45 protein-coding genes and 3 pseudogenes (1 of these 48 running past the window's edge) are annotated in these 57,158 nt (G+C 41.1%); 44 read left to right on the plus strand and 4 right to left on the minus strand.

The features are described from left to right. Nucleotides 1-127: 127 nt before the first annotated feature. The 9 genes from RE628_RS04350 (at nucleotide 128) to RE628_RS04390 (ending at nucleotide 6,908) form a co-directional block, all read left to right on the plus strand. Nucleotides 128-583 carry a DUF3048 N-terminal domain-containing protein gene (locus tag RE628_RS04350; protein ID WP_309157583.1) on the plus strand — a complete coding sequence of 152 codons (456 nt, stop codon included), beginning with the start codon at nucleotides 128-130 and terminating at the stop codon, nucleotides 581-583. Continuing rightward, nucleotides 564-818: a DUF3048 domain-containing protein gene (locus RE628_RS04355; RefSeq protein ID WP_309157584.1), complete on the plus strand. Its 255-nt coding sequence runs from the start codon at nucleotides 564-566 to the stop codon at nucleotides 816-818. The genes RE628_RS04350 and RE628_RS04355 overlap by 20 nt, the downstream gene beginning before the upstream one ends. Nucleotides 819-820: 2 nt before the next feature. Then, complete coding sequence (locus tag RE628_RS04360) at nucleotides 821-1,198, plus strand: DUF3048 C-terminal domain-containing protein (RefSeq protein ID WP_309159363.1); 378 nt, start codon at nucleotides 821-823, stop codon at nucleotides 1,196-1,198. Nucleotides 1,199-1,420: 222 nt separating this feature from the next. After that, nucleotides 1,421-2,035 (plus strand): DUF47 domain-containing protein, encoded by a 615-nt coding sequence (locus tag RE628_RS04365; protein WP_309157585.1) that lies wholly within the window; start codon nucleotides 1,421-1,423, stop codon nucleotides 2,033-2,035. A gap of 87 nt (nucleotides 2,036-2,122) precedes the next feature. Continuing rightward, entirely contained in the window at nucleotides 2,123-3,112 is a 990-nt protein-coding gene (locus RE628_RS04370) for an inorganic phosphate transporter (RefSeq protein ID WP_309157586.1), read from the plus strand. An 85-nt stretch (nucleotides 3,113-3,197) separates the two neighbouring features. After that, entirely contained in the window at nucleotides 3,198-4,163 is a 966-nt protein-coding gene (gene corA / locus RE628_RS04375) for a magnesium/cobalt transporter CorA (protein ID WP_309157587.1), read from the plus strand. 189 nt (nucleotides 4,164-4,352) lie between these two features. Beyond that, a complete protein-coding gene (gene galU / locus RE628_RS04380; RefSeq protein WP_309157588.1) occupies nucleotides 4,353-5,243 on the plus strand; it encodes a UTP--glucose-1-phosphate uridylyltransferase GalU in 891 nt (296 codons plus the stop codon). A gap of 370 nt (nucleotides 5,244-5,613) precedes the next feature. Beyond that, on the plus strand, nucleotides 5,614-5,958 hold the full coding sequence (locus tag RE628_RS04385) for a glycosyltransferase family protein (RefSeq protein ID WP_309157589.1): 345 nt from the start codon (nucleotides 5,614-5,616) through the stop codon (nucleotides 5,956-5,958). After that, nucleotides 5,886-6,908 (plus strand): glycosyltransferase family 8 protein, encoded by a 1,023-nt coding sequence (locus tag RE628_RS04390; protein WP_309157590.1) that lies wholly within the window; start codon nucleotides 5,886-5,888, stop codon nucleotides 6,906-6,908. The genes RE628_RS04385 and RE628_RS04390 overlap by 73 nt, the downstream gene beginning before the upstream one ends. 179 nt (nucleotides 6,909-7,087) lie before the next feature. Here RE628_RS04390 and RE628_RS04395 read toward each other — a convergent pair whose 3' ends face one another. Continuing rightward, nucleotides 7,088-7,345, minus strand: a complete 258-nt coding sequence (locus RE628_RS04395) for a hypothetical protein (protein ID WP_309157591.1) — start codon at nucleotides 7,343-7,345, stop codon at nucleotides 7,088-7,090. A gap of 531 nt (nucleotides 7,346-7,876) precedes the next feature. On the opposite strand from RE628_RS04395, the gene RE628_RS04400 reads away from it, so the two are divergent. From RE628_RS04400 to rlmD, 4 genes and pseudogenes are all read left to right on the plus strand, one after another. After that, entirely contained in the window at nucleotides 7,877-8,167 is a 291-nt protein-coding gene (locus RE628_RS04400; RefSeq protein ID WP_068778211.1) for a YerC/YecD family TrpR-related protein, read from the plus strand. A gap of 77 nt (nucleotides 8,168-8,244) precedes the next feature. Further along, nucleotides 8,245-9,020, plus strand: a pseudogene (locus tag RE628_RS04405) (sirohydrochlorin chelatase). 21 nt (nucleotides 9,021-9,041) lie between these two features. After that, nucleotides 9,042-9,929 carry a diacylglycerol kinase gene (locus RE628_RS04410; protein ID WP_309157592.1) on the plus strand — a complete coding sequence of 296 codons (888 nt, stop codon included), beginning with the start codon at nucleotides 9,042-9,044 and terminating at the stop codon, nucleotides 9,927-9,929. 332 nt (nucleotides 9,930-10,261) lie between these two features. After that, complete coding sequence (gene rlmD, locus RE628_RS04415; RefSeq protein WP_375143095.1) at nucleotides 10,262-11,737, plus strand: 23S rRNA (uracil(1939)-C(5))-methyltransferase RlmD; 1,476 nt, start codon at nucleotides 10,262-10,264, stop codon at nucleotides 11,735-11,737. Nucleotides 11,738-11,894: 157 nt separating this feature from the next. On the opposite strand, the gene xerC is transcribed toward rlmD, so the two are convergent. Next, nucleotides 11,895-12,833, minus strand: coding sequence for a site-specific integrase (xerC, locus tag RE628_RS04420; protein WP_309157593.1), 939 nt, complete (start codon nucleotides 12,831-12,833; stop codon nucleotides 11,895-11,897). A gap of 56 nt (nucleotides 12,834-12,889) precedes the next feature. Here xerC and RE628_RS04425 point away from each other — a divergent pair, with 56 nt between their 5' ends. The 20 genes and pseudogenes from RE628_RS04425 to RE628_RS04520 all read left to right on the plus strand — a co-directional run bounded on the left by RE628_RS04425 (nucleotide 12,890) and on the right by RE628_RS04520 (nucleotide 46,289). Continuing rightward, complete coding sequence (locus RE628_RS04425; protein WP_309157594.1) at nucleotides 12,890-13,282, plus strand: DDE-type integrase/transposase/recombinase; 393 nt, start codon at nucleotides 12,890-12,892, stop codon at nucleotides 13,280-13,282. A 74-nt stretch (nucleotides 13,283-13,356) separates the two neighbouring features. Beyond that, nucleotides 13,357-14,745, plus strand: coding sequence for an ABC-three component system protein (locus RE628_RS04430; RefSeq protein WP_309157596.1), 1,389 nt, complete (start codon nucleotides 13,357-13,359; stop codon nucleotides 14,743-14,745). Between the two features lie 22 nt (nucleotides 14,746-14,767). Next, the gene (locus tag RE628_RS04435) at nucleotides 14,768-15,478 is read left to right on the plus strand and encodes an ABC-three component system middle component 1 (RefSeq protein ID WP_309157597.1); all 711 of its coding nucleotides are present in this window, start codon (nucleotides 14,768-14,770) and stop codon (nucleotides 15,476-15,478) included. Continuing rightward, entirely contained in the window at nucleotides 15,471-17,834 is a 2,364-nt protein-coding gene (locus RE628_RS04440; protein WP_309157598.1) for an AAA family ATPase, read from the plus strand. The genes RE628_RS04435 and RE628_RS04440 overlap by 8 nt, the downstream gene beginning before the upstream one ends. A 105-nt stretch (nucleotides 17,835-17,939) precedes the next feature. Beyond that, entirely contained in the window at nucleotides 17,940-18,215 is a 276-nt protein-coding gene (locus tag RE628_RS04445) for a hypothetical protein (RefSeq protein WP_309157599.1), read from the plus strand. 697 nt (nucleotides 18,216-18,912) lie between these two features. Further along, on the plus strand, nucleotides 18,913-19,347 hold the full coding sequence (locus RE628_RS04450) for a hypothetical protein (RefSeq protein WP_309157600.1): 435 nt from the start codon (nucleotides 18,913-18,915) through the stop codon (nucleotides 19,345-19,347). Between the two features lie 5 nt (nucleotides 19,348-19,352). After that, nucleotides 19,353-22,082, plus strand: coding sequence for an AAA domain-containing protein (locus RE628_RS04455; RefSeq protein ID WP_309157601.1), 2,730 nt, complete (start codon nucleotides 19,353-19,355; stop codon nucleotides 22,080-22,082). 22 nt (nucleotides 22,083-22,104) lie between these two features. After that, a complete protein-coding gene (locus tag RE628_RS04460) occupies nucleotides 22,105-23,133 on the plus strand; it encodes a DUF6236 family protein (protein ID WP_309157602.1) in 1,029 nt (342 codons plus the stop codon). A gap of 37 nt (nucleotides 23,134-23,170) precedes the next feature. Next, nucleotides 23,171-23,365, plus strand: a complete 195-nt coding sequence (locus tag RE628_RS04465) for a hypothetical protein (RefSeq protein WP_309157603.1) — start codon at nucleotides 23,171-23,173, stop codon at nucleotides 23,363-23,365. Between the two features lie 263 nt (nucleotides 23,366-23,628). Beyond that, a complete protein-coding gene (locus RE628_RS04470) occupies nucleotides 23,629-26,124 on the plus strand; it encodes a DUF262 domain-containing protein (RefSeq protein WP_309159365.1) in 2,496 nt (831 codons plus the stop codon). A 7-nt stretch (nucleotides 26,125-26,131) separates the two neighbouring features. Beyond that, nucleotides 26,132-28,852: a GmrSD restriction endonuclease domain-containing protein gene (locus RE628_RS04475; RefSeq protein ID WP_309157605.1), complete on the plus strand. Its 2,721-nt coding sequence runs from the start codon at nucleotides 26,132-26,134 to the stop codon at nucleotides 28,850-28,852. 1,006 nt (nucleotides 28,853-29,858) lie between these two features. After that, nucleotides 29,859-31,277: an InlB B-repeat-containing protein gene (locus RE628_RS04480; protein WP_309157607.1), complete on the plus strand. Its 1,419-nt coding sequence runs from the start codon at nucleotides 29,859-29,861 to the stop codon at nucleotides 31,275-31,277. A 20-nt stretch (nucleotides 31,278-31,297) separates the two neighbouring features. Continuing rightward, nucleotides 31,298-34,972: an S-layer homology domain-containing protein gene (locus tag RE628_RS04485; protein WP_309157609.1), complete on the plus strand. Its 3,675-nt coding sequence runs from the start codon at nucleotides 31,298-31,300 to the stop codon at nucleotides 34,970-34,972. Nucleotides 34,973-35,567: 595 nt separating this feature from the next. Then, complete coding sequence (locus tag RE628_RS04490; RefSeq protein ID WP_309157611.1) at nucleotides 35,568-38,534, plus strand: endo-beta-N-acetylglucosaminidase; 2,967 nt, start codon at nucleotides 35,568-35,570, stop codon at nucleotides 38,532-38,534. Between the two features lie 23 nt (nucleotides 38,535-38,557). Further along, nucleotides 38,558-39,925 (plus strand): hypothetical protein, encoded by a 1,368-nt coding sequence (locus tag RE628_RS04495; protein ID WP_309157613.1) that lies wholly within the window; start codon nucleotides 38,558-38,560, stop codon nucleotides 39,923-39,925. Next, a complete protein-coding gene (locus tag RE628_RS04500; protein ID WP_309157614.1) occupies nucleotides 39,907-41,754 on the plus strand; it encodes an S-layer homology domain-containing protein in 1,848 nt (615 codons plus the stop codon). The genes RE628_RS04495 and RE628_RS04500 overlap by 19 nt, the downstream gene beginning before the upstream one ends. Nucleotides 41,755-42,440: 686 nt before the next feature. Beyond that, complete coding sequence (locus RE628_RS04505; protein WP_309157615.1) at nucleotides 42,441-43,454, plus strand: siderophore ABC transporter substrate-binding protein; 1,014 nt, start codon at nucleotides 42,441-42,443, stop codon at nucleotides 43,452-43,454. A gap of 31 nt (nucleotides 43,455-43,485) precedes the next feature. Further along, a pseudogene (locus tag RE628_RS04510) lies at nucleotides 43,486-44,479 on the plus strand (ABC transporter permease). Next, nucleotides 44,476-45,540 (plus strand): iron chelate uptake ABC transporter family permease subunit, encoded by a 1,065-nt coding sequence (locus tag RE628_RS04515; RefSeq protein ID WP_309157616.1) that lies wholly within the window; start codon nucleotides 44,476-44,478, stop codon nucleotides 45,538-45,540. Before RE628_RS04510 ends, RE628_RS04515 begins: the two are co-directional and overlap by 4 nt. Continuing rightward, on the plus strand, nucleotides 45,537-46,289 hold the full coding sequence (locus tag RE628_RS04520) for an iron ABC transporter ATP-binding protein (RefSeq protein ID WP_309157617.1): 753 nt from the start codon (nucleotides 45,537-45,539) through the stop codon (nucleotides 46,287-46,289). The genes RE628_RS04515 and RE628_RS04520 overlap by 4 nt, the downstream gene beginning before the upstream one ends. Before the next feature lie 75 nt (nucleotides 46,290-46,364). Here the strand turns inward: RE628_RS04520 and RE628_RS04525 are convergent, their stop codons facing one another. Next, nucleotides 46,365-47,246, minus strand: a complete 882-nt coding sequence (locus RE628_RS04525; protein ID WP_309157618.1) for an SDR family NAD(P)-dependent oxidoreductase — start codon at nucleotides 47,244-47,246, stop codon at nucleotides 46,365-46,367. A 217-nt stretch (nucleotides 47,247-47,463) separates the two neighbouring features. Here RE628_RS04525 and RE628_RS04530 point away from each other — a divergent pair, with 217 nt between their 5' ends. Next, on the plus strand, nucleotides 47,464-48,042 hold the full coding sequence (locus tag RE628_RS04530; RefSeq protein WP_309157619.1) for a TetR/AcrR family transcriptional regulator: 579 nt from the start codon (nucleotides 47,464-47,466) through the stop codon (nucleotides 48,040-48,042). A gap of 64 nt (nucleotides 48,043-48,106) precedes the next feature. Here the strand turns inward: RE628_RS04530 and RE628_RS04535 are convergent, their stop codons facing one another. Continuing rightward, nucleotides 48,107-48,979, minus strand: a complete 873-nt coding sequence (locus RE628_RS04535) for a stalk domain-containing protein (protein ID WP_309157620.1) — start codon at nucleotides 48,977-48,979, stop codon at nucleotides 48,107-48,109. A gap of 272 nt (nucleotides 48,980-49,251) precedes the next feature. On the opposite strand from RE628_RS04535, the gene RE628_RS04540 reads away from it, so the two are divergent. The 10 genes and pseudogenes from RE628_RS04540 to RE628_RS04585 form a co-directional block, all read left to right on the plus strand. Further along, nucleotides 49,252-50,880, plus strand: a complete 1,629-nt coding sequence (locus tag RE628_RS04540) for an outer membrane protein assembly factor BamB family protein (RefSeq protein WP_309157621.1) — start codon at nucleotides 49,252-49,254, stop codon at nucleotides 50,878-50,880. Then, nucleotides 50,877-51,203: an S-layer homology domain-containing protein gene (locus tag RE628_RS04545; RefSeq protein ID WP_309157622.1), complete on the plus strand. Its 327-nt coding sequence runs from the start codon at nucleotides 50,877-50,879 to the stop codon at nucleotides 51,201-51,203. The genes RE628_RS04540 and RE628_RS04545 overlap by 4 nt, the downstream gene beginning before the upstream one ends. Before the next feature lie 38 nt (nucleotides 51,204-51,241). After that, nucleotides 51,242-51,841, plus strand: coding sequence for a hypothetical protein (locus RE628_RS04550; RefSeq protein ID WP_309157623.1), 600 nt, complete (start codon nucleotides 51,242-51,244; stop codon nucleotides 51,839-51,841). Nucleotides 51,842-51,978: 137 nt separating this feature from the next. Continuing rightward, nucleotides 51,979-53,742 (plus strand): ATP-binding protein, encoded by a 1,764-nt coding sequence (locus RE628_RS04555; RefSeq protein ID WP_309157625.1) that lies wholly within the window; start codon nucleotides 51,979-51,981, stop codon nucleotides 53,740-53,742. Next, nucleotides 53,739-54,362 (plus strand): tetratricopeptide repeat protein, encoded by a 624-nt coding sequence (locus RE628_RS04560; protein ID WP_309157626.1) that lies wholly within the window; start codon nucleotides 53,739-53,741, stop codon nucleotides 54,360-54,362. Before RE628_RS04555 ends, RE628_RS04560 begins: the two co-directional genes overlap by 4 nt. Continuing rightward, a complete protein-coding gene (locus tag RE628_RS04565) occupies nucleotides 54,359-55,303 on the plus strand; it encodes a tetratricopeptide repeat protein (protein WP_309157627.1) in 945 nt (314 codons plus the stop codon). The genes RE628_RS04560 and RE628_RS04565 overlap by 4 nt, the downstream gene beginning before the upstream one ends. Nucleotides 55,304-55,339: 36 nt before the next feature. Next, nucleotides 55,340-55,657 (plus strand): hypothetical protein, encoded by a 318-nt coding sequence (locus RE628_RS04570; RefSeq protein WP_309157628.1) that lies wholly within the window; start codon nucleotides 55,340-55,342, stop codon nucleotides 55,655-55,657. Between the two features lie 156 nt (nucleotides 55,658-55,813). Next, nucleotides 55,814-55,900 (plus strand): annotated as a pseudogene (locus RE628_RS04575) (class B sortase); the annotation flags it as partial. Between the two features lie 175 nt (nucleotides 55,901-56,075). Further along, the gene (locus RE628_RS04580; protein WP_309157629.1) at nucleotides 56,076-56,801 is read left to right on the plus strand and encodes a TraX family protein; all 726 of its coding nucleotides are present in this window, start codon (nucleotides 56,076-56,078) and stop codon (nucleotides 56,799-56,801) included. A gap of 112 nt (nucleotides 56,802-56,913) precedes the next feature. Continuing rightward, nucleotides 56,914-57,158, plus strand: partial view of a flavin reductase family protein gene (locus RE628_RS04585; protein ID WP_309157631.1) — the 5' end (the start) only. The gene runs 376 nt beyond the window's last position; the window shows 245 of its 621 coding nt (coding positions 1-245); its start codon is at nucleotides 56,914-56,916; its stop codon lies beyond the right edge, outside the window.

Raw genomic sequence — 57,158 nt, forward strand, 5'->3', positions numbered from 1 at the left:
AATCGCTATAAGGACTGTCATCATGATCGTTGGATCATGATGACAGTCTTTTTTGTCTTTTCCCGGCGGGTCCATCAACGTATAATAGAGGAAACTAGAGCTAATAGAAGAAAATAATGGAGGAATTATGAAATCTCATCTATCCAGAGTTAGTCTATCCCTGCTGTTAGCGGCATGCTTGCTACTTGTACCCGCATGCGGGAAAGGAAGTAATCATGCATTGAACGAGGCGGAACAACAGATCCCTAGCGGAGATGTTCAGGAACCACCAGCGGAACAACCGGAAGCACAAGTTTTATACAAAACGCCCCTTACCGGAATGCCACTTGATGAGCCAACTACGCAGAGACCACTTGCTATCATGGTGAACAATGCTCCCCAAGCAAGACCTCAGTCCGGATTAGGAGAAGCGGATATCGTGTATGAGGTTCTGGCGGAGGGAGGCGTTACCCGGCTAGTCGCAATATATCAAAGCGGCGGCAATGTGGCCAAGATCGGTCCAATCCGCAGCATACGTCCTTATTTGATTGAGCTTGGCGAGAGCTATCATGGCATAACGGTTCATGCCAGGTGCCAGCAATGATGCCTTCGCTATTTTACAACAGCAACATAAAGATGATTTGGACGAGATTACAAATGCAGGCCCTTATTTCTGGCGTGATAAGTCGCGGAAAGCACCACATAATCTATACTCCAATTTAGAGAAGCTACTCGAAGGCGCTGAGAAAAGAAATACTCGATCCAGGATACCGAGATTCCAGCCTATACTTTCCGTGATTCAAATGATCCGGGAGAAGGTGATCCGGCAACATCCGTAGAGATTAAGTTCCAGCTTGAAAAATATAGAGTATCCTACGTGTATGATGCGGAGAGCAAGTTATACAAACGCTATATTAACGGTGATCCGCATAAGGATCTGGACACCGGGGAACAGTTGACCTGCTCGAATGTGGTCATTCTCGGTACTGAACATAAGGTGCTTGATGATGTCGGACGTCTCAGCGTTAATCTGGAAATGGGCGGGGAGGCAATCCTGCTTCAGCAAGGTAAGGTGATTCGCGGTAGTTGGATTCGTAGAGCAGATGATGTGATCCGTATCATTAAGGACAATGTCGAGGTTCCATTTTACCCTGGAAAAACATATTTCAATATCGTTCCTAACAAGCCCGATTTCGAGAGTCATATTAAGCTTGAATAGTGATGGTTGTGACAGGGCTTTATTGGATCAATATGGATACGCCTATGGATGAATATGGGGCTTTAAGGATAGAGCTGGGAACGATGGGGCAAAAATATTATATATAGGTGAAATGTTTTCGACAAAATGATCTATACTATCCTAAGTTATGATAATATATTGTGGGTTAGTAATAGGAGTGTTAGGGGCATAAACAAACGTAAAGAGAAGAGAGGATACCAAATGCGAGTTAAGAAGAAGGATATCTTTTTCCAGACGTTGGAGAACATGGCGGATACGATTGTACAATCGGCCGATTATTTCGCCCAGCAGGTCGCGGAATTTAAAGACGTAGATCAATTCGCGAAAAAAATGAAGGAGCTTGAGTCGCAGTGTGATAATTACACACACACGATTATCGTGGAACTGAACAAGACGTTTATAACTCCAATCGAGCGTGATGATATCATGCAGCTTACGACTACGCTAGATGATGTTATGGATGGTCTCGAGGCTACGACATCCCGCTTCTTCATGTATCATTTACATGAGCCGGACGAGCATATTACAAGCTTTGCCGAGATTTTGCGTAACTCTGCATATGAAATTCAAAAGGCGATTCATCTGCTCTCACAGAAAAAATTGCTCGCGATTCGTGAATACACGATTCGATTGAACGATCTGGAGAATCAGGGTGATGAACTGCTTCGGATTTGTATCAATGAGTTGTTTGCTAAAGTAACAGACCCAATCACTCTGATCAAAAAGAAGGAAATTTACGAGCGACTTGAGACAACGACAGATGCCTGTGAGCACGTTGCTAATACGCTTGAATCTATAATTATGCGCAATTCATAAGATTAAGCTACTTATTTGAAATTCGGGAGGTTGGAATTGCGCGGATCCTGTAAAGAGAATACTCCATCTGTGCAATAATATAAAAACATGGATACGAGTCTAATAATTATTTTTGTTGTTATCATACTGGCGTTAGGCTTCGACTTTATTAACGGCTTCCATGATACAGCCAATGCGATTGCAACATCGGTCTCTACCAGGGCCCTGAAACCGCGGACGGCGATTTTGATGGCTGCCGGAATGAACTTCCTCGGAGCCTTGTTGTTTACCGGCGTTGCGAAGACTATCGGTGGGAGTGTAGCGGACCCTTCCACACTAGATAATGGTCTGGAAGTATTAATTGCTACACTACTTGCGGCTATTATCTGGAACCTGATCACATGGTGGTTCGGCATACCGTCTTCCTCCTCACATGCCCTTATTGGTGCATTGGCTGGTGCGGTATATGTCGGAGCTGGACCGGATAAGTTGAACTGGGGCGGTTTTACCAAAATCGTTGAGGCATTGATTATTTCCCCATTCCTTGCTTTTGGGATCGGCTTTATTGTGATGAAGATTCTGAAATGGATCTTTGCCAAACGAAGCCCGCATACAGTCAACAAAGGATTCCGTTCCATGCAGGTGATAACAGCTGCGATTCAGAGCTTCTCTCATGGTACGAACGATGCCCAGAAAGCGATGGGGATCATTACATTCGCACTTGTAACGGCCAAATTCCAGGATCATATGGAAGTGCCGCTCTGGGTTAAGATTGCTGCCGCGTCAGCAATGGCTCTCGGTACATCTCTTGGCGGCTGGAAGATTATTAAGACGATGGGTACGAAAATATTCAAAATTGAACCGATCAACGGTTTTGCAGCGGATCTCTCATCGGCCTCGGTTATTTTTGGGGCGACTCTGATTCAATTGCCAGTCAGCACTACGCATGCTATCACGTCATCCATTCTTGGCGTTGGCGCTGCGAAACGGTTCAATGGAGTTAGCTGGGGGCTAGCCGGTCGAATTGTTATTGCTTGGGTGATTACGATTCCAATCGTGGCTGTACTTGCAGGTTTGATCTATATCGTATTGTTCTAAAGATAAAGCGAATATCAATGACGCCAATCTGCTGCAGGATTGGCTTTCTTTGTATTCTACTGCATGGTGCGGGAGGTTATGGTCTATGATTCGCGTGATGGGGATTACGCATGATCATCAGGTAAGAACGAATATAGCGTTGGAAGACATTCATAACAGACAGAAGTATTTATGGAGTTGGGTCGATTTTGGCCAGCCAACGGATGAGGAAGCAGAACTTCTAGGTTCTTTCTTTCAATTCCATCCACTAGCCATCGAGGATTGTATGCTACATGTCATGCAGCGTCCCAAGATTGACTTCTACGAAGATAATGATTTTCTGGTGCTGCATGCGCTTGACCCGGACACGTTGGAGCTTGTCGAGTTGAATCTGTTCATCGGCGAGAACTACATAGTATCCTTCCATCATCGGGAGCTCCAAGAGATCGATAGTGCTTGGGAGAGCATTCAGAGCCGGGCGCTGAACCGGAAAATGTGGGAACGCGGCCCTTTTATCGCTGCTTATTTGGTAATCGACAATCTGGTCGATCAATATTTCCCTTGCGTCTATGCGGTGGAGGATGAGCTGGACGAGCTTGAGAAACTGGGTAGTCGCGAGTCGATCGAGCAGCTGATGAATCAAGTCTTCGATCTGCGGAGCAGGCTACTCAAGCTGCGTAGAACGATCGTGCCGATGCGCGATTTAATGTATCATATTCTCAATTCGAAGCATATTCAGTCGCAGAAGGAAGCAGGAGCGTACTTCTCAGATATCTACGATCATCTGCTGAAACTGTCGGAGATGGTTGAGTCTAATCGTGAGATGACGGCAGATCTACGCGACTCTTATCTATCGCTTAACTCTAACCGGATGAATGCCATTATGAAGACTTTGACTGTCATCACTAGTGTATTCATGCCGCTAACACTCATCGCCGGCATTTATGGTATGAACTTCGCTATTATGCCTGAGCTGCAGTGGAGATACGGATATTTCGGCGTGCTTGGATTGATGGCCGTGTTAAGTATTTGGATGATTCTCAGCTTCATGCGACGAGGCTGGTTCAAGTAGGAGAGGTAGTTGTATAGCTTTAGCTTTGAAGACGTCATTTCTCACTCAACGGGAAGTGATCGTCTTTTTTTGTGTAGTAGGATAGTGTTGATTTATTTTTTGTATGGTTAGATAAATGTCCACTATTCAAGAGCTCTTCTGGCATACGATGACATCATATACAACTGTATCATTAAGGAGGAGGACCACTTGAAGATTCGTAAGGCGATCATACCGGCAGCAGGTTACGGAACGCGTCTTCTTCCAGCAACCAAAGCAATGCCCAAGGAAATGCTTCCGATCATAGATAAACCGACCATCCAATTTATTATCGAAGAAGCGGCTGCTTCCGGAATCGAGGAGATTCTGATCGTCACTGGGAAGGGCAAGGTCATCGAGGACCATTTCGATTCTGCGCATGAGCTCGAGTATTTCCTGGAACAGAAGGGGAAGTTCGAAGAGCTCCGAAAAGTGAGAGAGTTTATTGGTCTGGCAGACATTCATTATATCCGCCAATCCGAGCGAAAAGGGCTGGGCCATGCGATTCATGTGGGCAGAAAGTTTATTGGGGGAGAACCTTTTGCTGTGCTGCTTGGAGATAATTTCTTCGAGGCAGAGCCTCCGGCACTGAGACAGTTGATCGCAGGATTCGATAGGTTCCAGACTTCCATCTTGGGAGTTCAGACGGTAGCCGAAGATAAGGTATCCAGATACGGGATCGTCGATGCCAAGCCATTGATTGAAGACTTCGCCTATGTCGACCAATTAATTGAGAAGCCTCCGATAGGCACGATCGCTTCGCGTCTAGCTATGGTAGGACGTTATATTCTTACCCCATCCATCTTTGATATTCTGGAGAATCAGCCACCCGGTGTAGGAGGTGAGATTCAGCTTACCGACGCGTTGAACCGTCTCCTAACCAGGGAAGCGGTCTATACCTGTGAGATCAACGGTCGATGGCATGATGTTGGAGACCCACTTGGTTATCTTAAGGCCATCCTCGCGATTACAGGACATTGTGGAAATCTGAAGAATGATCTGCAAGAAGAGGTAAATATGCTGCTGCAAGTTGATAAGGATATCCCTAGTTCCGAACAATAACTAAAAGAGGTAGTTCAAAAAGTCCGCTTTTGATCACGAAGTAACACTGAGAGCATATTCGACATCGAATCTTGAATTCAGCCGGGCCTAAGCAGCCACTTACGAAGTCATGTTTCCTACGGAAGCATCTCAGGTGCTCACGTACCTACTACAAGTCTATGCTTACGAAGTCGTTTTCTACGAAAACGTGTAGCTCCGCTCCTTTCGTCCCTAGCTTCTTTCAACCTTCTCGGTGCTGAAGACCATACTTCTTGAACACGTACCAAAACTACGTTTGATCCGTATTTCAAGCTAATAGACCGTGAGAATAACAAGTACAGCAAAGTGAGCTGCGTTATTTTCTAAAAAACCAGGGAGGTGTTAAGCATAAATGGTTGAATTGGCTTTAGCTTTTAGAGATCAGGATGGAAATTATGCAGAACATGCAGCTGTCGTTCTTACATCGGTCTTCCGCAATACAGATGCACAGATTACCGTTCATATTCTTCATGACGAGACGTTGACCGACTTGAATAGGTTAAGAATTACACAGCTGGTTATGGCTCATAACCATACGGTTCACTTCTACCCTGTATTCTTGCCTATTGACTTAGCCGAATTAGTGGATGGGGCTCAATCGGTTACTACATGGACCCGGGGAGCATGTACCGTCTGCTCCTGCCTTCTCTGCTTAATGTCAACAAAGTCATTTATCTGGATTGTGATGTGTTGGTAAATCTGAATATTCAAGAGTTGTGGAATTTCGATTTGAATGCTTACTATTTAGCTGCAGTCAGAGATCTAGGTGCTGTAGCACTCGTCGACATTCTTTCGTCCTTCGGTTTGAATGCACTAACTTACTTCAATTCAGGCGTTATTGTATTTAATCTGAGCAATATCCGCCAAAATACGAACTGGTATGTGGATATGCTGGGATTCCTGCGGCAATATCCCGGTACGACCTTGCCAGATCAGGATGTGCTCAATCACATTTTCGGTAACAACTATTTAGAGCTGGATGGGCTGTATAATGCCTTCAGCATCAACAATCCGGAACTTGATATCAATCATAAAATTGTGCACTTTGCTGGCGAGACGAAGTGGTGGGATCCTGCGTCCCCGGGCTTCACCCTGTATCAGGAATATCTTAATCTAACACCTTGGAGATTGCCTGAGTCGCACTTTGCAGGGCTGGCCCAGTCCGTAGTACCTCAACATGAGACTCGAACGGATCATGGAGATCCAGCAGTACAAGAGGGGGCTATGCTTCCCGTACCGCCCCTGGAGCATGAGGAGAAGCACCCAGCGCAACCTGTCCACCCTATAAAGAAGGCACGTCTGAAGCGTTCTAGGCGTCTGCTGAGACTTAAGAAATTGAGGGAATTAAAGGAACTGAGGTTGTTATGGCGTATCCATCAGGGAACTCTAAAGCAGCGTAAATACCGATATGGCATTATGAGAAGAAAAATGCGGAATTCTTATCCGGGTAAAATGATGAATACAAGGAAAAGTCGGCAAGTCATAGTGAAGCGACGGAGGAAGGTCAATAGAACTGCTTTACAGACAGTACACTACCGGACTAAGAAAAGTCTGAAAAAAACGAATGTACACAAGGCAGAGCGGGTGACTTCTCCCTTCTTTACAAGCCAAAAAGGGAGAATGAAAGAAGAGCGCCCCTTTTTATGACGATGTAACAGGTCGGACCAAGGATCTCAGATTCCGTGATAGGGTGGGCTGAGATCCTTATTATATATAACAGATACGAATGAAAAATAGCTGCCGAGACTTCTCGACAGCTCTGCTACTCCGTAATAAATGGAGTATCCAAAAAGGCTATTTCTGCAGCGAATAGTCCTTTTATGAATTTAACGGCGACGTTTGACTGGTGCTTTCCCACTGCGTGAACGGGAAGAGGAGCGCTTACCGCCTTTTTTGCTGCTCTTCTTGCTGCGGCGTGGTCTGTATTCGTCCAGCTTGTCGGCGTTGCCTTGCTTTTTGGATCCTGGAAGCAGGCTGGTGATCATTTTGGCCATCGGCGCGAACTGCTGAAACGTCTGCATCATACTTTGTACCTTGCCCATCGTGGCCATAATTCCGTCGATTCCGCCCATGCGATCAAGCATGCCTTTTAGATCGCCGAGATTGGGAAGGGAGAACCCGCCTCCTGACTTGGCGGCCGTAGTTGTAACAGCGGGTAGCGGATCGGCCGGCGGTGAATAAGGAACAAGCGCAGAAGCTTCGACGATCTCGGTTGGGTCGGAATCAAACGGCGTAATCCCCGGATAATTGTGCGAATAGGGATACGAATGGGGCGTCGCACTTCGCCGTGGAGGAGTGTAATGCGGCATCATATCACTTTCCTTCTCAAGTATTGTGTCAGGAAGTGGTAAGCAGCACCTGCAGCTTCTTCCATTCCTGGTTATGCATATAATCCGTTAGTGTGACTAAGATAGTTGTTTAGTAAATAGGCATTTGCAATAATACAATGTATGTATCTACCCATATTTTCGTCTGGACGAATGTCACGGTTTTGTGGGCATTTGCGGAAAATGGGCGTTCTTTCTGTGATGCGTGAAATCGTTAATGCTTGAAAAAGATCACCTTACTCGGGTACAATGGTGGTGTGGTACAGTAACGGTAGGGATGATGATCCAGTGCAACTTAAGAAGTTGAATGATAAGACGATCGATCAATTGTTTGAAGCGATACTTTCTTTGAAGAATGTTGAGGAATGCTACGTCTTCTTTGATGATCTTTGTACAGTTAACGAAATTCAATCGCTCTCCCAGCGTCTGGAAGTAGCGAGAATGCTTGGCAAGGGATCTACATATAATCAGATCGAAGCTGAGACTGGAGCCAGTACGGCAACGATTTCGCGTGTTAAGCGCTGTCTTAATTATGGTAATGACGGGTATAAAATGGCGCTTGAGCGCATCAACCTGTAACTGTGAAGATAGGGCCTTTGGCACCACAGGATTGGATAGTCGGTCAGGGGGCATGTGACGTGAGGAATTCTCGTTCTCTGGGGAAGCCCGGAGTACTTGTTATCAGTCACGGGTCCCCCGATCCGGACTGGGTAGCCTTTGTAGATGAAGCTGTCGCGGGTGCGGCAGATGAGCTGCAGGAAGATATCCCAATCGTATCCTCCTTCTTGAGATCGTGGAAGGGCGTTTGATACAGGACGGAATTGATCAGTTAGAAAATATGGGAGTGACGGATATGATCGTCATTCCGTTATTTGTCTCATCGGGGAGCACTCATATCGATGAGATTTCATATGCACTTGGTATTAAGAGCACGCCGGAGAAAGAGACGGATCTAGAGCCTTTTTCTTTAACCGCCCGCGTGTTTTTTGGCGATCCGATCGACGACGACCCCATTGTGGCCGAGATAGTCTGGGACAAGGTGAAGGAGCTATCGATAAAGCCCGATCGGGAGGTTCTACTTCTTGTCGGGCATGGCAGCCGGCATGAGAGCTTCCGGCAGCGTTGGGAACGGGGAATCGCAGGGTTATCCGCCCGCGTTGGCAATCTTGGCCGGATGGCAAATGCCGATTATGCGCTGCTAAGTCCTGATAGCTTGCGCAGCAAAGTAAGCTACTGGCAGGAGGATCGGGGCTATGAGGTTATCGTTGCTCCACTCTTTTTAAGTAAGGGCTATTTTACCGGTACAGTGATTCCAGCCCGGTTAGAAGGGCTTGAGTATCGTTACTCCGGAGAGGCATTGTTGCCACATTCCAAGTTGTCCCGCTGGATATATCAGCAGATATTGAATATAATGGGATCATTGAAATTATGAAAAACAGGTGGCGTTCAAGTAATGAAAAGAGCTAGGCTTATCTATAATCCCACTTCCGGAAGGGAAGAAATGAGGAGATTGCTTCCGAATATTCTAGATCGGCTTGACCAGGCCGGTATAGAGACGTCTTGTCATGCGACGACTGGAGATGGCGATGCTACACGTGAGGCTGCTGAATCGGTGCAGCGTGGCTATGACATCATCATCACTGCCGGCGGAGACGGGACGTTGAACGAGGTCGTGAACGGTATGGCAGGGTATGAGGATTTGCCGCCATTAGGTATTTTTCCGCTTGGAACGACCAATGACTTCGCGCGGGCGATGAAGATTCCGAAGCGCTGGGAAGACTTCTGTGATCTGGTCATTGATAATAAGACGAGACCGATAGACATTGGCAAGGTGAACGGACGACATTTCATTAATATCGCTGGTGGCGGCTCTCTAACAGAATTAACATATGAAGTTCCGAGCCGTCTGAAGACGATGATCGGCCAGTTGGCGTACTACATGAAGGGGATTGAGAAGATGATCAACCTCTCGCCAACGGAGCTGGTTATCCGTGCTGAAGGAATCGGCGAGGTCGAGGGTGAGTTCATGATGTTCCTGATTGCGAACAGCAACTCGGTTGGCGGCTTCGAGAAGCTTGCGCCGGACGCCAGAATCGATGACGGCTTGCTTGACGTCATTGCCGTGAAGAAATGTAATCTGGCGGAATTCATTCGCCTGGTCACGATGGCTCTGCGCGGCGATCATTTCAATGATCCGCGGATCATGTACTTCAAGACCGAACGGATGGAGGTCACCTCACCGGGTCATGTCCTGCTCAATCTGGACGGTGAACTCGGCGGCGAGCTTCCAGGCGTATTCGAGATTTTGCCGCGACATTTGCATATTTTTGCGCATGAGTAATGAACTAGAATATCTGCAATACTGCGAATAGAATACCGGTAAAACTGCACTTTTGCAGTAATTCTTAGTCAAACCCTATCTTCCTCCGTAAAAAGATGTATTTTTACAGGAATTGTTGCCTAAATTGTCTTGCAGCGCGCAAAATGAGAAAGATTATTCATTTGATTTGAACACTTTGTATCGATAGGTGTACAGCAGTGTTCTGAATTGTTCAAAAAGATCGATTATAATGTCAGGTTCCCCTGCCTTGTCGGCGGGGGTTTTGCATGAAATGAGAGAATGTACATCGTACATGAAATAGACTTAACTTGGAAAGAAGTGAAGTGGTAGCCATGAAGAAACAGCGGGATCGGGCAAGAGGTATGAAGGCGAATACAGGTAAGAAAGAAGAGCTAGCTGGATTGCCAGTTGCCAAGAACGAAGAGGTAGTTATCGACATCATCGGGATGAACCATGACGGCGAAGGCGTGGGTCGTGCTGAAGGCTACACGTTGTTCGTTGCAGGGGCACTCCCAGGTGAGCAGGCACGGGTTAAGGTACTGAAGACAAAGAAGCAGTATGGCTATGCCAAGCTGCTCGAGCTACTTCAGGCCAGCCCTCAGCGTGTAGCGGCACCTTGCCCGATCTATCATCAATGCGGTGGCTGCCAGCTTCAACATTTGAGCTATACCGGCCAATTGGAGTGGAAACGCCAGCATGTCGTGGATGCATTGGAGCGGATCGGGAAGTTATCGGTGGCGAAGGGGGAAGGGAACCAAACTGATTCAGCTCCTATTAAAGTGTTACCGACCCTTGGCATGTCCGAACCGTGGCGCTACCGCAACAAAGCCCAGGTACCCGTAGGTGTGACAGATGGAGCGTTAGTCGGAGGATTTTATGCCCGCAGCAGTCATCGTATCATCGATATGGAGACCTGTCTCATTCAGCATGAGAGCAATGACGATGTAGTGGCTCGTGTGAAGGAGATCGCCCGTCGTCTTGGTATTTCCGCCTATGATGAAGAGTCTGGGCAAGGCTTGCTTCGTCATGTTGTCGTGAAGGTGGGCTTCCGTACGGGGGAAATGATGCTCGTCCTCGTAACAAATGGGGACAAGATACCACGTGTTAATGAGTGGATCGAAGCCATCCGCAATGAGATTCCAGCAGTCGTAAGTATCTGCCAGAACGTAAATAAGAGACAGACGAACGTCATTTTTGGTGATGTAACCCGAGTTCTGTGGGGTAGTGAGACGATTTATGATTACATTGGAGACGTGAAGTTTGCGATTTCGGCGCGTTCTTTCTATCAAGTTAACCCTGTACAGACGGAGGCTTTGTACGGAAAAACCGTGGAATATGCCGGACTCAGTGGCAAGGAGACGGTGATCGACGCATATTGCGGAATCGGCACCATTTCATTGTTCCTGGCTCAGCATGCCGCTAAAGTGTATGGAGTCGAAATTGTACCAGAAGCGATTGAAGATGCTCGTCGTAACGCTGAGCTGAACAGCATGGAGAACGTAACCTTTGAGGTCGGTGCCTCGGAGGATGTCATCCCTGCCTGGAAAGAGCAAGGCATCGAAGCCGACGTGATCGTCGTCGACCCACCGCGTAAAGGCTGTGACCCTCGCCTGTTAGACACGATTCTCGAAATGAAGCCGGAGCGGGTGGTTTATGTATCGTGTAATCCTTCGACCTTAGCGAGGGACCTGAGGGTGTTGGAAGATGGCGGATACCGCACCGTTGAGGTGCAGCCTGTGGATATGTTCCCGCATACGGTTCACGTAGAATCGGTCGCTTTGTTGGTGAGAAATGGTACAATATATTAAAAACCTTATATTTGCCAGGTTTTTTCGATGTAGTACAGATTCAAAATATTAGTATTACAGTGATCAGAATATAGGCTTTATGTAAAATTGATGTAAAAGTCGATCAGAAATCAACCCAAATGAACCGAAGACGCCAGGAAACTCCTGAGCGTCTTCGTTATTGTCCTTGTGCGGCTTTAGATGTAAAGAATGATTCGAATTTATCAGCTGCTGCTTGGTCGGCAGTCCGGAGAGCGTGGCCGTAAATGTTCATTGTTGTGGTTATGCTCCCGTGTCCAAGCCGCTCTGAAATGATTTTAGCATGAACGCCTTGGTTAGTCAGAATTGTAGCCGAAGTATGCCGAAGATCATGGAATCGGATGTACCGGAACCCATTTTTCTTAACGAACTGTCGAAACCAAAGATATGGCCGTTCATGATGGAAAGATCGTCCATCGGGATGTGAAAAAATAAAGAACCAATCGCCGCCGCGCAAATCATCCCCAATGTCATTTCGTTCTTGCATTCGAAACTCGTAATATTCTTTTAGCTCTTTAAGCATAGAACTCGGTAAAGCAACTTTCCGAATGGATTTTTTTGTTTTTGGCTGTTTTACAATGATTATACCTTTAAAAGCATGAATCATGGTTTGCGAAACATCCAATACCCCAGTGTTGAAATCAAGATGTTTCCATTCAAGGCCGAGCAACTCGCTCCGTCGCAAACCAGATGTAAGTGCCAATGTAATCATGATTCTCCAGTGATAAGGCTCAGATTGCAATGCTCGAAGCATCTGTTCTACTTCAGCTTCGTCGTAAGGGATGAGCTCCTTTGAAAGGACTTTTGGTTTTTGCACGTCATCAACTGGATTTCGCTTAATTATTCTCCATTCAACAGCACGTTTGAGTATGTTTTTTAAGCTGCGGTGCTGAATTTCGATTGTTCCAGAGGCTAACCCTCCGCTTTTTTTATCTCCGCGGCTGCCTTCCTTTTCAAGTTGATCAAGAAAATTAACGATATGAAGTGGTTTGATTTCATCTAGTCTTAGATGTTGAAAGTACGGAAGAATTCGGGTCTTTAGATTCGAGTCGTAAGTATACAGTGTCTTGTATCCCAAATGTTTTAAACCGAAAGCTCAAAAAGAAGTACAATAAAAAGCGTTATTACCGAATTATGCGTGCTCTTGGACTTAAGGCCATTATTCGCAAGAAGCGACCGCACTACGTGAAGGCCTCTGAGATTCATGTAGCTGAAAATGTAATGAACCGTAACTTTAAGGCCAATGCACCTAATTCAAAGTGGAGCACAGATGTGACAGAATTGAAGTATGGAAATGGTCGTAAAGCCTATTTAAGCGCCATTATTGATGTATACGATAACTCTATTGTTTCATGGGTATTAAGCCATTCCAACAACAATAAACTCGTGATGGATACGCTGAAGAAGGCTTACGAGAAGAACCCTGGTGTAACCCCACTTCTCCAAAGCGACAGAGGCTTCCAGTATACATCTCATGAGTATAATCGACTCCATATAAAATACGGGTTTATGAAAAGCTGCATTTAAGGCTTTTCTGAAAAAGGAATCTGGTACTTATTGTTGAAATTTGTATAGGACATTGGTACTGGAGGTATTAAAAATTGAAAAAAGATGCTGACTGTATAGTTACAATTGATTCTCAAGACACTCATAGTGCCGTACCTTCATGGAGTGGGTACGATTTTCAAGGGCAAGTGGCTATATATACTTCGTTATGCTTTCTAAATAGTTTAGATCTAACCACAGCAGACATATACCAATATTTTCTGGAAATTGAGCATCTCGAAGATTTTTCAATAAAGCAAAACGCTTCTTATTTGTCTATTCACCAAGTTAAATCGTATCAAACAACATATCATTTCAGTTCATACAAAGAAGCAGTTTTAGAATTGATGGGTAAATGTGCAAAGTACGATGGCATAGTCAGGGGCAATTTACACACCACTTGTTTGATAGAAGAACCAACAAGAGAGGCGTTGTTCAATCTTTTAAAGGACTATAATCCTACTACAAAAATCGAAAAACTAAACGGCTATAAAAAGTTGTTGTTCGAACATCAAAAGTTTGACGAGGTTTTCGACAAACTTACTTATAATAAAGGGATAGATCTACCTTATGATCTCGTTGTTAATATTGATGAGATTGGAGATAAGATCAAAGAACAGTTAGCTATCTTCTACTCACGTAACTCTCACTTGTTTGATCAAGAGAGTCTAACGTTAATTAGCTCGTCGGAAAATATTAACTATATATACCATAATTTGCAGGCTGAACTTGATGATTGGATTATCAGGAACCATAAGGGAGTTCTTGAGGAGCCTATGATTGCGTTCAATGTATTTTTTGAAATATTAATAACAAAGAATATTTTTCAATTTTCAAATAAAACTGCAGCAGGTTTATTGAAAGATTCTCTTAAAAAATGTTTTGCAGAGTATTGCGAAGATCACGATATCACTCTAGAGACTAATCCTGAATGTGCAAATTGGGAGAACAGTTGGAAGTATATTCGACAGTTAAATGATGATGAATTTATTCTACTGTGTAAAAAAATCTCACCTAATATTGTTATTAAGAGTGATACTATAACGTTGTTGGAATACAGAGAATTATTAAATAGCCGCGGTGTTAAAGATGCGCTAATACATCTTACTTTGGAAATTGGAAAACTATCATTAGAGCTTACGGATGTAAAGAATGTATTTGTTTTAAACAAGTTAGGAAGTCATCATTTAATTTCCACAATAAGTGATTCCAAAGCCCCTAGAGCTGTTGGCAATGTTAGCAAGAGGATAATTAAAAATTTGAAGCATAATAACCAGCTCTCTCATTTATTATTTGATATACATAAAATAATCACCACAGATCTTGAAGGCACTTTTGAAGGTGAAATATTTGACGTACAGGCTACTTATCAAAAAGAACAAGGAAAATCAATTGAAGTTAAAAACTCCGTTACAGTACCCAAAAATTGGAGTTTATTAGTGTAAAGCAAGCTAAGGAGGATTTGCAATGAGAGAAGTTATAAGGAATATATTTGAGGAAATGGGTTTTCTAATTGATGAAGAGTTATTAAATATTGATGATGCTTTTTACACAGAACGAACATCTGACAATAAGTTTGACTTTTTTGTTGTGTTATTTCAAAAAGCAGAGGAACTTAACGTAGAAGTAAATAATATCACCTACTTCCTAAACTTAATAATCGAAAATAAACAGAATTACATGGGGCTTGACAAAAATTTGACATTATTAATGCTGTTAGAATGTGATTCGATAGAACAGCAAGAAAATGTTAACTCAATGATATTTGATATTGAAGAAGATCCGTATGATTTTAAAAAATATGTACTACCATATACTACAGGTGAAGTAAGTGAATTGAAAAAAAATGTTATCAATAGTGGGCTATCTACTGTTAGGTATATTGAACAGAAGGTATTTGATGTTCAATTATTTTCTGACTTTAAAAGACGTGTAAATTCGTTATCAGTAAAAGAATATGAATTAATCACTAAATTCTTTATCAAGTTACCCTTTCTTAATTTGGATATAAGAACTCAGGATTTTCTCGATTTGTCTAAACTTATACAAGATGAAATACAAGCTGAGGATAAAGATGTATGGAATCAACTACTGAATCTGTACCAACAAACTGACGAGAGCACAGATTTGTCGGCGGAAGAAATTTTGAATTTTATGGAGGCTGACAAACTTGAATAATTACTATATAAGCAGGATTTATCTAGAGAACTTTAAAGCTATTGATAAAGCAATGATTAATTTTGAAGGAAGAAATCTTAACGTTTTAGATGGCCCTAATGGGTTTGGGAAGACCACTATTTTTGATGCAATTGAGCTAGTTTTGACTGGTGCTATACGAAGAATTAATTCTAACAAGATTGCTTCAACTAATAGAGGGTATTCGGATCATCTTCTAAGCAAAAACCAAAATAAAATTACAGTAATTAAATTAGAGTTCAATTCAATAGTTGAACCATCAAGTAGAATAATACTTGCTAGAGCACTTTATCCCAGCAACTTATCAAGTTTACAGAAACGACCAGGAGACTTCGGAAGCTATAAACTTTATATACTAGATGATATTGATGAACAAATATCAGAAGAAAAGTTAGTTGAATCAAATAAATTGAATGAGTTATTTAATCTAAACAAAATAGAAGATAATTTTATGTTGTATCACTACGTTGAGCAAGAAGAAAGTGGTCATTTTTTTAAGCAAAACGAAAAGGATAGAATGAGTGCTATCTCTAAGCTTTTTAATATAGAAAATGAGATATCTCAAAAGAACTTTATGGAAAGAACAAGAAATAAATTGGTGAGACGTAAGAATGATATTGATAGGACTGTTAAAAAGGAAGAGGCTCAAGATAATGAGAAAGGTAAGGAACAGCAACCAGAAGTGCCTTATCTACCGCTTATTGCTGAGGAAGGTATTCGAATAAACTGGGATCAAAATGATCTCCCTGATCTAAGTAAAGAAATGAAAGAAGAATATCTTACTGAATTGGATAACTTGAAATTACTTGTTGAAAACTATTCTGATTTTAAAATAGAGCAAAAAAATAAAGAACTAGATAATGTGTCAAACAGTACTGAAAGGTTAAAGGCTTTGATAATATGCAGCCACTTTTCAGATAAGCTGAATGAATTGGAAAATCGATATAAGGAGCAAAAAGAATTAATTAATATTTTGGAAATAATTAAGGGAAGGGAAATCATAGATAAAGAAGTGAATTGGAACATTGTAAGCGATACAGTTGAAGGATTCCAAGCAAATGAGATAACGACAAAATTATCCCATTTAAAGAAGGTTCACAACAGTACGAATAATATGTCAAAGATCATTGATCAAATGAATAGCTCCAGAGAGCGACTATCTAACTTATTTAAAGACTATCTAAAGAATAATGAGACGAAGGATAATTATTGTCCGTTATGTGGTTCTAAGAAAGAGACCTATGAAGAGTTGATCTCTGATATCGAACTAAAAACAGCAGATCTTAAATCCGAATTAGATGGGGCAGCAAAGCAAGTATCAAATGAATTAGATACTATTTATCTTAATTACTTAAATGATGCTGTACAAAAAGTAGAAATTAAACTCCAGTCTTCAACAGTAATCAAAGAAGAATTTTTGGAGCAACTAAGGTCTTTGTCTAATGTTATTCCGGATTACAACAAGGCCGTGGAGTGGTTTTCACAAAATCAAATTGATTTAAACCCGTATATTAACCAAGAAGAAAAGTTTGTTCATGATTTGGATGAAAGAGTTTCCAATCTAAGAAGAGATATTCTTGAGAAAAAACAACCTGTAAGTGACCAATGCAGAGATAATATGAAAATTCTTCTAAGATTATATACTGATCGATTTAGTAAAAAGGATCATGTCTTACAGGGGATATCGCTCACGAATATTGATAATAAAAAGTCATACATAGAGTACCAATACTATTTACAAATGAATAAAGCTTATATGAAAATAATAAAGTTAAAGAATGAGTCTGCTAGACTCGATATAATCATTTCGTCTATTACAAGAATCTTAGTGCTATACAACAATAAGATCAACACTTATCGTGGAAAGATGATTAGCGACATAGAGATACCTTTCTATATATATAGCGGAAAGATTATTCAAACTCATCAACGAGGAATAGGTGTATTTATTAAGGAAGAAAGAGAAGGTCAATCTACTGATGAAAATCAATTAAAGGCGATCAACTTTGTACCACCAGAAAAAACGGATCATGATATTGTACATTCATTTAGCTCTGGGCAACTGGCTTCTACGGTTATTGCTTTTACATTGGCGTTACATAAGGTTTACAGCAAAAAAGGAATTTCAACATTGCTTATTGATGACCCTGTTCAAACGATGGATGAAATGAATATGGTATCGTTAGTAGAGCTATTACGTAATGACTTTCATGACAGGCAAATCATTCTTTCTACACATGAAGAGAAGGTATCCTTGTACTTGCGGTATAAATTTTTTAAGTATGGCTATAGTGTAGGGAATGTAAATGTGAAAGATGAGCTTTATAGCACAAAATAGTTTGATTTTCGCTGACCAGTTTGGTTGGCGTTTTTTTTGGAGTGCTATATTTCTGCACAGATTAATAATCTATAGAGGGAGTTGATATGAAGGGAGAGGGATATTTTGCTCACTGATGAACATTTTAAAAAAAGAATTATTGGAGCAATTAATTCGTACATACGCCTAATAAACTCTTCAGTAAAAAGTGATTCTAACGATGAGATTATATCTAGTCAATGGAAATCTCATTTAGAAGATGAGAAGAATACATTTGTGGCTACTTTGAAAGTGAACGGAAAGGAAGAACTGCTATACTTTTCATATGATGAATGGAAGACATATGATGTTGATGTATTAAAGAATAATAAATTGAAAAATTTAATGAAAAGATTCTTGTAAGAGATTCGCTGTAAAATTGATGTAAAATATTCATAGAAATCTTCGGAATGTATTCAAACAGAACTCCATTCTAAAATCAAGGTTTCTGTGGATTGTATTAGTTCAAATCGTAAGCCAATATGTTCCTGCACATACCCAAATGAACCGAAGACGCCAGGAAAGGCGTCTTCGTTAGTGTCCTTGTGCGACATTAGATGTAAAAATGATTCGAATTTATCTGCAGCTGCTTGGTCGGAATCCAGAGAGCGTGGCCTCTTAAAAAAATTAAAAGACTTGGTTTCTCGATACTCTGAGCACTTCGTAAAATGCGAAGTGCTTTCTTCTATGTATCTAACTGGTAGACTTGTTAAAAAATAAAATCACGTGTTTAGATATAGCTAGTACTTAAAGCTTGTAATAGCCCATCATACTGTTTCCGCAGAACTGAATTGTCCGAGCTGACGGTATTGCCTGTCCGAAGATTGACACACAGATAACCTATTAGTGTCCATTGATTCCTTTTTAGGCGCATTCCTTTTTTGTGACTTCACCCGAATAAGTTACGTGACTATATCCTATATTAACATTATTCTACGAATTTCAGCATATCCCTTCTATTTGCCTGCTTCTTTTGCCCTATGAAAGGCCCCAAATTAACAAAAAGCAATAAGCTAATGGTATAATATTACATAAGAAAATATCGAAGGGAATGCTACCATTGAATTTGCAGGCAACAAATAAAATCGAAGCATGGCACAAGGTTGAATTTCTAACACCTTTTCAATTCCAATGGGATAAGGACGAAGATTATCTCATAACCGAAGAAAGACAAATTCCATGGATGGAACATGTAAAATATGGTCTCAAAGAGACGGAAGATGATACTTTTCGTTTTGCATTATATATAGGGGTTATGGATACCGAAGTAGTTATGCAATCAGTGCGTAAATTTTTACATGATGAAGAACAAATCCTGGAGGATATTAATTATAAGACAAATACAGCGATTGCAGAGATTTCATTAGATTTTAACGGGAATTATATAGCTGGAAGTTTTAAATTATCGACGTTACCTTTTGCACTTGGCAAGTTGAAAAAGGGGGTTTTTATAGGGATTGGTACCATGAGTTTAATAAACTTCACGTACAGTTAAATGAGATGATTGAAAGAGAACTTGAAAGTAAAGTAACTGTAGACAGAATGAAATTTATTCAGCAAGAAATTAGTGATTTTGTTGGATGGTCATCAGACTATTCTTATTTTATCGCAAAGTGTAGGAAAGTTCCAAAACCTAAGCAAGAAGATAAAGAGCAAAGTTCTTTTATTAGAGAGCCGGGCATTCTAAATAGCTTCTATATTAAAGATCTCGAGTTGGTGCGAAATAGTCTTAAATCGGAAGGAATAATAAGTGACGGGCTGATGCAGTTTTTAAGCGGTGAAGATATGCCTCTCGAAAATCGGCAAGACATTCATCGAGATAAGGAAAAACTATTTGAGATTCTTTCGCCCAAAAATATTCCTCTTGGGAAATGGCCAGGTAATCCAAAACATTCTCTTAATTTAATGCAACAAGCAGCAGTAAACCGGATATTTAAACAATTAAAACATTCAACTGGAATATTCTCTGTCAATGGCCCGCCGGGGACTGGAAAAACAACGCTTTTGAGGGATGTCATCGCCGAAATTATGGTTCAACGAGCTGAGAGATTAGTAGGATATGATGATCCTAAAAAGGCATTTTCCTTCATTAGAGAAGCGGACGGATCTATAAAAAAGGTGCAGAACTCTTATGTGAATACACTTTCTCCCGAATTATGTGGATTTGGAATAGTTGTAGCTTCTTCGAATAATGGAGCTGTGGAAAATATATCGAAAGAACTGCCTGATATTAAAGCATTACATGAATCTTTTTTAGATATGGAAGGGGCAGATTATTTTAGAGATATTGCACAAAGAATGCACGGGACCAATTCATGGGGGCTCATCTCAGCGGTTCTTGGCAATAGTAGTAATCGGTTTACTTTCAATACTAAATTCCTTGACAGAGAAGAAGGAAAGGATAAGTTGGGGAAGTCCTACTTTCAAATCCATGACGAATGTAAGTCCGTTCCTGACCATGTACATTTAGAGAAGTGGAACAAAGCTAGAGAATCATTTAAACAAGCCATAAGAAATGTTCAAGATTTAAAGAGAGAAGCGGTAGAGTTATATGAGCTTTGTAATAGAAAAAATAAAGTCGAAACGGATATAAAGCAGGGGCAGGATAAAATACAAAGTTTTAGTTTGAAAATAGAAGAAATAAAAGAAAAGCATCTAGAAATAAATGGAGAATGTAGTGAGTTGGACGAGAAAATTAATTATTTAAAGGAAGCACTAGATTATCATAATAGACAAAAAATCGGATTTTTTATCAGATTATTTAGATGTAAACCCTATAAAGATCATGTGTCACGGGCAAATTTATTAAATAAAGATATATCTGAACAACTTCATTCGATTAGTCAAAAGAAATCTGATCTGAAAACCATAGATGAAAACCTTAGGCTAGCAACTGATAAATATATCAAATTTAATAAAGAGCTTACTCAACTAAAGGAAGAATTTGCGTCCATTGAATCCAGAATCAACAACTCTTTGAAGGAAAAACCACGTTATGTTTTTAGCTTGATGGATTTAATTCATGGGGAGAATGATGAGATTCAAAGATCTTCTCCATGGATTACACAAGAGTTTTCAGAAGCAAGGAGTAAATTATTTTTGGCGGCTATGCATGTTCATGAATGCTTTGTTCGTGCATCAGTTTCAAAAATTATTGGTAATGTAATTCTGTTTAGCAAACTAAATTCACTTGATACTTTTGCGGAGAAAGAAGTTTTCAAACCTATATGGGATGTTGTCAGCTTGATCATTCCTGTGATTTCAACTTCATTTGCTTCTGTTTCCAGCATGTTAAGAGGTGTTGGAAGTGAAAGTTTAGGATGGCTTATAGTCGATGAAGCAGGACAAGCAGTACCCCAAGCTGCTGTTGGTGCCATATGGAGATCACAACGAACAGTGGTTGTTGGAGATCCAATACAAATTGAGCCCGTAGTAACATTACCGAAATCCGCATTTAATGACATAAGGAAATATTATGAAGTAAGTCCGCACTATTTGTCCGAGAAAAGCTCTGTTCAGACACTTATGGATCTCGCAAATAAGTACGGTACATTTCTTCAAGGTCGATGGATAGGGTCACCATTATGGGTTCATCGAAGATGTATCAATCCTATGTTTAAGATCTGTAACGAAATTGCATATGATGGCAACATGGTACTCGCAACTGAGAATCCCGAGGATAAACAAGCTCCCCTTAAGACTGAGGAAGAGAATCTAGTAAAGTTGTTAAAATATATGGGCCCAAGTTCATGGTATCAAGTTGAGGGGGAGACGGAAGTCAGACAATACGTCCCTGCCCAAGGTAAACTGGTTGTTGAGCTAGTTAAGAAGGCATTTCTGTACTCTAATGGACAAGTTCCGAGCTTATTTATTATAACACCGTTTACGGCTGTAAAAGAAGAACTCAAGTCTTTATTGAAAAATATGTATAAAGAGTTAACTTCATTTAAGATTGATAAAAAGCAGTTCCATAAATGGATTAATGAATCTGTAGGAACAGTTCATACTTTCCAAGGCAAAGAAGCATCCGTTGTAATTTTTTGTTTAGGGGTTGATTATAAGAATCTGGGCTCGGCTTCATGGGCTACAAACGAACCTAATCTTATTAATGTTGCTGTTTCCAGAGCTAAATATCGATTTTACGTCGTAGGAGATATAAATGTCTGGGGAGCATTGCAAAATATGAATGTTGTTAAGCGAGAGCTAGTTTACGAACAACCAAGACACTAATAATTATGGAGGGGAAAGACAAATGGAAAGAATTTTATATTATCCATACATAGCTGTACCCAACACAAAGTGGCTTACTCACGCTTTATTATATTGGGACGAAGTGGCATCTATAGTACCATCGGATTATTTTAATCAACCAGAGCTCCATGATCCATACATGTTAGAACTTGTGAAAGCTAATTTAGTAAGACAGTTGCCTCCTTTAGACGAAATGGGGACTCCAACTGGATTTGTGGATGGATTTATAGAAATTTTAGAAAGGCTTCTTCCAAAATCAGCCGCTGCAGTGGAACGCAAAGTAGAGAAACGTTTTGCTAGAATTCATTCCGAGAAAATGTTCTATAATATTTATCATGAGCTTCGTGTTAGAGGAATAGCACGAGAAGGTGATGGGCCTTGGTATGAGGTAGAGGAGCAAATTTCGATGTGGTTTATGCTTTATCTTGCTGCATACATAGGAAAGAGAGACAATTATACTCCGATTACAGATAAGCGGATCCCACAGATTCATTTATATCCGGGGCCAAAGCCGAAAGGGAAAGAAATACTAAACCCAGAACAAATACAAAGTAGAAGACGTAATCGAACGTTAGTTCTTCAAGGCTTACTCCCAGTCCCGAGAGATAATGTCCAATTGGAAGATATTATAAAATTTAAAGAAAAGTACGGTACGCAATTAAAGAAATTCCGAAGTGATATTGAGGTGTTTCTTTTAGATTTGGAAATACATCCAGTCAACCAAGTAGATGAAAGAATTAAACATTTCGTAATTAATAAAAACCTCGAGATAGAAGAATTAGTGAGAAAAATGGACGAGTCGTGGGGGATCACCTTGTTAGATATTGCTAGGGTAGGGAGCATCCTTACTTCATTCATCCAAACTATCGCTGATAAATCAGTACTTAGCTTTACCAATGCAACGACTAGTGCCCTGACTGGAGTACATGATTTTGTGAAAAGTAAAGGGAAAGCAGAACTTCTTTCACATCCTCTTGCGTATGCTGCACTATACCAAAGGAAGGATTTTAGGTCAATCTATAATAGGTAATTTTATTTCTGTATGAAAACGACTGGAGGTTATCTATATGAAGGTAAGAGAGTTAGTACAGATACTAGAACAACTTGATCAGGATCAAGTCATAAGGGTTGTCGTGCCTATAGAGGGGAGACCACATGGTGGTGGATTTTTAAAGGAAGTAAGCGAGGTATCTGAAATATTTGATCAGGATACAAATAAACCTTCATACGTAATACATATTTCGGATTTTAATGAAAAGTGAATAAGGAATAGTTTAAGGTCCCCTATTGAATATCTCGTTTTCCGTATCCTTGATCTTCTCTTTGGGGATCTATCTATAACAATGATTAATGGTTATTAGTCATGCTAACCTGCAAGTATCCGATTTGGTTATATGTGAAAAAAATTTCTCCTAATACTAATAAGGAATGATTAAGCATACATGAGCAATGAACTTACTTATAAATCGGTAAAAGATTTATTGAATTATCATTTTACAGTTCCATCCTATCAAAGAGGCTACCGCTGGGGAGTAAACAAGTCGCACAACTTATTGATGATATTTATGAGGAGCAAGATAAGAAGTATTATCTTCAACCTCTTGTTATAAGTAATGTTACTAGCTCTGAGCGAACATGGAATGTTATAGATGGCCAACAGCGACTAACAACAATTTTTATTATAATAGGGACTTTAAATTATTTAATCTCAAAAGATCCGGATAACACCATTCATGATTCAAGCAGAACCATGACTTTAGAATATGAGAGTCGTAAAAGTAGTGCAATATTTCTGAGCTTTTTAACTGATTGTAAAAATTTAGCTGATTTTCCAATGGAGGGCTTGAATCAAGAGCGTATATGGGAAGCATTTATAAAGTATAAAATAGAAGAAAAGGTAGAAAAGAATTTAGATTTTGAATACATGCTCGATGCATTTTGCACATCTATCGATAAAGTAAAAGAATTATTGAAAAAAAATGATTCTAACAATCTGAATGATTTAAAGCGGCGACTGTTGAATGAGTGTAAATTTATTTGGTACCCAATCAGTGTAAATAAAAATGATACGAGAAAATTAGAAATTAAACAATTTTCAAAGATTAACATGGGAAAAATTGAACTGACAGATGCCGAACTTATAAAAGCAGAAATAATGAATCCTACTAGATTGAACAATCAACTTGAAAGAAACAAGGTCAGAGAAAAGCAGTTTGCCACTTCGGAAACATGGTATTTTATAGAAAACGAATTGCGTAAACCGGACTTTTGGGCTTTTGTCCCTCATGAAGATCAGTATAGTTTTAAAAACCATAGTAGAACTAGAATCGATGTTTTATTTGAGTATTTATTATTGGAAAATGAACTAGATCTTAGGGTAGAAGTAGATAGTTATATAGAAGATTTAAATCCACCATATAAATATTCCTTATTTCTAAGAGTGCAGAAGCTTTTAAATAGTGATAGAACTGACAAAACAGTAGATAAAACTTGGGGTAAAATCAGAGATATTTTCGAAAAATTGAAAGAGTTGTATGAGAGTGACGGAAGAACCCAAATAGAAGATGATAAAAGTGAAAGTAAAGGCGGAAAGGGTGCAAGTATATACAATTTACTTAGTTTTATTACCCTTTATCGACAACAAAAAGAGAAGAACAACAGTTTTGTATATCTGAAAAGCTATGAAATATTTTGCGAATTATTAAAAAAAGACAGGAATGAACGTATTCCTTATATTAAAAAACAAATAAGAGAAATGGTGTTCGGAGAAGAAAATATTGAAGATAAGATAAAATTGATCAGATATAGCAGAGGAGACGAACTACGTGAAATATTGCTACTATATAATTTGATAATTTTATCTAAATCAGCGGGAATTGGTAATCGCTATAATTTTCTTGAGCATAATAATAGCAAACGCGAGTGGACTAGAGAGCATATATTCCCTCAAAACGCTAAATTTTTTGCAAAAGACACACTAAAGGTACAAAAGGATTTTTTAAGTCTGCTCACCAAAAACTTAGATAAGAATGATAATATTATATTAAAGAACGAAATAATTCTTAGGTATATAAATTATTTATATGGGGGAGATCCTCCTTTTAAACTTAAAAATCCTGGAATAATTAATTGGACTCATGACGAGGAAGCAATTGAATTATTTTTACAAAAAAAACACGATGAGGATGGATACGAGAAAGAATATGCTAAAAAATTAATGTTGATTCAACAATCGAAAGTTTTATTATCGAAAATCAGTGTTCTGGAAAAAAACAAAGAATTAATATACCAACAAAATCAGGAAGCCATAATTGAACATATAACAGCCAATAATGATATATTTAAAAACATTGATGAGGAGAAGATTATCTCAATATTTGAAACAGATAGTGAAAATTGTATTACAGTGTTAAAGGAAATACTACCGAATATACAATTTCCTGATTTTATTACAGGGTACATAGACAAATATATGGATGGATCTTTATTCATAATGAATTCTAACTTTTATGAGTATGGTCAAGAAGGAATTCAGCCTGATTTAAATGGAATATTTACAAACATATATAAAGATATCATAAATAATATAGAATACATAAATAATATAGAAGCGTTTGCGCGCTATCTTTCTTTGCTGAAGGAAATATGCAAACGGGTAAACCAGTCAATTGAAGCCGAGGTTAGTCGCTTTTTTAAAGATGAGTTTAATAATTTGATGTTAGATAATTCAATAGGAAATATGGCTTTGTTGGATAATATAGTAAATGGAAGTGAAAGTGTCGGAAATAAACCATATAACGAAAAAAAAGCAGCAATCTTTACTAAAATGAAGTCGGGAGAATTTATCCCTTTGGCGACTATTTTAGCCTTTACAGATGTATATGCTAAAAAACGAATTACAGATGAATACTGGATGTATGAGAGCAGATATGAATATGTACGTGATATTATTGCGACAATTAAAGATTTTCTAGACTTTAAAATGGATGGGAAAGGTAAAAGAAATGTCAGTGGAGGATAAAGGTGTCATGGACAAGAAAGATTATTCCTTATACAAGTTATTGGAAGAATATAGAGTTTGTATTCCTGTCATTCAGCGTGATTATATTCAGGGACTGGAAGAGGAAAACATAATGAGCACAAGACAAAGAATGATTGAAGATATCAAAGTTAGCTTGCAGTCGAGAAAAAGACTGAGTCTGAATATTGTGTATGGTCTGCATGAAGATGAAAGTACCACATTTTATCCTGTTGATGGTCAACAGAGGCTTACGTTCTTATATTTACTGCATTGGTATTTGGCACTAAGATCAACAGAGGGAGAATTTGAGCGTTTTTGCGAACTAAAGCCCTTTTTCTATGAGACAAGAAATTATGCTAATGAATTTTTTAGCTTTTTGAGAGATAAGGAGAATAAAGAAAAATGGCTTAATATTTTTAAAAGCAGTGATCGTCATAAACTTACACTGTTAGAGCGAGTTAAAATGAAATCGTGGTTTAAGTCGCAGTGGCTTACAGATACTACGGTTATTTCTATCATCAATGTATTTGGCGATTTTGTAGACAATCCTAGAACAAAAATTGATGTTTCTAAGGTAGAGGAATATTATGAACAATTAAAAACTAGTACTGTAATTTGTTTTGATTTTCTCTCTGAATCTGTTAGAGATGCAGAAAATACTGCTTCTACCAACTATATTCGATTAAACGCCAGGGGAAAGCAGTTAGATGATTTTGAAAATGTAAAAGCAATTTTATCTATGTTAGAGAACAAAATAGGAAAAGAAGATATAGACAGTCAAGATTTTGTAAGCCAGTATGATCAGAAGTATATTGATATCTTCTATAAGGAATGCTCAGAAGAGAAAAGTTTAGAGGAAAAAACAAAAAAAATCAATGGTAAGACCCTCAGACTTTTGATGAATACATATACTCTCCTATGGTCTATTAGAGGAGAAACAAAATATGAGAATGCAACATTTCATGATTATTATTCCACCATATATACCAAATCCCAAAAAGATGAAATCTCAAAATTTTGGATAGAATACTTTGAGTTTTTAAATATTTTGCTAACAACTATAGCTGGTGATGATGGAATTAAAAAACGCATCACTTTATTTTGGGAACAGATATATGAGCCTAAAACAAAAGACTCTGATAACCTGGTATCTAGTTTGCTGTATGTTTACTATTATTACAAATCACAACAGCAGTATGCCAACATTAATAATATTGAACAATTAGATTATGTACTTCTTAATCTGAAGTATAAGGAGTGGAAACAGGTCGGGTTTCGAACAATTGAATTACTAGCTCAGTATAGTGCAGAATATCTAGATGTATTCGAATTCTTCGCTCAAGAAAAACCGGATAGAGTGATTGCAAAGTTGAAAGTGCATAAGGATAATGGTGAAATTAATGAACTATATGATATAAAAGTCAGATTTAAAGAGCAGTGTATAAAAGCAAACATTATATGCAGGTTAAAAGAAGATTATACGTTGTTTGAATCATTAGAAAAAAAATCGGGTATACGAAAAATTCAATATTTATTAAGTATATCTGATATGTGGGTAAATGAAATTACACAAACGAAAATAGATGTTTTATTGAGATATATGGAGGTGGCGGAATGGTTTCTTTACAATAAGACAGAACAATTACTTTGGAAAAAGCTCTTTGCTGTAGCGAGTTACTGGGATGTTAACAATAATTGTTTATTGACTAAAGATATGATAAATCAACAAATAAGTGCTAAGAATGCGTCAGGAAAACGAAATATTCATTATTGGAACGATGAACATTATTTCATAAATGATGATATAGAACGTAAAAATAAGGAAGATCATAAGCTAAGAGAGGAAAAACATACACTTATAAAAAGTGTATATGATATTTGGATAGCCTATGGATTATCAGATGAACAACAGAGAAAAGTTTGGTTAAAGAATCAATTTGCTGATTCAGCATATGAAGCATGTTGGTTAAAGTATGCAGTTGATAGAAATCGTCCAGAACTATTGGATAACACTGTTTCGTATGACGAGGTTCAGGGAAAAGTTTATATTGATATTAAGCATAACTATAGATATCATAAATGGGATGAAAAGGACAAATGGAGATATAATTTTTTTTCCACAGTTTATATGTTTGATTTTTTGGAGAATCAACCAGAATACAAGCATAATATGTATGATTCCAGCGTTTGGGACTATTACGGGAGACCCTTTTCTGCAACATCCATTGAGAACGGTGTTCAATTTTATTCAAACTTAAAAATTATCAATCAGTTTGGTTTGCGGTTGTTATGGGGTGAAGATAAACAGAAAGATTTATCTTATCAATTTGGTGAACAAACGGGAATAGTAAGAGGTGTTTTTGGTTGTATGCACTCCATTGATTTCCCATATGAACCCAATTCTAGTATCACGGTTACTCATAAAGAAGTGGTAATTACAGAGTTTATACATGAGAATCAGTATAAGCAACACTTATATAATCTTGATAATTCTAGGGAAATGTCCGATATTAAAAACAAAATACAGGATTTCGATGTGAAAGTTGACGGATATAAAAATATAGAGGATGCCGATCTAGCTATCTGGGATAGACGTAGCTACACATACAATTATGAGGAAGTGTTTAGACATAAATATAAAGGTAGTAGTATAACCCAAATTAAGAAAGAAAGCTTTGTTGATTTAGAAACTATCCAATTTATTAAATGCACCCATCTTCTTAAATAAATCGAAATATATCCAGTATGAGGCATCATTAGCGTATATGCTCGGATACCCGCATTGATGTCTTTTTTGTGCAAATTAATAAATAGACAACTCATTTTGACAGACTCTAAAAGGCATCATCCATTTTTACTGTTTTTAGATAAAGCAACCGAGGATAGATTTATTAATAATCTTTGAGTAAGAATTTGAGACAGTGGTCATATACTCCGTAGTTTGAGTCCATAACAGAAATAATTTGAAATATGGTCTAATGTCACGGCAAATCTTGAAAAAGCATATTGATGTAAAACTGATGTAAAACATCAACAAAAACGATCGGAATGAAACCTCCCAGAGCGGAAAAAAATGAAAAAAATCCCGTCAAATCAAGGTTTCTGCGCACTGCAACAGATCAAATCCTATGGCAGTATGTTCCCGCATACGGTGCATGTGGAGTGCTGTTCACTGTTAGTTTGGAACGGAAATAACGAATGTTAACAGGGGATTGCCCTCTCTTCAACGAGACTCTCATTTTTGGGAGTCTCTTTTAATTTTTGGAGAGTCTACTACACCTATTCTTTCTCTTATATGGCTTTCTCCATAAGAAAATCGAAAATCAAAATGAGTAAAGAAAGTGTAAGAGATGTAAACAAAACAAAATTGTAAGCGCATTCAGGCGACTCTAGAATAATAGCTAGTAACACAGCTAATGACATGTATTGCAGGGTACAAAGGGGGAAGCGTTCAGATGAATAGAGTTAAACCGTGGCATCTGCTGTCCCTCCGAGCGTAGCGTTACAAATCGAACTACATGAAGTTATTAAGGAGGAGTAGATTTGAAACAGAAACTCACACGTAAAGGACTGTCCCTTACTCTCGCCACGCTGATGGCGGTCAGCAGTTTTTCTTCGGCCCACCTCTCGCGCAGGCGTCGCCCGATTCCGGCAGGGCTCAGTTTGTCGGTAGGGATATTTACACCAATGCGACGGCAGAGGAACTAAAAAAGGCGATAGGATCCGGACATAGCGTGGACAATAAACCGGAGTTCCATGCGCTTTTGGACGAGTCGCCTGGCTTGGCGGACTTTACAAGGCCAAACATCCTTGACTGGATTCACTATGTCAGTAGGGGCGATGCCAATTCAGGAGAAAACTTGACTGGCGCCGTTAGCCAAGTAAAGCATGTCAAGAGCGAAGTGGAAGGAGACCGTTTGGACATCATAGGAGCCGACGGTTCGGCGAAAAACGGCGGTAACTATGCCGATTTAGGGCTATTCGGACCCAAATACTCGGATGGGGTCATACTGTCCGAAGGCACAGAGGTAAACTCAACTGAGAACGTGAATATGCGCAGGGCGCATCCTAGCTTTACTGGGACCAACGCCACCGCCACATTCACTGCGCCATCCGCGAACGGCGAGCCCCGTACACTGGAGATTTATCTAGCCGTGAACGGCGGACAAAATGTGACCGCTACAGCTACCTTGAACGGAGCTTCCGTGGCGGAAGTCCCTGCTTTTGATAGAAGAGTAGAAGATATCACCGCCAGTTCAAATGGCCTTACTGGGCTAAAATATGTGTTCACCTACACGGGTGACGAAAATGAGTATCCGCTGGTGGTAACCTTTACTTTGGCTTCTAGCGACAACACGAACTGGAGCAGCCTGCGTCCCGTGGCCGCGTGCATCCTTGACGAGACTACAAACACCATAGACGTGTCCGGTGGTACGGCGGAATACGAAAAACCGTTCAGTATGCCGGGTGACACCAGCGAGTTCCTGTCGGGCCAAACCATCAAGCTAACCGCTGGCGACGCGCCGTTCGGCAAGGTGTTTGACACGTGGACAGGTGAGGATGCATCGCTGTTTGACAACCCAAACAGCGCCATGACCACGTTCACCATGCCCAAACATCCTGTGAGCCTTACCGCTACATATAAGGACGCGACGACGAGAACCGTAACGGTGACCGGCGGCACGGCAGAGGAGGTAGGTGGGTCCAACCCAGGCGAGAGCATCAGTGCATATGTGGGCAGCACGATTACGCTTAAGGCCGGTACGCCGCCTGAAGGTCAAGGCTTTAAAAACTGGAAAGTGATTAACGGCACCTCAGCCGTCTTGTTTGCCGATCCTTATGCTAGCACGACGACCTTCGTGATGCCTGATGCGGATGTGGGAATTGGTGTCGATTACCGTGTAAAGGGTACAACTGAGCCAGGGATCAAGGACAATGAGGATACCCTAACGGGTACAAAGAAGTACAATGATTACCTGTTCTCAAAGCATTCCGCGGGCGAACCAAGGAACCCCGTGGCCGGGATAACCTCGTTCTCCGACGTTTCTAATAACACCGCCGTTCCGGGCGTACCGCAGATTGATGACAATCTGAGCGCCCCTAACGTCCTCGATTGGATGCGCTTTACCAACGACGGTACCGGCGAAAAGTAAACCGCAAGTCCGATGCCAGCTTGCTGACAGCGAAATTCGCGGGCACGGTGAGCAATACTCGCTCCAACGGGCAGAACGAAGAGCGCAAAAATATTCGCCTGACCTATTTTGACGGCACAATCCCGGCGGAAGACAGCAGTAGCTATAGCGTGGTACGCAGCGGGATGACGACCGCTGAGTTCACCGCCCCGTCTGCAGAGGGTATCGAGCGCACATTGGATGTATATCTCACGTTCCAGGCGACAAATGACCGGACGCTCACTATCAGCGCCACTATGCCCAAGCAGGGCGGTGGGAACTACGAGTACACCAAAACCGAGAGTTTGGTTAAAAAGGACACTAACAGCAAGACTAGCGGGCGGTACGCCGCCAAGTTCTCGTTCACCTATGTGGGCGACGAGGGTGGAAATCCTCTGACTGTCAAGTTCTCCCTGAACAACACCAGTGGGGACATGGGCGTCCATGGCGTACGTCTAATCGAGGGAGAACCGGTGCCACAGATCTACATGACCACGCCCAATCTGGACAATGACAAGTACGCGATCACCGTGCCTGACTCGCTGTTTCAGCGGCGTAATTTCCCTGTCAAGGTGGTTGACGCCACCGGCTCCCTGGTGAGTGACCCAGCAGTCAACTATTCCTATGAGGGCGTGTCCTCCAATGTGGAAGGACAGACCGAAATTTCCGGCGTCACCATTGGAGATGACGGTATGCTGTATGTCCGCCCGGATACCGAGGCGTCGATGACGATTGCCGTCATTGCCTCCGCAACGGTGGATGGGATACCTGTCTCCGTGACGCGCAATGTGCGAATCATCAAGGATGACAAATTTAAGGATTGGCCGACTCGCGACGCGGAGGAGGGTCCCCTAGGCAAGGACGCCAACGACTGGGAGCTGTACTTCAACGACGATTTCAGCGGGCCCGAGCTGGATACCACTGCCTGGGTACCGCAGTATCTGCAAAGCTGGGCGATCAACAAGGATAACAGCGCAGCTCAATATGAGTTCGTGCAAGATGAGACTGGTAACGGCTATCTGGCACTGGGAGCCAAGGAGCAGCGACCCGACTTCTCCGAGGGCTTCAACGGTACCAACGATGGCGGTGACCAGCCCATCGTCGCGCTTACTTCGCGCGACCGCCATCACCAACACCTGCTGGAGGACGGACGTGGCGATGCCTTAGATCCGGATCTGCCCGATTTTGATGGCCTCGTGACCACCAAGTACGGCTACTTTGAGACCCGCCTGCGCCTGCCTAGTACCGGTGACGGTGCGCACTTCGCTTGGTGGATGATCGGCGCGCAGGACGACTCGCACCCGACCCAGGCCTTGTCCGGAGCTGAACCGACTGGCACTAGGCATGGAGCGGGCACTGCGTCCGACATGTACGATTTCGGACCCGGCGGCTGGGGGAACTACGTGTTCTACACCACCGACCAGGGCGTGGAGTATGACATTCTGGAGATCACGGCTGACAAGAACAGCCCCAACGGGGAATACAACCGCTGGCTGCCAGTCATCCATAAGAATGGCTCCCGTTTATCACCGTCCAACCCAGCCAGCGGGCGCTGGTGGGCTGGTTCTGACGTAAGCCTCACGCCTAACCCGGCGACAAGTCCTTACGGACGGTATGATTACACCAAACACACCGAGGATGGCTACACCGGGGGCCGTGATGCTTATCAGGAGTTCCACGTATATGGCTTTGAGTGGGACGAAACAGGCACTAGGATGTATCTCGATGGCCATTTGGTCTATACCTCCAGCCGCACCGCCGACTACCGCATGCTGACGATTCTCAGTATCTATCTGGGACGCAACGGTGAGGGCGACGGATATGGGCACGACCACGGCTACTGGCCTAAGGAAGCTATGTTCGACTACTTCCGCATTTACAAAAAGAAGGATCGGGTCCCTACCTCTATCGTGATTAACGGCCTACAGGACGCGGAGGGAAATCCCGTGGAAGGACGTTACAATACCTCGTGGGACTACTTTAAGCAGGGCTCGACTGTTAACCTGTCCGCGACGGTACTGGATCAGTTCGGAGTACCTTATAACATTTCCGGCGATCCGAACCTGTCCATCAAGTGGCGCTTCTCCGACGATATTGGCGGATCGAAGCAGCTGACGGGAGGAATTGTAGATCTGGTTGGCGGGGCTAAAGTGACCTATCCTGCGGATTACAACACGACCACAATGACCGGTCTTACCCTGAATGCGGATACCGGTCTGCTGACCGTCGCAGACGACGCGGACACGGACCAGGACATCTTCCTGAGTGCCTATCTGGCCGATTCTAACGACCAAAGCGGCTACTACGGCGGCAAACTCACGGTCGTCAGCGATAATGCGGCCAATGAAACGAAGCGCAATCGGGGCAAAATCCAGGAGACCAAACACATCAAGGTTTCCGACAAAGTGTCTAAGCCGCATCGAATCTTCTTTGATAGCCCTGTGATGACCATTGCGCCGGGCGAGACTCTCAGTGTTAGGGCCACCGTGTATGATCAGTACAACAACCCGATGCCTGACCAGTCACTGAGGTACGCCCTTACCAAAGATGTTACGCTCCGAGAAACCGTGGACCTCAGCCTTAGCGGCATAACCCTGACCGGCAGTGATCTGACCGCCGAGTCAAATGCCGAGCTAGGCAAACAAATCATGGTTCGGGCCCAGATAGACGACAATGTGTTCCAGAACCTAGCGCTGAAGGTGCAAGTTACACCGCATGAAGATACAACAGCACCAACATGGCCAGCAGGCGCCGAATTAACAGTTTCACAAGTTGGAAAGACAAGCATCACGCTTTCTTGGTCAGCAGCTACAGATAACATTGCTGTAACTAAATACAAGCTTTATATGACTGGTAAACAACCTATTGCATTAGGTAATGTGACAAGCTACAAAGTCAGCGGTTTATCCCCTAACACAACTTATACATTTAAAGTTGAAGCGGGAGATGAAGCAGGAAACTGGAGTACAGAAGGTCCGAGTAATACTGTAACGACTGAAGCTAACTCTTCAAGCGGCGGTGATTGGACACCATCTCCTGATCCATCACCATCACCGACACCAAAACCAGATGGTGGTAAGCCAACAGAACCAGTGAAACCTACTGAACCAGTGAAACCTACTGAGCCTGAAACACCAAAAGTAGATTTTACTGATATCGCAAATCACTGGGCGGAAGCCTCCATTAAAAAATCAATTAAACTTGGTTTTGTAAATGGTTATGAGGATGGAACCTTCAGACCGAATGATAGTGTAACACGTGGTGAGTTAGCTACAATGCTAGCAAGAGCGCTGAAATTAGAGCAAATTCATACAGAGTTTGGTTTTGCTGATCATGACCAAACACCAGTATGGGAACAACCATTCATTCAAGTACTTGCTAAAGCAGGATATATCTCAGGCTATGAAGATGGCTCGTTCCGTGCGAATAATGAAATCACAAGAAGTGAGTTAGTTGCTATTATTGTTCGTGCACTGGATCTTGAAGTCAATCTAAATGCAACAATTTCGTTTAAAGATGCAGATCAAGTTCCAGTATGGGCCAGACCTTATGTAGCCGTTGCAGAAGAAGCAGGCTTAATTAAGGGGAATGGGAATGGTAAATTTAATCCCAATGCTACTACAACCAGAGCCGAAGCAGTCACATTAATTTTAGCAATGCTAGACTATGTAAAATAAGTTTAACAAGCAATAAACAATAAAGCCGCAGCAGGTTTTAGCTGCGGCTTTATTGCTGTGTGACATTCATGGCGATTAACTTGGTGGTGAAAATCCGTTGTGAAAGGAGACTATAGTTATCAACCACTAGCCAAAAGCAAGGGTGTCTACCGCGAGGTGGTTCGCTATATATCCGAGGGATCATGGATCGAGGTAACTTAGAGACGTATAAGCGAAAGAACTATCGAAAACTTCGGCCAACCTATAATTTTTTGCCTGCTTTCTATTATTTGTACACTAGATATCATTTCACGTACTTACTAGAATATAGCTATAGAGTTTTGAAAGCGCTTTATTTTTTGCGAGGGGGCAAGATGCATGTGCAATGGCTTAGTGTCTTCAATGCAAGGCACACCAGATAATATCTCACAAGGGGGTTGGTACAGACAATCAGGAGGAAGTACTGGGTAGGATTTTGGGATACGAATACATCCCATGAAGTCTAGTTATTTTCTGTGGTCTGCGTGTAGGATGGAGAATTAAATAGTGTCTCTCAACCCCTAATAGGGGAAAGCAACACAAAATCTTCAAAAATACACATTTAGGAGAGATTCAGATGAAAAAACCTCTTATTAAGAAAGCGTTGAGCGGTGTACTTGTTGGCTCAATACTTTCTACTCTAATGTTTACGGGTCAACCAGTGCATGCTGCCTTGGGATATTGGCCTCAACCATTGCCGATATCCAATGAGTACTATCTTCAAAATGAAACATTGCAGCCCTATGGGGCAGCTTTCCAAATCGATGAATTGAAGAATTGGAGTCCAGATAATGACCCAGATGCCCGATATAATCGGAGCGCAGTTCCTCTGGCAAAAAGATGGATGGGACCATCAGTAAATCCTAATGCATCACGTGATGCAAGAATAATCCCTCTTAGTGGTACAAGTGCACGTGCAAGCCAATCACCATCACAGGGTGGCGATGGTGCATATACTTATGCAATGACTAGTTACCAGTACATTGATAACAACAATTACTGGGGCGGTTCATCTGCAGAAGGACCGATTGCTATACCGACACCGGAGCATATTGACTCTTCCCATAGGAATGGTGTAAAGGCAACTGGTACTATTTTTATTCCTTGGGGAGACCAAGCATATGGTAGCAAGTTTATTGACCAGTTGGTAGAGCAGGATGCTAACGGTAATTTTGTTGCCGCAGATAAATTGATTGAAATCGCCCAATACTATGGCTTTGACGGTTATGTTATTAACCAAGAGTCTAGTTCAAGCCCTGCAAGCATGGCAAAATTCAAAGAGATGCTTGCGTACATTGAGAAGAAAAAGCCAGATAACTTCACAATGACTTGGTATAACGGCTCGGGCAGTTTGGGTGACTCCGATGTTAAAGCTTGGATGCAAGATGGGGATACTCGCTTAAACGATGACTGGTGGTTGGACATGAGCTGGCGCAACATTGACAATACAATTAAGTCTGCTGTGAATGCTGGTAGAAGTCCTTTTGATATACATGCAACATGGGAAAACTTCCCCTACACCGACAAAGGTGATGACGTTACCAATCTGATCGGACCGGACAAGAAACTAAAGTCGTCTCTTGGTATTTTAGCTCCGAACTCGACGCTCATTAGTTCGAAGAGCATTGATGATTTCATGAATAATGAAGATCTACGTATGTGGACTGGACCGACATTAGATCCAAGAAATGAAACACGTACAAAAGGTGTTTTCCCCGGTTTTTCAAGTCTTGTCGCAGACCAAACACCGATTATAGGGGATCATTTTGTTACTAACTTTACTGTTGGTAACGGTGAGAAATTCTATGAGGACGGCGTTGTCAAAGGTAAAGAAAACGGTTGGTATAACCGTTCACTGACTGATATCATGCCGACATGGAGATGGATTGTTAATAGTGACGGTTCCAAGTTAACTCCAAAATTTGATTACACTGATGCTTGGTGGGGTGGTACTTCCTTAAAGCTATCAGGTAACCTCGACGCTAACAAAGCAAACCACATCGAACTATACAGCTCACAGCTAGATATTACAGATAGCAGTAAGTTGAGCGTAACTTACAAAACACCAAGTTCTAACGTTGATTTGTCTGTAGGTTTGTGTTTCGGCGATACTTACGATGAGAGCAATTTTGAGTTCTTCCCTATTTCAGGGGGTACTGAGAAGAATGGTTGGACGATAGCGACTATCAGTTTACCAAAACATGATCAAAAAGCAATTGCAATCTCGTTGAAAGTAAATTCTACTACCGATGTTAAAGATTTTTCGATCAATATCGGAAGACTTGCAATCATGGCAAATGATATTGCTCCTGCAGCAACATCCAAGATTACACTTGATGATTCGATTTATGTGAATGACACAACAGCAGAAGCAAGAATTTACTGGGAAAAAGTGGCTTATGCATCTATGTACACCATTCATCGCGTCTACCCTGACGGCACAAAAGAATTCGTTGGTGCAACACCAAGTGATGCTTTCTATTTAGGAAGATTTTCAGAAGATGGTAACGAAACTGAGACTACTTTTGAAATTACATCCTATAATGAAAACGGCACAGAGGGTGGAGTAAAAACATTTAATTTTAAATGGGTACCCGCTACTGGTGGTTTCGAAGATGCAGGAGTAGAAGGAGAAAATATCGCATTGAAAGTTCCAGTTGTCGATGACGGTACTTTTGACCCCGGTGGTAAAATAGATAAAATTAACGATGGCGTTATTCCAAACAGTAAGTGGGCTTCCGCTAAGACAAATGCTTCTGCTTATTTTGACTTAGGTAAAGATATGGATATTAGTCGTTGGGTTGTTAAGCATGCTAATGCTCCGGGTGCAGGTGAGGGTGTCGATTTTAACACTGACACATTCGATTTGCAGTATGCACAAGATGACGGACAACCTATTTTGAATCCTGACGATTCTACCAGTAAGCAGAGAGTTATGAAATTAAGTTACACAAAAGCCGATGAGGTTATTGGAAATCGTCAAGACGTTACCGACCGTGTACTTAATACTACCATCAAAGCACGTTATATTAAGCTTCACGTTACAAAAAGTGATAACTGTCCTTGGCATGCAATTCGTATCTATGAATTCGAATTGTATAAGAATCCTTTTGTTCCTCACTCCACGCCATTGATGGAGCGTAACGTGACAGTAAAGAACAATGTTGGTGCGAATGACACTGTCGTATTTGATAATGTTTCGATGCCAATCGGTGCTGGAGGTAAGATTGCTGATGATACAGGTATTGTTAAACTCTATGACAGCTTAACATCAACAACACCAATCGCTGAGGTAAAAGCAACACAACCAAGTGAGCGGTATAAACAACTCAATCGTGGTGTAGCTTCTTTTGAAAATTTGGACTTAAATCCTGACGGTGGAAGGTTGTACTATACAACACAAGAAAACGGCGTAGAAAGTTTACGTTATAGTGTTGAGTATGCTCCTGAAACTGGAACACCAATTAATGCTCCAACATCGATTAAGTTGGAACAGTCTTTAATGGGTAATCAAACCCGAGATAAATATGGGTACTTACTCTAGAAGGCTTAGATGTTGGAACTACTATGAAGATTTATGAATCGGCGGATTCCAAATCACCTATTCTACACTCTCTTTCAGTACAAGAAGGTCAAGATTTCATCCGTCAGGAAAGAGTTCCTCTATCTAAAAATGGTGGTAAAGTCTACTATGAGTTGAAACAGTCCGGTAAACCTGATTCAGAAAGACTGGAATATACTTATGGTGCTACTGATGCTCTTAATGTTGATCAGGCTTCACTGAAAGATTTAGTTAATCGTTACAGTAGCCTGCATGAAGCAGATTATATCCCATCTACATGGGCATCATTCTCTGAAGCTTTGGCTAATGTTAAATCGCTACTTTCAAGTGGAGTTAATGCAGGTACTGCTGAAGTAATGCGAGTTGCTCTTGAGGATTCTGCTTTAGCACTTCGTTATAATGGAAACACCAATCGACTTAAAGAAGTATGTGATGAGTACGAAACAAAGTATACTGCTGATCAGTACTCAGACAATAGCTTTGCACGTTTCCATGATGTTTTAGAGCAAACTAGAAAAGCTGTCGAAGACTCAGAATCCGGTGCACAAGTTCTCACAGGTCTTCAACTTGAGAAATTGCGGATTGACCTTGATTCTGCTGTAAATCGTTTGGTGGTTAAAGGTGGTAACGAGGTTATTTCTGTCGCAATTAACCCTAACGATATTGATGGTAAAATTGGAACTTCTGTGACATTTAAACCTGAAGTAACTGTTGGCGGTAATGCAGCTGACACAGTTACTTGGAAAGTGTCCGGTAACACAAGTGTTAAGACTACCATTAGTAATGGGGTATTGAACATTGCAGATGACGAAAAAGTCGATGGTACACTGACAGTTACTGCAACTTCTACTTTTGACCCAACAAAGTCAGGAACAGCGAAAGTACTGGTGGTAAGTGAACTTATTCCAAAAATTATCAGGGTTACAATTCCTGACCAAGTTGACTCCGTTAAAGCTGGTACTATTCAGCAATTTACTGCAAATGTTGAAGTGAAAAATAATGCGGACACATCAGTTACTTGGGAAGTTGAGAATGCTGATAATGTTGGTACTATCATTAATAATGGTTTGTTGATGGTTGACGAAAACGAAACAGCGGATGAACTTACAATTAAAGCAACATCTGTAGTAGATCCCACAAAGTTTGCTGCAAAAACTGTTAAAGTAGAGCAAAATTTAGATAAACAACGTGATATTACAATTGATGCTATGGTTAATGGTACTGTAACAGCGGATATGGTGACAGCAAAAGCAGGTGAAACTGTTACATTGATAGTAACACCTGATGTTGGATATCAGTTAAAACCGGGTTCTTTGAAAGTAAACGGTGAAGCAATCTTCGGGACACGTTTACAATGCCAGCTAAACCTGTAACAATCACTGCTGAATTTGAGCAGGACACTACGAGAGAACTCGTAAGTATCGATGCACCATCGGCAGTGACGGGGTTGCCTAACGGAACCGCAAAGACAGCAGATGCGCTTAAACTACCAACTAGTGTAACATTGGTTACGTACACAGATAGTATACTTGCAAATGTCACTTGGGACGTTGATGCATCAAGTTACGATCCCACATTGAAATCGGATCAAGTATTTACTGTAGAGGGAAATGTGACACTGCCAAACGGGGTATTGAACACCAATAATATCCCGTTGACTGTAAGTATTGAAGTGGCAGTAGACGCAGAAGTTGTAACATCCAAGGAATTCTTGAGTATCATGGATCTTGCAGCAATCACTAATTTGCCTAATGGAACGGGAAAGACAGTCTCTGGTCTTAAGCTACCTGCTACTGTTGAAATCGTAACTGATAACGGTGCTATGGACGCAGTTGTAGATTGGGATGTGGATTCTGCAAATTACGCCCCTGCAGTAAAGACAGAGCAAACATTTACAGTAAATGGCGTAGTAACATTGCCAAGTGACGTGGTAAATACAAATAATATTCCGTTGAACGTAAGCATCGAAGTTACCGTAGCAAAGCAACCAGTAGTTGAACCGCCAACTGGTGGAAACAATGGTGGCAACCAAGGCGGAAGCAATAACGGTGGTGGTGTAGGTACGACAACACCTCCAGTTACACCCCCAACAGGTGGCGGTGAAGTTGCATCGGTTACTACTATATCTGAAAAGCAGTTCGATGAGGCTCTTGCAACAGCTGTAGCCAAAGCCGCTGAGCAAGGCAAAAATTCAGATGTAGCAATCAAACTGAATGCTGACGCTCCATCGGATGCTAAATTAATCAAAGTTACGCTGTCAAATGATTCATTGATGAAATTTGTAGCTAATAAGGCAGATACTTTGACAGTATCTACACCAATCGGAGCAATGACATTTGATCGAAACACGGTATCGAGTATTTCCAAGCAAGCAACAGGAACTGTTACAATTACTGCTACACAAGTTGGAGATAGACCTTTTGTTAATTTTGCTATTAGCAGCGGTGACAAGACTATATCTAAATTTGGCGGAAATGTAACAGTAACACTTCCTTACGTACTTAAGTCTGGTGAGAAACCAAATGTAGTTGTAGCGTACTATATCAATACTGCGGGTAAGCTTGAAGTAGTGAAGAATGGTAAGTATGATGTGACAACCCAATCAATAACTTTCAAGACGTCTAATTTCTCGCAATACGCTGTAGGATACAACAATGTCGCATTCGCCGATGTTGCATCCAATGCATGGTACAGTGATGCTGTAAGTTTCTTAGCAGCAAGAGAAATCACAGATGGCTTAGGCAATGGAAACTTTGGTTCTGAAAATAAAGTATCTCGAGCACAAAGTCTGGTTATGATCATGAAAGCTTTTGGTATCGAGCCAGATGAAAATTCTGAAAACAATTTCAGTGACGCAGGAAACACGTACTATACTGGTTATCTTGCAGCGGCAAAGCGGTTGGGTATAACAGATGGTGTGGGCAATAACATGTTTACACCAGAAAAAGAAGTTACACGGCAGGAAATGTTAGTATTGACATACAATACGCTTAAGAGCATCAATGAATTGCCGACTGGAACTACTGTAAAAGAACTGAATGACTTTAAAGATGCAGGTTCAGTTTCTGGTTATGCGATTGATGCTATGACATTCTTTGTAAATATCGGAGTTATATCTGGGTCAAACGGTAACATCTTACCAGTAGATAAAGCAACCAGAGCGGAATTTGCTCAGATACTTTACAATATTATGACTAAGTAAATTGTAATGACTTACAGAATAGACTAATAAAAGCTATGACAAGCACATCTTTGCTTAACTGTGAAGGTGTGCTTGTTTTCGTTTGTCGTGATTTAGGATATTATTTCTCTTAGATTTGGGGACTCACTGGTGGTGATAACAGAGTTCCGATAGGTAGGATGGATATCAATGTAACTAGGGATACAGACGAGTACATTCAAAATCCTTTTTACACTCGTTTTGTTCGAACTAATGAATTGGACGGAATTATTGAAAATAGTGGATTAACAATAACTAATAAATATACGAATTTTGCTAAAAATGATTTTTAATTTAATAGTGCTGAAGAAATATTTTACGAACTATATAAATAAAGGGCGTATGATAGGTCAAGCAGGTTTAACCATAGTTGGGGAGAAACAGGGACGAAAGCTAAGCTTAGCTTCCGTCCCTGTTTTAAAGTAACAATATTATCTAATAAATAGTTGACACTATTTTTTTAATTGGTATACTTGAGTAGAATATTGAAAATGATAATCATTATCACTGACGTTATTTTTTGTGTTGTCGCTGTACACTATGTGAAATAGGGATAAATTCTATTTAAATCACGCATAAAAATACATAAAAATATAACACAGATTTTAATTTTATCAATTCAATAATCTGTTTGTCTATAAAGCTTATATAAGGGGAGAGTATGGGAAATGAGGAAATTTAAATTAACTGTTTTTTTAGCAGTTTTTGCTTTGATGTTGGCAGCTTGCTCAAATTCAAGTAATGAAAACGGTAAAGCTGGGACTAATGAGAAAGCAAATGATTCTACTGTAGCTTCAACGGTTGAAATCACTGATGCTCATGGAACGGTTACTGTTCCTGTAAACCCAAAGAATGCAATTGCTTTGGATAGTAGGACTTTTGAAACTTTGGCTGATTGGGGAATTAAATTAGCGGCTGCTCCAAAGGATGTAATGCCTGCGGATTCACCATATGTAAAGGATGATTCCGTTCAAAATATTGGAAATCACCGCGAACCAAATCTTGAAATTATAGCAGCTGCAGACCCTGAACTTGTAATTGTCGGTCAAAGATTTGCTAGCTATTATGAAGAAATAAAAAAATTAGTACCAAATGCAGCTGTTATTGATCTTAATTTTGATGTTTCTGAGAAAGCTGCTACACCGGGAGAAAACTTAATAAATGGACTTAAGGATTCTACAATCTCTTTGGGGAAAATTTTTGATAAAAATGAAGAGGCAAAACAATTGGTAGCTGATTTCGATAAAGCTATTGCAGATGCTAAGTCTGCCTATAATGGATCGGATACAGTTATGGGTGTTGAAGTTTCTGGTGGGAATATTGGTTTTTCAGCTCCTCATTTTGGACGTGTTTGGGGACCGATGTTTGATATCTTTGGATGGAAACCAGCATTAGAAATTAATAATGCTACTTCAGATCATAAAGGTGATGATATTTCTGTTGAAGCTATTGCACAAAGTAATCCTGATTGGCTGTTCGTACTAGATCGTGATGCTGCAATATCTTCTACAACTGATGCCGTTCCTGCTCAGGATGTTATTGATAATTCACCTGCTCTTAAAAACGTAACTGCTGTTTCTAAAGGGCAGATTGTTTATGCACCAAATGACACTTACACAAATGAATCTATCCAAACTTTTATAGAAGTATTTGAAAACATTAAGAGTACTTTAGCTAAGTAATTTAAAGGAGTATGACCATAGTGCCAAAAATATAATTGCCGGGGTTGAGAATAATTCTCAACCCCAGCTTTATAACCACAATAAAATATGGACAAAACCTTTTATATTAGCGATTATAGCTGTTGTTATCTTAGGAGTTATATCACTGTTTACTGGAGCTTATGATATAAAGGGACAAGAGGATGGAATCGATATGTTTTTCATAACTCGTGTTCCAAGAACAGCTGCACTAATGCTTACTGGAGCTGCTATGTCCATGGCAGGACTCGTAATGCAACTTATTACACAGAATCGTTTAGTCGAACCTACCACAACAGGAACAATTGAATGGTCAGGTTTGGGACTTCTTTTTGTTTATATATTATTTCCTGCACCATCTTTAGTTCTAAGAATGACTGGTGCAATCATTTTTTCTTTTATAGGAACGATGATTTTCTTTTTGTTTTTAAGAAGAGTTAAACTTCGTTCGTCTTTAATTGTTCCGATTATTGGAATGATGCTTGGAGCAATTATTTCTGCAGTTTCCACTTTTGTTGGCCTCGTTTTTCAAATGACGCAAAATATTGAAACTTGGTTTGTAGGTTCTTTGCACCGGTTAGGTTGGAAGATATGAATATTTATGGTTCATTATTATCATTACTTTTCTTATTTTTATGTTTGCTGATCGGTTGACTATAGCTGGATTAGGGGAAGATGTTTCAACAAGTCTTGGAGTGAATTATAATAGGATCGTTCTTCTTGGTACTGGTCTTATTTCTTTTGCAGTTGGAATTGTAGCAGCTGTTATTGGGAATTTACCTTTTTTAGGATTAATTGTACCCAATATTGTTTCAATGTATAGAGGAGATGATCTGAGGAGTAATTTGCCTTGGGTATGTCTGTTAGGAATGGGAACTATAACGGTATGTGACATTATTTCTCGAACAGTTATAATGCCGTTTGAAGTACCTGTCTCTTTAATACTTGGAACCGTGGGAGCAGTCGTATTTATTGTTATTTTATTGAGACAAAGGAGGCTAAGATGAGCACATTAGAATATAGTAATAAAGAAAATGTTAAAATCAATCCTAGCCTTCTTAATAAAAATAGATCAGCTAGAGCTTTTCGTTCTAAGAAGGAAGAAAAACGTTATTGGATTTTACTGATAACATTGATTGTTTTGGGCATTCTTTCAGCGTATGGACTTTTGGTTTATAACAATCCAGTTCCAATAGATTCTCCTTCTTTTATTCCCGTTGTTAAAAGAAGGATGGTAGCTCTTGGTGCAATGATTATTGCAGCAATTTGTCAGAGCTTGGCGACCGTTGCTTTCCAATCGATTACGAATAATAGGATTATTACTCCTTCACTTTTAGGTTTTGAAGCACTTTACTCAGCAATTCATACTAGTACAATGTTTTTCTTTGGTGTTAGTGCATTTATAAGTTTTACTGGTGTTGGATCATTTGTATTTCAAGTTGTCCTTATGGTTTTGCTTTCTTTGATACTATATGGATGGTTGCTTTCTGGAAAGTATGGAAATTTACAAATTATGCTCTTGGTTGGAATTATTATTGGAATTGGGCTAAAGTCTTTATCATCTTTTATGAGAAGACTTCTTGCACCGTCTGAGTTTGATATTCTACAGGCAAGATTGTTTGCTTCTGTCAATAATGCGGATGCTGGCTATTTTCCTATTGCAATTCCAATTGTAATCATTGTAGCATTCCTTATTTTTGCTTATTCCAAGAAATTAAATGTATTGTCACTTGGGAAGGATGTCTCCCCTTCTTTGGGAGTTAATCATAAATTTGGCGTAATTTATACTCTTGTATTAGTTGCTATTTTGATGTCCATTTCAACGGCTTTAGTTGGACCACTTACTTTCTATGGATTTTTAGTTGCAACTTTGAGTTATCAAGCAGCACCAACGTATGATCACAAATATATTTTTCCAATGGCTTTTGCTATCGGATTTCTGATAATAACGGCTGCATACTTTTTTATGTACCATATATTTAATGCTCAAGGTGTAGTTTCAGTTATTATCGAACTGTTTGGTGGAATAACATTTCTAATTGTAATCCTAAGGAAGAGGTCTTTATGATAAAAATTGATAATGTTAGAAAGTTGTATACTAATGAGGTAAACATAGGACCTTTGGATATTGAAATACCAAAAGCTGGTCTTACTTCTTTAATTGGGCCAAACGGCGCTGGAAAGTCCACGACACTTTTGATGATCGGAAGACTTTTGGATATGGATGAAGGCCAAATTATGGTGGCAAATATGGATGTTTCTGAATCTAAATCAAAAGACTTAGCAAAAATCGTGACTATTTTGCGTCAAGAAAATCATTTTGTAACAAGGCTGACTGTTAGACAACTAGCTGGATTTGGACGTTTTCCTTATTCAAAGGGAAGATTAACTAAAGAGGATGAAGCTATTATTTCTAAATATATCGATTTTTTAGACTTGACTGATCTAGAAAATAGATATTTAGATGAGCTTTCTGGTGGTCAAAGGCAAAGGGCATATGTAGCAATGGTTTTGTGCCAAGAGACTGAATATGTACTTTTGGATGAGCCTCTGAACAATCTTGATGTTGCTCGCTCTGTTCAAATGATGGAGCATTTGAGGCATGCTGCTGATGAATTTGGAAGAACAATTCTGACTGTTATGCATGATATAAATTTTGCAGCCAAATATTCTGATAGAATTTGTGCAATGAAAGATGGACAAATTGCCGCTTTTGGAACAGTAGAAGAGGTTATGGATCCAGAAATTTTGACAGAAATTTTTGAAACGAAAATAGAAATTATCGAAGGTCCTTATGGGCCAATAGCGATTTATTAGTCCAATTAAGCCCCTGTAATTTGAACATAAAGCGATAAGACAACCATTCCAAATAGTTGTCTTATCGCTTTATGTTTAATTTGAAATTTTTAAGGGATCAAATCCAATGGGGAATATTTTTCTTCCCTTCAGTAATTGAACTGTTTTGGTATATAGTTTATGAGCATTTTCTCTATTAAAAGTTTTCATTGAAAGACTAACTTCTTTTCTCTGTTTATAAGCAGATAGAGCGGAGGACGGAGGATTTTCTAGTAATTCGATAATGGGTAGAATTGCTTCCTCAACCGGTTTACCTATTATTTTATAAATAAGCTTCATCATGCTCTTCGTTACTGGATTTTCAATTGCATCAAAAGTACCTGAGGTTTGGACAGCCCACGGGTTAAAGAGAATATACTTTATCTTTCCTACAGTATCATTTTGGGCAAAGGCAACACCCAACAGATCGTTTAATCGACTGCCATGATACTTAGCTTTTGCGCCGTTATAATTACTTTTGTTTTGGATATCATCCAGATTAACCGTTCCATTCATTCCTGGAGCACAAACATTAAGCACTACAGGGTTATCAGACTTCTCCAGAACTTCCTTTAGGCCAAAACCAAGAACAAATCTGCTCAAATAAGATAATCCAAAACTAAATTCAAATCCTTCTTGAGTTTCCGAATATTCTTTATTTTGTTTATGACTTGTTGCACAAAAAACGACCCTGTCGAGAGAGTTGAAGCGACTTTTCAAGTCTTCAATGATGCGCTTGTTTTCTTTAACCAAACTTAGATTTGCTTGAAGAAATATAGCCCTTTCCTCTACTCCTAACTGTCTAGTCTCATTTAAGAAAAGGTCTCCTTTAGCAGATGAACTACCGACAACAATTACACGGTCTCCTTTTTTTAGAAAGTGCATAGCGATCCCTTTTCCGATTCCATCCGTTCCGCCTGTTACTAATATTGTTTTCATATGTTATTCCTCTTTTTCAGTGATATTCAGCTTTCAGTTACTCCTTATTAGTGATTTATTAAACAAACATGTGTTGCTTTTAAAAATACAACTAATATCGAAATAGGACAACCAACAATAAGGTAAGGGATGTTGCTATAGCAACAGATACGAAACATTGTCATGTAGGGAGAAGTTTTGCGCTTTTCATAAAGATGATCTTAAAGGAGTGAATGACGTGGGATCAAAAGTAAGGAATATTCGAATGACTCAGACTAAACAGTCTCTAATTAACGCCTTTGTTAATTTAGTGAGTGAAAAGGATTTTGAAAAAATCACTATCGCTGATTTAACAAAAGGGGCCAAAGTGAATCGTGCCACCTTCTACGCGCACTTTAATGATAAGTATGAATTATTGGATTATATTTTGGGGGACTCTGCATCAGCTGCAATAGTGAATCGAACCAAAGGTGAAGTGAAATTTGATCAAGACACTATATCTCAGCTTGTGCTTGCATTATGTGATTTCTACCAACAACCGAATATTCAATGCCGTAGTAGCTATGTAGGGTTAGTTGTTCCGCAGATGAAGGATAAAATATTGAATGAACTAAAGGTTTTTTTGTCTCAGAGTCTCGAACATATCTATACAAATGATGAGAAGAATATATATGTACCTATTTTTGCACAAGTTATCCATGAAGGTGCTTTACAGTGGGCAGTTGGAAGTACTGTTATGAGTAAAGAAGAAGTCGCCAAAAGGGTTTCGTTATTCGTAGTTAGTGGGTTTCAATCTTCTGACCGTACATTAAGCTAAAGGATAATGATTGTTAGTATATAGGATGATGAAACTTGTTTTATCCAAAATAAGACACTTGCTGCTATAGCAAGTGTCTTTTGTATGCCTGTATGGATGATACTGAACGGTTATCCTCTATCGTTAAGTGAAAGTCTAGAAGGTCGAAGACGTTATTGTGGTTAGCGGGGATCCGATGCCGACGGGGCTGAAGCCCATCGGACTTATTCACCGAAGTCGGAATGGATTCCGTCGTAACATAGCTGTCCTTCAATACATAGAGAAGTGGTTTTTCGGCTTGATTCGTAGCATCGTAAGCTGAGACGAAGGCATATTGGCTATTTTGCAGGTCTACATCCAGCTCTGTTACCCGGTCTGCCTCGAGACTGATTTCCTGCGTCAACTGCTGCTTATCTCCGTTCAGTACCCTGATCTTCATTGACGAAGGAGAATACAGAACCAGATGCAAGGTTTTGTACTTTTTGCCGAAATCGATTTTCAAGTAAGGTGATCCCTCGTACCAACCCAACCCTACGTTTTCCGCTGTAAAAGCGTAGGCTCCGTCATACTGATGATTTCCGAATACAAGTTGCTTTTTGTCGATCACATCGTAAAATTTCTCACTCCAATAATCCACTTTCACATCTTTAGAATACAAAGCAAGATTGCTACTTTCGCGAATTCCGATGGTTTGCGTAGAGCCATCCCATGTAATCGGCACATCTAAGGCATTGGCTATGACCCGTAGAGGCAAATATGTCGTTCCGTTATACGTGATTGGAAGCACTTCCTTGCCATGGTCGTCAAGCGGACGCCAAGTCTTGCCATCCAGTCGGAAGTTAATCCCAGCGTTGAGGAACGCCTTGATCTCGGTAAGATTGCTAGCGGCGAAAGCTCCGGTCGAAAGCGAGAATATGGCAGTGATGACGAGCAACAGAATAACGTATTTCTTTTTCATCTATGATCTTCCTCCAGTCATATAATCGATTCAATTAGCAAGAGCATACCAAGATAAACGCTTCAAAAGCGTTTCAAAAACAGGCAACAGGCAGGGAAACGCTTTTGAAGCGCTCACTATATTAGAATCGTTGAGAAAGGAGAATTAAAGATGGCTTGATTTTCCGGGCGGTAAATTCGCATTGCAAGCGATGTCCACCCACGCAGAAGCCGCTTCGGCCATCGTCCGCATGCTGAACGTTCGAGAATAGTGTAGATGAAAGGGGGTTCCCTATGTTTGTTAAGAAATCGCGTTTTGCTGTTTTCTTTGTTGTCTTATTACTGGCTTGTTTCAATCCGCTTCAATCCGCTAAGGCGCTTGATCTTCAGTTAAATCCGGATTTAAGGATTGAGGTGAACCCGAACATTATCACAAATTTATATATGCCAGGTTCAAATGGCCTAGAGAGATGGGCGTTCGAAACAGGAGGAGCGATTTTATCTACGCCTGCAGTCGCTGCAGACGGCACTGTATATGTCGGATCAGCAGATGGTAAGTTCTATGCTGTCGATAAAAAGGGAAAGAAGAAATGGGAGTTCGCAACGATAGATAAAGTGTATTCATCGCCGACGATCGGTGCGGATGGGACCGTGTATGTAGGCTCTGGCGCCAATTTATATTCAATCAGTCCGGAAGGAAAGCTACGGTGGGAGTTCGAAGCAGGAGGTGTCGTATACTCCATACCGGTAATCGGCACAGATGGTACCATTTATTTCGAATGCGAGGATGGGAAGCTCTATGCACTTAAACCGGACGGTACTAAGCGTTGGGAGTTCGCAACAGGAGGTGGAATGAGTGGTAAGCCTGCCATCGACTCTAACGGCACCATCTACATTGGTTCTCGCGATAAGAAGCTCTATGCGATTAAACCAAACGGAACGAAGAAATGGGAGATTACAACAATCAATGAAGTGAAAAGCTCGCCAGCGATAAGCACAGACGACACTATTTATATCGCTTCTGGTGCTGAGAAACTGTACGCGATCAAGCCGGATGGAACGATAAAATGGGAATTTCAATTGGATAAAAAGCTCTATGGAGGCATTGTGTACTCCTCGCCAACGGTCGGTGCGGATGGCACTATTTATGTAGGCTCTGGCGGCTCAGGTATTTATGCAATCAGACCCGACGGAACGAAGAAATGGAAATTCGACACGGAAGGCATTTTGATAGCTACGCCTGTAGTCGGTGAAGATGGTACCGTCTATGTTGGCTCGGCAGATAGTAAGCTCTATGCAATTAAACCGGATGGAACTAAAAAATGGGAATTCAAAACCAATGGACAGATAGTTGCTGCATCGGCGATTGCTCATGATGGAGCGGTATATATAGGATCTGGCGACCACAAATTATATGCAATAGGCATGATATACGTTAACGGAGTAAGCCTGAATAAAATCGTACTCAAATTGGAGGCCGGACAAAGCGAGAAGCTACAGGTGACAGTTGCGCCGAGTAATGCAACATATCAAGATATCACATGGTCGAGCAGCGACGATCGTATTGCGAAAGTGGATGTTACAGGCCAAGTGACAGGTATTGGTCCAGGTACGGCTACGATAACGGCTACATCAGAGGACGGAGGATATTACAAAGAATGCGTCGTAACGGTAACTAATCCTCCATCTCCAAAAGCGGATACAGCGAACCTAACAGATATAACAGGTCACAAATTCGGTGTGGAGATCACCAAAGCGGTATCGCTTAGCATCGTATTCGGATATCCAGATGGCACGTTCCGGCCCAATGGGAACGTTACTCGAGCCGAATTTGCTAGTATGCTCATTAGGGGTCTGAAGCCCGGGAGGAAGGCGCGCCGCTCCTCTTCAAGGATAAGGATAAAATCGGAGCCTGGGCAGTGAAGGCAGTGCAGCAGGCGGTGAAGCTTGGTATCATTCACGGATATGAGGACGGTACTTTCCGGCCCAATGCGAACATTACTCATGCGGAAATGATCTCAATGGTCATTCGCGCCTCTAGTCTCGTGGCGGACAATTCGCCGCTGACCAGCTTCTCCGACGATGCGGATATTCCAAAATGGGCGAAGCCCGCAGTTTCCAAAGCCGAGGAGACCGGCATCATCAACGTTGGAGATTTCTCGAACGGAAAATTCGCACCGCAAGCGATGTCCACCCGCGCAGAAGCCGCATCGGCCATCGTCCGTATGCTAGAGATTCGCGAATAGAAATCTTTTTATATTAGAAGAAGGAGTGGGATTTCATTATGCGAGCAATAAAAGTCGTTTGTTTGGTCCTACTGGGTGGGCTGCTGACGATAAGCGCCGTCGGGTGCGGCGGGGGTGGCAACGACAAACCATCCGATAAGGCATCCAGTACGTCGGAGATACAACAAATAGAAAGTTCCACGAAGACTACAGCAATTCAAGAAACAACCAGCCCTACGGAGACTGAGGATATTAACGCGCAACCTTCGAACGATACTTCCATGAACATTGTAGATATGCCCAACCAGATTGTCATCAAAGACGGGGACGCGCAGGGTGGAGGCGAACCACCTGACGGTGTACCAGACGACATTCCAATTTTGGATGACGCCCTAAATACAACGGCTGTTAAAATAGGCGACGGAGCGAGTTCTGGAGACCCCTATTACCACGTTCAATTCAATATGAAAGATTCAGTTGAACAAACCATTGAAAGCTATCGTAAAGTTCTGAAAGATAGCGGATTGGATATTGCTTCGGAGTCGGATGAGGACGGAATGATGCATTTTACTGTCGACACGAAATCGTGGGAAGCACAAATGATGATCTTTACCCTATTGGAGAAAACGACGGTTTGGATCAATTACGTTAAGAAGTAAACATTACGGAGATACAGATTTCAATTAGATCTTTTGACCTTGTCAAAAGATCTTTTTATTCCGCCTACCGATAGGGATTTTCACACAATAAGCGAATACAATTTACAAAGTTCGATTTACGTTCGGAGGTGAGCTGTTTGGCAGGCTGCAGTTTTCGGTTGTTAGGCAGTTTGAAAATTACCCTCGACGACGAAGACCTATCGGAAATCCCCGGCAAAAAATCCACACTACTACTGGCTTACTTAATTCTCGCTTTTGACGCACCTCCTAGCAGGAAACAAATTGCTTTTCATCTCTGGCCTGACTCCACCGAGAAGCAAGCATTGTCTAATTTGCGTAAGCTTCTTCACGATCTTCGGATATCTGTTCCAAGAATCGACCGTTATCTAAAGATTACGCACGCATCCATCCATCTGAATTGTGAACTGCCCTTCTACTCGGATGTACGTGAATTCGAACAAGCAGCGCAAGGAACAACTGCTTATGAGCTGCGAAGAGCAGAAGAGCTATATAGAGGAGAGCTGCTGCCTGGATATGGCGAAGAATGGCTCACGGTGAAGCGGGAGCAGTTGGCCCAGACATATTTGACTACACTCGACAAGCTTGTTGTCATCTTGGAACGTCAGCGGGAGTACGCATCGGCCTTGTTATTTTCGCATAAGCAGCTCGTTCAGGATCCATTGAGGGAGGAGACATATCGTACAGTGATGCGGCTGTATGCCTCGAATAAAGATATAGCTGGTGTCGTACAATCATATCGAAAACTGTGCGATGTGTTGCAGGCCGAACTCGGAATTGCACCTTCGGAGGAGACACTACATCTATATGAAATGCTAACGAAAAATGGGGGCGGCATATTGACGGCCTTGCCAAGCAAAGTCCCGCTGATCGGCAGAATAGGTGAATGGGAAATTCTGCTGAGTGCCTGGAGGCAAATTGCGGCCGGCGGAAATACCTTGCTTCTATTAAAAGGGGAGTCGGGGATCGGCAAATCACGACTAGCCCAAGAGTTTAAAGTCTACTTGGAAAGCTTGGGTGTTCAAACCGCCTTTGCTGGCTGCTATCCGTCGGTCAGATCGCTATCCTATACTCCGGTAACCAACTGGCTCCGTAGTCTTCCGCTGCCAAAGCTCGGTTCGGTGTGGTTGACTGAATTGGCACGTCTGCTTCCCGAACTGTTAGAGCGGTACCCGGGACTGTCAAAGCCGTCTCCAATTCAAGAGAAATGGCAGTTGAACCAATGGTATGAGGCGATCGAACGAATGCTGCTGGCCAGCGAGCCTCTAATGCTTCTTCTTGACGATATCCAATGGAGTGATGAGGAGACACTTCAGCTCCTCTCTTATCTTATCCGTAGTGATTCCAAGGCAGAACTGCTCATGGTGGCGACAATGAGAACAGATGAGGATGCGGTCGATGCTGTCATGAATGTTCTAAACGAGCTCCGGACCGAGCGCAGGCTGATCGAAATCGAGTTGGCCCCACTAAGTCGGGACGAGACGAACCGCCTAGCAGTTGCAACCATCGGAGATGTGTTGGAGGACCGACATTCCTCGGATTTATATGCGGAGACTGGTGGCAATCCCCTGTTTATTGTGGAAACGTTGCGGGAATGGCAGACGAGCGGACATAGCGGTGAATTTCATCTGTCACAAGTAGCCAGATCCGTCATTAAGAATCGGTTGAACAGACTATCGCCAGCCATTCGCCAGCTTGTATCGATTATCGCTGCCGTCGGAAGGCCCGTCTCCGTAGGCCAACTAATGATGGTGATGGACATGGAGGAGGAGGGAATTCTGGCGCGCGCGGAGCAACTGGTACAATTGAAAGTTCTGCAAGAGGCGGGGACGGCAAATACACCTTTACCCATGATATTGTCAAGGAAACCGCGTATAAGTTGAACAATGAGAATAGGCGGCGCAGGTCTCACAGGCAAATCGCAGAAGGTCTGCGCACTTATTATCAGGGGCAAGCCGAAGCGGTTGCTGGGGAGATCGCCTTTCACTACGAGCTTGCGGGTATGGAACGGGAAGCGATTATTTACTATGAAATGGCCGCTATGGCGGCGGAGAAGATCTATGCCAATGAGACGAGGATCACTTATTACCGGAAACTATTCAACCTGCTTAATCCTGATAAGACTTTGCCCGTTCTGATGAAGCTCGGCGACGCTTTGGTCATGACGGGAAATTGGAACGAAGCGGAGAACACTTATAAAGACTGGCTTAAGCGTTACGGATACTTGGTTATGCTTGGTGAACGATCCTATTGCGATGTCGCACTCGGTAACTGTTTGCGTCTACTAGGCAAATACGATGAAGCTAGGTTCCACCTGGAACGGGCATCCCATCATTTCAAGCTAACGGAGGACAATGACGGTCTCAGCTTCGCATACGGAACGCTTGGCATTCTCTATTACTATATGGCGAGTTATGATAAGTCGCTTCGATATTTTATGGAGAGAATGGAGTTGCCCAGAACGGAACCCAAACGGGGGACGATGTCCGGTTCCTTGGCATGATCGGTTTTCTGCATTATGACCAATGCCAGTACGACCAAGCGATTCATTGGTTCCAGAGACAGATCAGTCTCGCTACGGAAATCCGGGATACGTTTTTTATAGAAGAAGCAATGGGTGGACTGGCTATGGTTTATTTTGAATTGGACGATATGGACCTCGCATACGACCGCCTCGTCGAGAAGTTAGAGATCGCCAAGTCGGTAGGGGCACGAATGGGCTTCGCCATGGGTCTAGGGATGTTGGGCAAATATTATCATTTGCTTGGTTCTCACTTGCAAGCGGAGCAATGCATCGCCTTCTGCCTTGAAGAAGCAGTACAGATTCAAGATTGGCATATTGCCTCAGTTGTACTCGGCATCGAAGGCTGCAATCTTATGGAGCAGCATCGGTATGAGGAAGCCTGCCAGTGGATCGAACGCTCAGCGCAGTTAACGAAGAAGCTACGCATTCCTTTCTTCGAATGCGAAGCTCTCTATTTTACGAGCTTGCTAAGGGAACGTCAGAATCAATACGAGAGCGCTATGAGTGCCGCAGCAGAAGCATTGAAGCTTGCCATTCGACTTAAGCGGCGAGATTTGCAGGTTAAGCTGCATGTGCAGCTGTTGCAACTAAAGTCTTGCTTGGGACGGATCAGTACTGACGATGCGGTGGACGAACTACAACATATGTTGGAACAATACGCCGGTGAGCAGGACCAGGCAATCATTCGTTTCGTGATGTGGTTACTGAAGCCCGACTCGACCGAGCTTCGGACTGCAGCTCTAACCTTAAACGAGGCGCTGTACCGGAAGTCAGGCAAACAGGAATATTCCGGGCGATTGCGCAAATTCGGCAGCTTCGATCAGACCATTGCTGCTCGCCCATTACCGAAGCTGGCGGCCGAGGTCGTGAAGGGGAAGCGAATTGCCCCGAGTTTATTGGGGAAATCGATCGATTTTTAATGCTGGATTGAGTCGGAGTTCATTTGTTATTGTAGAATGTATAAAGCTGAAAATTCTGATAAGACATTTCATTTTATTGGTGGTGATCATTTGGAATTTTATTTTAAAACTATCGGAGCAAAAGTACATCTTTATCGTGAAGCCTGCCTCTTCGATGATGATTTAGGTGAACTAAAAGAAACGTTTACTAAAAAGTTAAAAACCAATAAAATTTTTGGAGAGAATTTTGAACTTGAAGATATCTCTGGAGTATTTTCAAAAGGCCAGCGATATTCAATTAAGAGCACAAAGGGCTTAAGTGGTGTTTTAGAGAAAAAAAAGTTTAGCAACCGTTATATTTTGAAAGAGACATAAATTATTTTTCGATTTATAGAAATCCGTAACGCCTATCCAGCCAGTCAAAGGACGAGTAGTATTTTGCTGACGCAAAATCTCTACTCTAAACCTTGATTGGCTGGATTTTTGCTGTATAGTGCCGAAAACTGAGAACAGGATGAGAATAAATCAGCCCATGGAGATAAGCTTGTTGTGCTGTCTACGTGTGAATACTCGACCGAAAACGGCCGGTTGGCGGTGGTCGCCCGAGAGCGTAAATAGCGGTGCTGAAACACGGTAACAAGCTGCTTCATATCACGTCCTCTCTAGAGGACGTGATTTTTTTGTTTTATTTCAAATATGTAAGGATGATGTAAGTTATGTAGATCGTAAGATTTTACATAGAGAAATATAATTGATTGAAATCATCTATTATATTTTGTAGGAGAGAAAATAAATGATACAAAAAATGAAACTTAACGGATTTCAAATTAAATTACTCATGGCGTGTTTAATGGTATTGGACCATATCGCTTATTTTATTCCTGAAAATTGGGTAATGATTTTTCATGTTATCACTAGAGTGGTCGGGGTATGGTTTGCATATGGCGCTGTCGAAGGATTTATGTATACAAGCAATTTGAAAAAGTACTCTATGAGATTGTTTTCATGGGCAGCTTTTATGTTTGCAGGTAATAGTCTATTGAATATATTATTTAAAGATCACGGTATTACCGTTCACAACAATATATTTTTAACTCTAGCAATCGGCGTATTAATGCTAGCCGCAATAACCAAAATCAAGAATAGAATATTGGGTTTTATATGCTCCGCTGTTTTAATAGTGATTGGAATTTTGATAGCCGAAGGCGGTATGGTGATACTGCCATTTATGCTAATAACCTATTTGACTTACGGTAAAAACAAATACAGAAACACCGGTTATTTATGTCTTTCACTTGTTTTGTTCTTGATGTCATTTGTAAATTACGGAGATTTGTTAATGACAATAAAAATGCTGGCATATAATTCTGATTTTATGTTTATATCCGTTATCCCAATCTTGTATATGTATGATGGTAAAAGAGGAAGTCACTCTAGATTTGCAAAGTACTTCTTCTATGTTTTCTATCCAGCTCATTTATGGATAATCACAACAATAGCGTACATCGTATCTAAATAACATTCTTACATTGATTTTGGCATCTTGCTGTCTTATTCCATATCCCTATTTACCGTAAAAGGCCTGTGATATATTAAGTGAAAATTGATCACAGAGGAGATGTGGATCGGTTATGCATACGGTAATTAACCCTAAAATTCTTTACTTTGGCACTTCTGTTGTACTGATAAGTACGATTAACGAGGATGGTTCAGCCAACTTGGCTCCTATGTCCTCAGCCTGGTGGCTTAACCAATCATGTATGCTCGGTTTAAGTAGCAAGGCGCAGACAGTTCAGAATTTAATACGTGAAGGTGAATGTGTACTAAATCTCCCGTCCATTGATTTGATCCCTGCAATTGATCGGCTTACCCTGTT

It is taken from the genome of Paenibacillus sp. D2_2, assembly GCF_031199965.1.
Lineage (GTDB): Bacteria > Bacillota > Bacilli > Paenibacillales > Paenibacillaceae > Fontibacillus.

Excerpts from the sequence above, each read along its gene's own strand:
- RE628_RS04350 (WP_309157583.1), top strand. The coding sequence starts at position 128 with ATGAAATCTCATCTATCCAGAGTTAGTCTATCCCTGCTGTTAGCGGCA.
- RE628_RS04355 (WP_309157584.1), top strand. The coding sequence starts at position 564 with ATGCCAGGTGCCAGCAATGATGCCTTCGCTATTTTACAACAGCAACAT.
- RE628_RS04365 (WP_309157585.1), top strand. The coding sequence starts at position 1,421 with ATGCGAGTTAAGAAGAAGGATATCTTTTTCCAGACGTTGGAGAACATG.
- RE628_RS04370 (WP_309157586.1), top strand. The coding sequence starts at position 2,123 with ATGGATACGAGTCTAATAATTATTTTTGTTGTTATCATACTGGCGTTA.
- corA (WP_309157587.1), top strand. The coding sequence starts at position 3,198 with ATGATTCGCGTGATGGGGATTACGCATGATCATCAGGTAAGAACGAAT.
- RE628_RS04385 (WP_309157589.1), top strand. The coding sequence starts at position 5,614 with ATGGTTGAATTGGCTTTAGCTTTTAGAGATCAGGATGGAAATTATGCA.
- RE628_RS04390 (WP_309157590.1), top strand. The coding sequence starts at position 5,886 with ATGTACCGTCTGCTCCTGCCTTCTCTGCTTAATGTCAACAAAGTCATT.
- RE628_RS04395 (WP_309157591.1), bottom strand. The coding sequence starts at position 7,345 with ATGCTTGATCGCATGGGCGGAATCGACGGAATTATGGCCACGATGGGC.
- RE628_RS04410 (WP_309157592.1), top strand. The coding sequence starts at position 9,042 with ATGAAAAGAGCTAGGCTTATCTATAATCCCACTTCCGGAAGGGAAGAA.
- rlmD (WP_375143095.1), top strand. The coding sequence starts at position 10,262 with ATGAAGAAACAGCGGGATCGGGCAAGAGGTATGAAGGCGAATACAGGT.
- RE628_RS04425 (WP_309157594.1), top strand. The coding sequence starts at position 12,890 with ATGCGTGCTCTTGGACTTAAGGCCATTATTCGCAAGAAGCGACCGCAC.
- RE628_RS04435 (WP_309157597.1), top strand. The coding sequence starts at position 14,768 with ATGAGAGAAGTTATAAGGAATATATTTGAGGAAATGGGTTTTCTAATT.
- RE628_RS04455 (WP_309157601.1), top strand. The coding sequence starts at position 19,353 with ATGATTGAAAGAGAACTTGAAAGTAAAGTAACTGTAGACAGAATGAAA.
- RE628_RS04460 (WP_309157602.1), top strand. The coding sequence starts at position 22,105 with ATGGAAAGAATTTTATATTATCCATACATAGCTGTACCCAACACAAAG.
- RE628_RS04465 (WP_309157603.1), top strand. The coding sequence starts at position 23,171 with ATGAAGGTAAGAGAGTTAGTACAGATACTAGAACAACTTGATCAGGAT.
- RE628_RS04475 (WP_309157605.1), top strand. The coding sequence starts at position 26,132 with ATGGACAAGAAAGATTATTCCTTATACAAGTTATTGGAAGAATATAGA.
- RE628_RS04490 (WP_309157611.1), top strand. The coding sequence starts at position 35,568 with ATGAAAAAACCTCTTATTAAGAAAGCGTTGAGCGGTGTACTTGTTGGC.
- RE628_RS04495 (WP_309157613.1), top strand. The coding sequence starts at position 38,558 with ATGAAGATTTATGAATCGGCGGATTCCAAATCACCTATTCTACACTCT.
- RE628_RS04500 (WP_309157614.1), top strand. The coding sequence starts at position 39,907 with ATGCCAGCTAAACCTGTAACAATCACTGCTGAATTTGAGCAGGACACT.
- RE628_RS04505 (WP_309157615.1), top strand. The coding sequence starts at position 42,441 with ATGAGGAAATTTAAATTAACTGTTTTTTTAGCAGTTTTTGCTTTGATG.
- RE628_RS04515 (WP_309157616.1), top strand. The coding sequence starts at position 44,476 with ATGAGCACATTAGAATATAGTAATAAAGAAAATGTTAAAATCAATCCT.
- RE628_RS04520 (WP_309157617.1), top strand. The coding sequence starts at position 45,537 with ATGATAAAAATTGATAATGTTAGAAAGTTGTATACTAATGAGGTAAAC.
- RE628_RS04525 (WP_309157618.1), bottom strand. The coding sequence starts at position 47,246 with ATGAAAACAATATTAGTAACAGGCGGAACGGATGGAATCGGAAAAGGG.
- RE628_RS04535 (WP_309157620.1), bottom strand. The coding sequence starts at position 48,979 with ATGAAAAAGAAATACGTTATTCTGTTGCTCGTCATCACTGCCATATTC.
- RE628_RS04540 (WP_309157621.1), top strand. The coding sequence starts at position 49,252 with ATGTTTGTTAAGAAATCGCGTTTTGCTGTTTTCTTTGTTGTCTTATTA.
- RE628_RS04550 (WP_309157623.1), top strand. The coding sequence starts at position 51,242 with ATGCGAGCAATAAAAGTCGTTTGTTTGGTCCTACTGGGTGGGCTGCTG.
- RE628_RS04565 (WP_309157627.1), top strand. The coding sequence starts at position 54,359 with ATGATCGGTTTTCTGCATTATGACCAATGCCAGTACGACCAAGCGATT.
- RE628_RS04570 (WP_309157628.1), top strand. The coding sequence starts at position 55,340 with ATGTATAAAGCTGAAAATTCTGATAAGACATTTCATTTTATTGGTGGT.
- RE628_RS04580 (WP_309157629.1), top strand. The coding sequence starts at position 56,076 with ATGATACAAAAAATGAAACTTAACGGATTTCAAATTAAATTACTCATG.